The sequence below is a fragment of the Arcicella aurantiaca genome (assembly GCF_003148625.1).
Lineage (GTDB): Bacteria > Bacteroidota > Bacteroidia > Cytophagales > Spirosomataceae > Arcicella > Arcicella aurantiaca.
The window spans coordinates 288,358-346,028 of sequence record NZ_QGGO01000001.1 but is presented as its reverse complement, the minus strand read 5'-3'; the positions used below and the strand labels follow the sequence as shown (position 1 = coordinate 346,028).

The 57,671-nt window shown below is 34.2% G+C and carries 50 protein-coding genes (2 of these 50 only partly in view); 23 read left to right on the top strand and 27 right to left on the bottom strand.

The features are described from left to right. From LV89_RS01445 to mltG, 4 genes are all read right to left on the bottom strand, one after another. Positions 1 to 563: the 5' portion of a glycosyltransferase gene (locus LV89_RS01445; protein ID WP_109741071.1), read on the bottom strand. Its footprint begins 412 nt before the window's first position; the window shows 563 of its 975 coding nt (coding positions 1-563); it begins with the start codon at positions 561 to 563; the stop codon falls past the left edge of the window. Between the two features lie 184 nt (positions 564 to 747). Further along, positions 748 to 1,662, bottom strand: coding sequence for a YihY/virulence factor BrkB family protein (locus LV89_RS01440; RefSeq protein WP_109741070.1), 915 nt, complete (start codon positions 1,660 to 1,662; stop codon positions 748 to 750). Positions 1,663 to 1,711: 49 nt separating this feature from the next. Next, entirely contained in the window at positions 1,712 to 2,128 is a 417-nt protein-coding gene (locus LV89_RS01435; RefSeq protein WP_109741069.1) for an acyl-CoA thioesterase, read from the bottom strand. Positions 2,129 to 2,233: 105 nt separating this feature from the next. Continuing rightward, positions 2,234 to 3,274, bottom strand: a complete 1,041-nt coding sequence (mltG, locus tag LV89_RS01430; RefSeq protein ID WP_109741068.1) for an endolytic transglycosylase MltG — start codon at positions 3,272 to 3,274, stop codon at positions 2,234 to 2,236. A gap of 312 nt (positions 3,275 to 3,586) precedes the next feature. Here mltG and LV89_RS01425 point away from each other — a divergent pair, with 312 nt between their 5' ends. The 3 genes from LV89_RS01425 (at position 3,587) to LV89_RS01415 (ending at position 5,854) form a co-directional block, all read left to right on the top strand. After that, the gene (locus LV89_RS01425; RefSeq protein ID WP_229201454.1) at positions 3,587 to 4,195 is read left to right on the top strand and encodes a septal ring lytic transglycosylase RlpA family protein; all 609 of its coding nucleotides are present in this window, start codon (positions 3,587 to 3,589) and stop codon (positions 4,193 to 4,195) included. 311 nt (positions 4,196 to 4,506) lie between these two features. After that, a complete protein-coding gene (locus LV89_RS01420; protein WP_109741066.1) occupies positions 4,507 to 5,406 on the top strand; it encodes a DUF58 domain-containing protein in 900 nt (299 codons plus the stop codon). A gap of 73 nt (positions 5,407 to 5,479) precedes the next feature. Beyond that, positions 5,480 to 5,854 (top strand): four helix bundle protein, encoded by a 375-nt coding sequence (locus tag LV89_RS01415; RefSeq protein WP_109741065.1) that lies wholly within the window; start codon positions 5,480 to 5,482, stop codon positions 5,852 to 5,854. Positions 5,855 to 5,876: 22 nt separating this feature from the next. Here LV89_RS01415 and LV89_RS01410 read toward each other — a convergent pair whose 3' ends face one another. Further along, positions 5,877 to 7,238, bottom strand: a complete 1,362-nt coding sequence (locus tag LV89_RS01410) for a TlpA family protein disulfide reductase (RefSeq protein WP_109741064.1) — start codon at positions 7,236 to 7,238, stop codon at positions 5,877 to 5,879. Positions 7,239 to 7,263: 25 nt separating this feature from the next. Then, the gene (locus tag LV89_RS01405) at positions 7,264 to 8,724 is read right to left on the bottom strand and encodes a DUF4369 domain-containing protein (RefSeq protein WP_109741063.1); all 1,461 of its coding nucleotides are present in this window, start codon (positions 8,722 to 8,724) and stop codon (positions 7,264 to 7,266) included. A 153-nt stretch (positions 8,725 to 8,877) separates the two neighbouring features. Here LV89_RS01405 and LV89_RS01400 point away from each other — a divergent pair, with 153 nt between their 5' ends. Further along, on the top strand, positions 8,878 to 9,660 hold the full coding sequence (locus tag LV89_RS01400; protein WP_109741062.1) for a YdcF family protein: 783 nt from the start codon (positions 8,878 to 8,880) through the stop codon (positions 9,658 to 9,660). 63 nt (positions 9,661 to 9,723) lie between these two features. On the opposite strand, the gene pfkA is transcribed toward LV89_RS01400, so the two are convergent. Further along, positions 9,724 to 10,698 (bottom strand): 6-phosphofructokinase, encoded by a 975-nt coding sequence (gene pfkA, locus LV89_RS01395; RefSeq protein WP_109741061.1) that lies wholly within the window; start codon positions 10,696 to 10,698, stop codon positions 9,724 to 9,726. A 479-nt stretch (positions 10,699 to 11,177) separates the two neighbouring features. On the opposite strand from pfkA, the gene LV89_RS01390 reads away from it, so the two are divergent. Continuing rightward, positions 11,178 to 12,746, top strand: coding sequence for a DUF5723 family protein (locus tag LV89_RS01390; RefSeq protein WP_109741060.1), 1,569 nt, complete (start codon positions 11,178 to 11,180; stop codon positions 12,744 to 12,746). On the opposite strand, the gene LV89_RS01385 is transcribed toward LV89_RS01390, so the two are convergent. Continuing rightward, positions 12,743 to 13,588, bottom strand: a complete 846-nt coding sequence (locus tag LV89_RS01385; protein ID WP_109741059.1) for an MBL fold metallo-hydrolase — start codon at positions 13,586 to 13,588, stop codon at positions 12,743 to 12,745. The two genes, LV89_RS01390 and LV89_RS01385, sit on opposite strands and share 4 nt — an antisense overlap. Before the next feature lie 105 nt (positions 13,589 to 13,693). Between LV89_RS01385 and LV89_RS01380 the strand changes: the two genes are divergently transcribed. From LV89_RS01380 to LV89_RS01350, 7 genes are all read left to right on the top strand, one after another. Continuing rightward, positions 13,694 to 14,449, top strand: a complete 756-nt coding sequence (locus tag LV89_RS01380) for a patatin-like phospholipase family protein (RefSeq protein WP_109741058.1) — start codon at positions 13,694 to 13,696, stop codon at positions 14,447 to 14,449. A gap of 215 nt (positions 14,450 to 14,664) precedes the next feature. Beyond that, complete coding sequence (locus LV89_RS01375) at positions 14,665 to 17,787, top strand: SusC/RagA family TonB-linked outer membrane protein (protein WP_109741057.1); 3,123 nt, start codon at positions 14,665 to 14,667, stop codon at positions 17,785 to 17,787. Between the two features lie 17 nt (positions 17,788 to 17,804). After that, entirely contained in the window at positions 17,805 to 19,157 is a 1,353-nt protein-coding gene (locus tag LV89_RS01370; RefSeq protein ID WP_109741056.1) for a RagB/SusD family nutrient uptake outer membrane protein, read from the top strand. A 730-nt stretch (positions 19,158 to 19,887) separates the two neighbouring features. Continuing rightward, complete coding sequence (locus LV89_RS01365; protein ID WP_109741055.1) at positions 19,888 to 23,112, top strand: SusC/RagA family TonB-linked outer membrane protein; 3,225 nt, start codon at positions 19,888 to 19,890, stop codon at positions 23,110 to 23,112. An 82-nt stretch (positions 23,113 to 23,194) separates the two neighbouring features. Beyond that, on the top strand, positions 23,195 to 24,826 hold the full coding sequence (locus tag LV89_RS01360; protein WP_109741054.1) for a RagB/SusD family nutrient uptake outer membrane protein: 1,632 nt from the start codon (positions 23,195 to 23,197) through the stop codon (positions 24,824 to 24,826). 188 nt (positions 24,827 to 25,014) lie between these two features. Continuing rightward, positions 25,015 to 25,770 carry a BamJ family beta-barrel-assembly machinery protein gene (bamJ, locus tag LV89_RS01355; RefSeq protein ID WP_109741053.1) on the top strand — a complete coding sequence of 252 codons (756 nt, stop codon included), beginning with the start codon at positions 25,015 to 25,017 and terminating at the stop codon, positions 25,768 to 25,770. Between the two features lie 199 nt (positions 25,771 to 25,969). Continuing rightward, entirely contained in the window at positions 25,970 to 28,141 is a 2,172-nt protein-coding gene (locus tag LV89_RS01350; protein WP_109741052.1) for a carboxy terminal-processing peptidase, read from the top strand. Positions 28,142 to 28,202: 61 nt separating this feature from the next. On the opposite strand, the gene LV89_RS01345 is transcribed toward LV89_RS01350, so the two are convergent. From LV89_RS01345 to LV89_RS01320, 6 genes are all read right to left on the bottom strand, one after another. After that, positions 28,203 to 28,373, bottom strand: coding sequence for a FeoB-associated Cys-rich membrane protein (locus tag LV89_RS01345; RefSeq protein WP_158279485.1), 171 nt, complete (start codon positions 28,371 to 28,373; stop codon positions 28,203 to 28,205). 90 nt (positions 28,374 to 28,463) lie between these two features. Next, positions 28,464 to 29,258: an inositol monophosphatase family protein gene (locus LV89_RS01340; RefSeq protein WP_109741050.1), complete on the bottom strand. Its 795-nt coding sequence runs from the start codon at positions 29,256 to 29,258 to the stop codon at positions 28,464 to 28,466. Between the two features lie 128 nt (positions 29,259 to 29,386). After that, positions 29,387 to 29,938: a DUF4126 domain-containing protein gene (locus tag LV89_RS01335; RefSeq protein ID WP_109741049.1), complete on the bottom strand. Its 552-nt coding sequence runs from the start codon at positions 29,936 to 29,938 to the stop codon at positions 29,387 to 29,389. 7 nt (positions 29,939 to 29,945) lie between these two features. After that, positions 29,946 to 31,352, bottom strand: a complete 1,407-nt coding sequence (gene mnmE / locus LV89_RS01330; protein ID WP_109741048.1) for a tRNA uridine-5-carboxymethylaminomethyl(34) synthesis GTPase MnmE — start codon at positions 31,350 to 31,352, stop codon at positions 29,946 to 29,948. A 6-nt stretch (positions 31,353 to 31,358) separates the two neighbouring features. Beyond that, positions 31,359 to 31,718, bottom strand: a complete 360-nt coding sequence (locus tag LV89_RS01325) for a four helix bundle protein (RefSeq protein WP_109741119.1) — start codon at positions 31,716 to 31,718, stop codon at positions 31,359 to 31,361. Positions 31,719 to 31,846: 128 nt separating this feature from the next. Next, positions 31,847 to 32,131: an SCP2 sterol-binding domain-containing protein gene (locus LV89_RS01320; RefSeq protein ID WP_109741047.1), complete on the bottom strand. Its 285-nt coding sequence runs from the start codon at positions 32,129 to 32,131 to the stop codon at positions 31,847 to 31,849. A gap of 199 nt (positions 32,132 to 32,330) precedes the next feature. Here LV89_RS01320 and LV89_RS01315 point away from each other — a divergent pair, with 199 nt between their 5' ends. The 5 genes from LV89_RS01315 (at position 32,331) to LV89_RS01295 (ending at position 37,753) form a co-directional block, all read left to right on the top strand. Further along, positions 32,331 to 33,569 carry an HD domain-containing protein gene (locus LV89_RS01315; RefSeq protein ID WP_109741046.1) on the top strand — a complete coding sequence of 413 codons (1,239 nt, stop codon included), beginning with the start codon at positions 32,331 to 32,333 and terminating at the stop codon, positions 33,567 to 33,569. An 84-nt stretch (positions 33,570 to 33,653) separates the two neighbouring features. Further along, positions 33,654 to 34,685, top strand: a complete 1,032-nt coding sequence (lpxD, locus tag LV89_RS01310) for a UDP-3-O-(3-hydroxymyristoyl)glucosamine N-acyltransferase (protein ID WP_109741045.1) — start codon at positions 33,654 to 33,656, stop codon at positions 34,683 to 34,685. 108 nt (positions 34,686 to 34,793) lie between these two features. After that, a complete protein-coding gene (locus LV89_RS01305) occupies positions 34,794 to 36,188 on the top strand; it encodes a bifunctional UDP-3-O-[3-hydroxymyristoyl] N-acetylglucosamine deacetylase/3-hydroxyacyl-ACP dehydratase (RefSeq protein WP_109741118.1) in 1,395 nt (464 codons plus the stop codon). 95 nt (positions 36,189 to 36,283) lie between these two features. Beyond that, positions 36,284 to 37,060: an acyl-ACP--UDP-N-acetylglucosamine O-acyltransferase gene (lpxA, locus tag LV89_RS01300; protein ID WP_109741044.1), complete on the top strand. Its 777-nt coding sequence runs from the start codon at positions 36,284 to 36,286 to the stop codon at positions 37,058 to 37,060. A gap of 75 nt (positions 37,061 to 37,135) precedes the next feature. Beyond that, positions 37,136 to 37,753, top strand: coding sequence for an ABC transporter ATP-binding protein (locus LV89_RS01295; RefSeq protein WP_109741043.1), 618 nt, complete (start codon positions 37,136 to 37,138; stop codon positions 37,751 to 37,753). Positions 37,754 to 37,863: 110 nt separating this feature from the next. Here the strand turns inward: LV89_RS01295 and LV89_RS01290 are convergent, their stop codons facing one another. Next, positions 37,864 to 38,985, bottom strand: coding sequence for a M48 family metallopeptidase (locus LV89_RS01290; RefSeq protein WP_109741042.1), 1,122 nt, complete (start codon positions 38,983 to 38,985; stop codon positions 37,864 to 37,866). Next, positions 38,985 to 39,944, bottom strand: a complete 960-nt coding sequence (locus LV89_RS01285; protein ID WP_109741041.1) for a YjgN family protein — start codon at positions 39,942 to 39,944, stop codon at positions 38,985 to 38,987. Before LV89_RS01285 ends, LV89_RS01290 begins: the two co-directional genes overlap by 1 nt. Before the next feature lie 498 nt (positions 39,945 to 40,442). On the opposite strand from LV89_RS01285, the gene LV89_RS01280 reads away from it, so the two are divergent. Beyond that, positions 40,443 to 41,753 (top strand): cryptochrome/photolyase family protein, encoded by a 1,311-nt coding sequence (locus tag LV89_RS01280; RefSeq protein WP_109741040.1) that lies wholly within the window; start codon positions 40,443 to 40,445, stop codon positions 41,751 to 41,753. A 132-nt stretch (positions 41,754 to 41,885) separates the two neighbouring features. Here the strand turns inward: LV89_RS01280 and LV89_RS01275 are convergent, their stop codons facing one another. Both LV89_RS01275 and LV89_RS01270 read right to left on the bottom strand, forming a co-directional pair. Beyond that, on the bottom strand, positions 41,886 to 42,680 hold the full coding sequence (locus tag LV89_RS01275) for a DUF3108 domain-containing protein (RefSeq protein WP_109741039.1): 795 nt from the start codon (positions 42,678 to 42,680) through the stop codon (positions 41,886 to 41,888). Positions 42,681 to 42,691: 11 nt separating this feature from the next. Continuing rightward, positions 42,692 to 43,768 carry an aminopeptidase gene (locus LV89_RS01270; protein ID WP_109741038.1) on the bottom strand — a complete coding sequence of 359 codons (1,077 nt, stop codon included), beginning with the start codon at positions 43,766 to 43,768 and terminating at the stop codon, positions 42,692 to 42,694. 377 nt (positions 43,769 to 44,145) lie between these two features. On the opposite strand from LV89_RS01270, the gene queA reads away from it, so the two are divergent. After that, positions 44,146 to 45,198, top strand: coding sequence for a tRNA preQ1(34) S-adenosylmethionine ribosyltransferase-isomerase QueA (gene queA, locus LV89_RS01265; protein WP_109741117.1), 1,053 nt, complete (start codon positions 44,146 to 44,148; stop codon positions 45,196 to 45,198). A gap of 55 nt (positions 45,199 to 45,253) precedes the next feature. Here queA and LV89_RS01260 read toward each other — a convergent pair whose 3' ends face one another. The 3 genes from LV89_RS01260 to rpsT all read right to left on the bottom strand — a co-directional run bounded on the left by LV89_RS01260 (position 45,254) and on the right by rpsT (position 47,191). Further along, complete coding sequence (locus LV89_RS01260; protein WP_109741037.1) at positions 45,254 to 45,919, bottom strand: pseudouridine synthase; 666 nt, start codon at positions 45,917 to 45,919, stop codon at positions 45,254 to 45,256. 207 nt (positions 45,920 to 46,126) lie between these two features. Then, positions 46,127 to 46,828 (bottom strand): RadC family protein, encoded by a 702-nt coding sequence (gene radC, locus LV89_RS01255; RefSeq protein WP_109741036.1) that lies wholly within the window; start codon positions 46,826 to 46,828, stop codon positions 46,127 to 46,129. 108 nt (positions 46,829 to 46,936) lie between these two features. Next, positions 46,937 to 47,191, bottom strand: coding sequence for a 30S ribosomal protein S20 (gene rpsT, locus LV89_RS01250; protein ID WP_109741035.1), 255 nt, complete (start codon positions 47,189 to 47,191; stop codon positions 46,937 to 46,939). 259 nt (positions 47,192 to 47,450) lie between these two features. On the opposite strand from rpsT, the gene LV89_RS01245 reads away from it, so the two are divergent. Both LV89_RS01245 and LV89_RS01240 read left to right on the top strand, forming a co-directional pair. Then, positions 47,451 to 48,485, top strand: coding sequence for a zinc dependent phospholipase C family protein (locus tag LV89_RS01245; RefSeq protein ID WP_109741034.1), 1,035 nt, complete (start codon positions 47,451 to 47,453; stop codon positions 48,483 to 48,485). A gap of 175 nt (positions 48,486 to 48,660) precedes the next feature. Continuing rightward, positions 48,661 to 49,836, top strand: coding sequence for a class I SAM-dependent rRNA methyltransferase (locus tag LV89_RS01240; RefSeq protein WP_109741033.1), 1,176 nt, complete (start codon positions 48,661 to 48,663; stop codon positions 49,834 to 49,836). Between the two features lie 109 nt (positions 49,837 to 49,945). Here LV89_RS01240 and lepB read toward each other — a convergent pair whose 3' ends face one another. The 5 genes from lepB to LV89_RS01215 all read right to left on the bottom strand — a co-directional run bounded on the left by lepB (position 49,946) and on the right by LV89_RS01215 (position 54,795). Then, entirely contained in the window at positions 49,946 to 51,118 is a 1,173-nt protein-coding gene (gene lepB, locus LV89_RS01235; RefSeq protein WP_109741032.1) for a signal peptidase I, read from the bottom strand. 150 nt (positions 51,119 to 51,268) lie between these two features. Continuing rightward, entirely contained in the window at positions 51,269 to 51,988 is a 720-nt protein-coding gene (gene dapB / locus LV89_RS01230) for a 4-hydroxy-tetrahydrodipicolinate reductase (protein WP_109741031.1), read from the bottom strand. A gap of 174 nt (positions 51,989 to 52,162) precedes the next feature. Further along, a complete protein-coding gene (locus tag LV89_RS01225) occupies positions 52,163 to 52,786 on the bottom strand; it encodes a DUF5683 domain-containing protein (protein WP_109741030.1) in 624 nt (207 codons plus the stop codon). A gap of 153 nt (positions 52,787 to 52,939) precedes the next feature. Then, positions 52,940 to 53,881 (bottom strand): ParB/RepB/Spo0J family partition protein, encoded by a 942-nt coding sequence (locus tag LV89_RS01220; protein ID WP_109741029.1) that lies wholly within the window; start codon positions 53,879 to 53,881, stop codon positions 52,940 to 52,942. Between the two features lie 134 nt (positions 53,882 to 54,015). Then, positions 54,016 to 54,795, bottom strand: coding sequence for a ParA family protein (locus LV89_RS01215; RefSeq protein WP_109741116.1), 780 nt, complete (start codon positions 54,793 to 54,795; stop codon positions 54,016 to 54,018). Positions 54,796 to 55,162: 367 nt separating this feature from the next. Here LV89_RS01215 and LV89_RS01210 point away from each other — a divergent pair, with 367 nt between their 5' ends. Next, entirely contained in the window at positions 55,163 to 56,512 is a 1,350-nt protein-coding gene (locus LV89_RS01210) for a POT family MFS transporter (RefSeq protein ID WP_109741028.1), read from the top strand. Between the two features lie 84 nt (positions 56,513 to 56,596). Here LV89_RS01210 and LV89_RS01205 read toward each other — a convergent pair whose 3' ends face one another. Then, complete coding sequence (locus LV89_RS01205) at positions 56,597 to 57,199, bottom strand: hypothetical protein (protein WP_109741027.1); 603 nt, start codon at positions 57,197 to 57,199, stop codon at positions 56,597 to 56,599. A gap of 355 nt (positions 57,200 to 57,554) precedes the next feature. Here LV89_RS01205 and LV89_RS01200 point away from each other — a divergent pair, with 355 nt between their 5' ends. After that, positions 57,555 to 57,671, top strand: partial view of a peptidase associated/transthyretin-like domain-containing protein gene (locus LV89_RS01200; RefSeq protein ID WP_146199044.1) — the 5' end (the start) only. 1,086 nt of this gene lie beyond the right edge of the window; 117 of the gene's 1,203 nt are visible here — the first part of the coding sequence; it begins with the start codon at positions 57,555 to 57,557; its stop codon lies off the right edge, out of view.

The window sequence follows — 57,671 nt, the reverse complement described above, 5'->3', positions numbered from 1 at the left end:
GTCAAAGTTTCGTCGTAGCCCCCAAGTTGGTCAAAAATGGTTTTCCGAACCATCATCGTTGGTGGATTGATGTAAAGTTTTTTGGCTAATAATTGGGCATAAACATTGCCGACGGGGAACTCATTTTTCTTTTTCCTAAAGTCATTAAAGGTTGAATGCTCAATTTTTCTTGACTGCTCATCAATATATTCACAATCTGAAAAGACAAGACCAACTTTTGCAGATTTTTCAAAAACCTTTACTTGTTCACTAATCCGATTGGGCAACATTATATCGTCAGTTGATAAGTCAATAATGTATTTTCCTTGTGCAATTTTGAGAGCTTGATTAAAAGAACGGCAATTTCCAATATTTTTTTCGTTGAATATGATTCTTGTATTAGCATTATTTTCAACGAATTGTAAAATTTTTTCACGACTTTTATCAATACTAAAATCATCTACCACAATCAACTCTACATTCCCATAACCCTGATTTACAACAGATTGCAAAGATTCTAAAACATATTTCTCATGATTATAACATAAAGCAATTACGGTAACAATTATTTTTTTTTCATTCATAATCACTTTTTAAAACAAAAAAATATTTTTTGGCACAGCGTTTGTTATAATATTAACATAAGAAAATGAAAGACATTTTAGTCTTCATTGATTTTTATGGGTTAGGGTTATTGGAAAGCCACACTTTTATGAAGGGTGGCTTTTTTTGTTGCTTTATTTCTTCCCAAATTACCCTTCCACTATTTTACAGTTTTCCTGCTTCCTTACTTTCGTCGATACTTGCGTTGATTTCAAAGCCTAAAATTAGGATTAATGCAATTAAATAAAGCCAAACCATCAAGGCAATAAAAGTTCCGATTGCTCCATACAATCTATTATATGATGCAAAATTGGATAGATAATAAGAAAATAGATTGGAAATGAGAATGGTAAGAATAGATGCCGTGATTGACCCCGCATTGATAAACTTCCAGCGTTTATGAACAGTAGGAGCAATATAATAAATGACAGAAATAGTAGTAAAAAAGACGGCAAAAATCACAAAATAGGTAATAAATTGAGCTGCATAAAAGGTAATATCTCGTGTCAAAAGTCCTTCTTCAAATAGAAAATCAACCGCAATTCTCCCCACAATTAATACAACAATTGCTATCACTAAAACGAATGTTAACAAAAAGTTTAACATAACCGCTATCAATCTTGCTTTGATGAATCCTCTTTGTTCTACTGTTTTATTCGTCATGTTAAATGCTCTCATTAATGCCATCATTCCGCTTGTGGAGGCATATAAGGCAAAAATAAACCCGAAAGACAGAATTCCTCCACGGGGTTTACTCACTATTTCCGTAATAGTTGTTTGAGCTTCTTTGAAGATTCCTTCGGGCATAACTTCTGCAAACAATGAAATAATGCGTAAGTCTAAATGGGCAACTGGCACATACGGAATTAATGAAAACAAGAAAATTATCGTTGGAAATATAGCTAATGTGAAGTTGTAAGCAACTGCGGCGGCTCTTACATCTATATCAAATTCCAGAATTTTTTTTATCAAAACTACCAATACTTGATATACTGTTGCGGGGGTATCTTGCAAATGAAGCGATTGTAAAAACAAACGAACAAAACGAACAGGTTTGGTATTTTTTAATTTTGGAAGCATATAGAAGCATATAATCAATTAGGCAAAAGCATCAATTTTACAAAAGACTTTATTTCTTTTCTGTAAAATAACTTTCTAATTTTTCTAATAATTCTTTGGGAGCAAGTGTGAGCTTGTTATTCTCCATTTTCACGAAAACTAAGGTTGTTTCTCCAATATGGACTAATTTCTCTAAACTATTAAAGATTTCATAATGAAAAATTACCCTTGCAGCAGGAAGCGTTTTAATAGTTGTTCTAATTGTCAATAAATCGTCATAAAGTGCAGGGGCAATATAACGAGATTTATTCTCATATACAGGCATCATTACGCCAGAATCTTCCATTGCTTTGTAGCTAAAGCCTAAACTTCTCAATGCCTCTACCCGACCAATTTCGTACAAACGAGCATAATTTCCATAATAAACATAGCCCATTTGGTCGGTGTCTGCGTATCTTACTCGGTATTGATAGTTGTGAATGTACATTAGAACGGAGGTATAAGTTATGAGGTATGAATTATGAGTGAACTTATGATTTTTTTTATAACCGTTACATAACTGCTATCTCATAACTCATACCTTAACAAATTTCTATTTCATGATTTTTAGTTTGTTCAATGCTTCTTGGTAAATCTTGGCATTGTTCAAATGGTCGGAATAAGTGACTGCAAAATTATGATAACCTGAAAAATCTTCTTTCGCACAGAAATACATATAATCGTGTTTTTCATAATTCAAAACGGCATCAATTGAAGCTAAATCTGGCAAATTGATTGGGCCTGGAGGCAAGCCAATTACTTTGTAAGTATTATAAGGAGAATTAATTTGTAATTGAGCCTTCGTAACACGTTTGATTGTAAAATCTTGGTGAGCAAAAATTACCGTTGGGTCAGCTCCTAATGGCATATTTGTTTTCAAACGATTCATATAAACACCCGCCACACGTGGTTTTTCGTCAGCCTTTTTAGTTTCTGCTTCCACGATTGAAGCCATAATTTGGGCTTTAATTGGGTCTAAACCAATGGCAGCGGCTTTGCGTTTACGTTCTTCAGTCCAGAATTTATCGTACCAAGTTTTCATTGTTCCCAATAATTTATCAGGCGTTGTATTCCAAAAAACTTCATAGGTATTTGGCAAAAACATACACATAAAAGTTTCGTTGTTGAAACCATATTTATGTGCCGTTGCGGTGTCTTCCAAAACCTTGATTAAAGCCGTTGAATCGAACTCAAACTTATTTCCAATTTTATGGATTAAGTCTTTCTTCAAACGAATATTATTGAAAGTCAATTTTACCGCATCTTGATTACCCGAACGAAGTTTTTTGATAAGTTCATAATTGCCCATATTGGCTTTTATTACATATCTTCCTTCTCTAACGTTGTCTTTATATTTTAGCAATTTGGCTAAAAATTTAAACGAAAGTTCATCTTTAACGATTTTGTTTCTACTCAAAGAATCCCAAACTGTTTCAAAATTTGCTCCTTTAGGAATCAACAAAGCGAAGCCTTTTTTCTCATCAACCTGATAGTTTGGTGTTTTTGTAATTTGCCAAATGTAATACGAAAACATCGTTGCAAATAAGGCAAACGTGATAAAAAAGTATCGCAGAAGTTTAGTATTTTTTTGCATTTCTAAATTTTTTAAGGTTTTAGGGAAAAGCAGTTTTGAAATTGATTCGTCTGATTGATTATTATTTTAAGAACACAAAATTACTATTGAAAAATGGATTTACCCCTATATTCGACACTGAATAGAAATATTCTAAACGCACAATCCACTAACCTTAAATATAGTTTCAAGCTAATTTTGGGGTTAAAAATTCTTAAAAATTGAACATTACAAATAAAAATTTTTATTTCGCACCGAAAAAAGGTAATTTTGCAGTCCACAATGGGAAGATATTGCGAGGAAAGACATAACAATAATTCCACAATAAAATTTATGATTAAGCAACTTCTGGGAAATCTTACAGTCTTAGCGGTTGTTTCCACAACAACATTTGCACAAAAATTAGGCGATGAATCTTACGGTATCTCGTCATATTACGCAGATTACTTTTATAATCGCCCCACTTCTACGGGTGAAATTCTCCAAAAAAATCAATACACAGCCGCACACATGACTTTGCCCTTCGGGACGATGGTTGAAGTTACTAATTTGGCAAATAAACGTTTTGTAATTGTTAGAATTAATGACCGAGGACCTTTTAAACCTGGGCGTATAATTGACTTAACACAAAACCCCGCCAAATGGCTGAGAATGAGTCAGGTAGGATTAACAAAAGTACGATTAAAGGTTGTTGGTTTTGACGGAGACATTATGCTTGAACCCTTCGATTCACTGAGTTTAACCGCAACACCACGTTTTGAACCAAAGTTTTATCAAAAAACAAAACTCAAATACAAACGATATTATCGTCTCAAAAAGAATTGGAGAAAAAGAAAATATCCACAATTACGTTATCGCCGTTTACGAGTAAGTTCATATTTGAGAAAACTATCAAAACAACGGAGGAAGGAATATTTAGAAAGTCGCCGAAAAAAGAAATAAAGTGACTTCGAGAATTTCCATCGAAAGCCAATAATTGACAAGTACCAAAATTTTCAACGTGAAAACTTTGGTACTTTTTTTATGCCGAAATCTAAAACTAATTAATCCCAACAACATTATGTAATAAGACAAAATAAAGTTATTTTGATATTTCATAAATGATTGAGAATCAAATTCATGGCAATCATAAATCGTAATTCTTAAATCGTCACTATACTTATGGCATAATATTCGTACTTTCGTTTCGTAATAATATTGAAAAATTGGTTTTAGGAAATTGCCTAAAGCCTACTTTAAACTGCCGACTGACAATGGATTTAGCGAAAATTAGAGAATACGGAAATATAGAATTTCTTGCCAAACAAATGGTTGAAGGATTCATTACAGGACTTCATAAATCACCTTTTCATGGTTTTTCGGTTGAATTTGCAGAACATCGCCTCTACAATACAGGTGAAAGTACACGTCATATCGACTGGAAAGTTTTTGCAAAAACCGACAGAATTTACACGAAACGTTATGAAGAAGAAACCAATTTACGTTGTCATTTGATTATTGATACGTCGTCATCGATGTATTATCCTGAGAAAACCAACGGAAAAATTACGTTCTCAACCATGGCGGCAGCGGCTTTGGCTTATATGCTTCAAAAGCAAAAAGATGCGATTAGTTTGACTACTTTTTCTTCGGAAATTGAAATTCAAACGCCTGTAAAATCTACGCCTTCGCACGTGCATAAGATTTTTTTAGATTTAGAAAATCTGCTTCAACGTCCTTCTACAAACAAAAAAACGGCTGTTGCTGACGTAATTCATCAAATTGCAGAGAAAATCCATAAACGCTCATTAGTGATTATTTTCAGTGATATGTTCGATAATATCAACGAAGCAGAACGTCTATTTTCGTCAATGCAACATTTGAAACATAATTTGCATGAAGTATTGATTTTCCATGTAACAGATAAAAAAACAGAATCTGATTTTGAGTTTGACGACCGTCCTTATGAATTTATTGATTTGGAGACAAATGAGAGAATAAAGTTGAATCCTTCTCAGGTGAAATTAGATTACAGAAAAACTTTACAACAGTTTTATCATGAATTAAAACTTCGTTGCGGACAGTATAAAATTGATTTTATTGAAGCTGATATTGAAGAAGGTTTTGAACAAATTTTATCAGCTTATTTGGTGAAGCGTGGGAAAATGAAATAGCTTTAGTAGGCAGTTTGTAGTAGGCAGTGAGCAGTTCTATCTCCCAAATATTAATCACAAATTCTAAAACTTTATGAACGATTTTAGGACTTTATTAGCTTATCAAAAAGCATTTATGCTGGCTATGGAAATTTTTAAGATTACGAATGGTTTTCCAAAGGAAGAAAGATATTCTTTAACAGACCAAATTAGGCGTTCATCTCGGTCAGTTTGTGCTTGTATCGGTGAAGCATACAGAAAGCGACGTTATCAAGCCCATTTTATTAGTAAATTGACCGATTCAGACATGGAAAATACGGAAACACAAGTTTGGCTCGACTTTTCATTATCATGCAAATATATTGAAAGGACGAAATATGAAGACCTTATTGAAAAAAGCGAGGAAGTTGGGAAATTAATTTACTTTATGATTCATAATCCAGAAAAATTTACTGCAAAATCAAAATAATTTAATCTCCCCAAACTGCCCACTACAAACTGCCTACTATTATTTCCTTCATCGTTTCGATATTCATATTTCCTTTACCAATAATCTTTTTGTCTTTATCCAAAATGTAAATCGTTGGGGTAAATTGAGCATCAAACTCTTGATACAAGTTAATTTTACCCATCTTATCCATCACATTTATAAAAGATTCGGAGCTATATTCTTTGATAAATTCCTTCCAAGTATCTACGTTATTTCCAAAAATTGGAGCAAAAACGGTAATATTTTTTTGCTTATTATCTTGAATAAATTTCACTAATTGTGGCGTAAAGTTTTTGCAATGACCACAATCAGCCGCATAGATATACAAAATCGTAAAAGCAGATTTTACATCATAAAGAGCTTGTTCTTTGTTATTTACGTCTGTGGCTTTCAAGTTCGGAATCTTACTTCCAATCAACAAAGGTTTTAAATACCGCACTCTTTCTTTTACTAATCTTACCGTTGAGCTATCCCAAAGCAAAGGGTCATTGAGGTAATATTTTTGTAAAATATGAACAAAAATGGCGTCTCTTCCCAATACTTTACTTGTCTCAAAATGATTAGCTAATTTACTTACCAAATACTTACGCATGGGAGACGTTTTTCGAGACTTACTCAAAAACTTATCTGTCAAAACAATCAATGAATCGTTGGGTAAAAAATCCAATTGGTCAAAATAATACTTAACGGGCTGGTACAAAAAAGGTGTTTGTACCAAACGGTCATCCGCAAGATTAATATTATCAAAGAAATGTTCAACAAAAAACTTATTCCCCCAAAGAGAATCTTCCGTGCCATTTGCCAATTTGGGAGCTGGAGGAATATCCAATGCCAAATTTGACTTGATAATATTGGAAGCAAAAGTTCCTTCAAAAGCCTTAATAAACTTCTTCTTGTACAAAGCCGACTCTACCTGCAAAGCATACAACTCATTGGTTGAATTGGCATCTCCTTTTTTAGTCAGTTCTTCAATTTTCTTCGCATCCTTAAAAGTCTTTTGCTGGTAGCTATAAAACAAATCATTTTCACGAGAATTGGTAAATTTTATCGTATTGAAAATATCATTGGCATTGGCTTCAAAAAAGAACTTTTGCTCTGAAATTAAAATATCAAAGCTCTGCCAATGCCCAATCATAATATTGTACATACCACCTTTCAAAGGTTTTTCACCTCTAAAAGAAATTGTACCATCCGAACTCACCACGGTTGAATCTTGCACAAAATTTTGGTTTTCAAAATAATACGTCAAGTAACAAGTTGAGTCTTTTAATCCACGAATTCTACCTTCAATTTTATAACCTTGAGAAAAAGTCAAAAATGAAATAACCGAACAAATTAGGGTAATTAATACTTTTTTAAACATTTTTATGGGTAATTTTTCGACAAATCTATTTGCCAGTCTTCACGCTTTCACGCAGTGTTTGCTTACGGTGAAAATCAATAAAATCTTCTAATTGCTCAACAGGAAGGCGTTTTGCAATGATTTTTTTATCTTTATCCAACACATAAACAACTGGTGTTGCATATACATCAAAGCTATTTTTAAAGTCTGTATAATATTCTTCTTTACCTGTTTGTTGGTTTTTATGAATATCTATTCCGTGAATAAGCTCTTGAAGTTTAAATTCTTGAATAAATTTCTTCCATTTTGTAGGAGTTCTATCAATCGAAGCAGCAATAACTTTTACATTTTTGGCTTTCAAACCTTGATATGCTTTAGCCAATTTTGGGGCTGACTCACGGCAATGTCCGCAATCTGGGTCATAGATAAACAAAATGGTGTAAGAAGCATCAAGTTTTGGAATGACAATTTCTTTTCCTAAAGTATCCGTCAAATACATATCTGGCAATGTTTTTCCAATCAAAAGAGGTTTTAAAACAGTGATTCTTTCTTTCATTTTTCTTACCGTAGAAGTATCCCATAAAGCAGGTTCTCCTATGTAATACTTCTCTGCAATATGTACAAAAGCACCATCTGTTCCCAATATTTTAGGATTCTCATAAGTGCTTGCAATTTTGTAAATTACATATCTACGCACATCTCTACCTTTGGCACGTGCTAAAACCACATCCGATTCTTTGGCAATCGAGTCAGAAGTTTGAGCGGTTAAATCATCAAAATATCTTTCAATTTTTTTCTGTAAAAATGGAGTACGAATAAGACGGTCGTCTGTCAAATCAACATTATCCCAAAAATGTTTTTTGTAATAATTAAATTGATATTGATAATACGCCGTTGTATCTGCTTTGGTAAGCATTGGTTTTCCCAAAGGTGGGATTTCGGGTTCTTGCGAAGCCTTTATTAATTTATTCACAAAAGTACCCTCAGTAGTTTTCAGCCAATCTTTCTGAAACTGAGTCACTTCTGCTTGTAATCGTTTTATTTTCCCAGCCGCCAACATCGAATTATTCATTTTGCGTTCCATCTCCAAAACTTTCATTTCATCAAATTTTGACGCCATATCTTGCTGAAATTTAAAGAAAAGTTCATTTTCTTTAGACCCCGTAACCTTCATTTTCGTAATCAAATTAGTGGTATCGGTCTCAAAAGAAAACGCTTGATTTCCCACAACAATATCCATGTATTTGCCTTTTGGAAGGGAAATTAAATAAAGTCCTTCTGGTAAGGTTTTCTCTCCTACAAAATGAAAATTCCCCTGAGAATCAACCTGTGCAGTGTCTTTTATAACTTGTTGGTTATACCCAAAATAATGGGCTAAAAATACAGTAGTATCTTTTATACCTCTGACTTTCCCTTTGATAGAAAAACCTTCTTTTGTTTGTCCAAAAACGACATTCGTAAAAATGACAAGGAGTGAAATTGATAAAATTTTAACTAAAATTTTCATGTTGTTATAAATATTTCAGGAAATAAGGGTGATGGCTGATAATTTTCTTCAACGAAATTATCCTACTTTTATGTATTAATAAACCAAAATATGTACCAAAGTTAAGGGAACAAGACCATAACTGGAAATCAAACCCCAAATACAAATTTTAATATGTTTTATTTTCTTTCAAAAGTGCTTTTTTATATTCTGATGCCTTTGTCGTTAATAACGATTTGTTTACTTTTTGCCCTATTTTGCAAGAATCCTAAACACAAAAAACGAAGCGTACAAATCTGTTTAGGGCTAATTTTATTCTTTAGCAATGGTTTTTTATCTAACGAAGTGCTTCTTTGGTGGGAAGTTCCTCCAACTTCTCCAAGTTCAATTACTACAACTTACGACGTGGGTATTATTTTAACTGGTGGAATGATTACCAATAAATTAGCCACAGAAAGCCAAATACTGACAGACAAAACTGCTGACCGTTTTATTCAGCCTTTGAGATTATATAAAATGGGAAAATTGAAGAAAATATTGATTTCTGGAGGAAATACTGATTTAGTGGTAATGCACGAAGATGTTTCAGACGAAACATTGAAAGTTGCTCAACTTCTTGAAGAATTAGGCGTAAAAAAAGAGGATATAATTTTGGAAAGAAGAGCCAGAAATACTCGTGAAAATGGACTTTTTACCGCTGAGATTTTAAATAAAAATCAAAAACTTGGTAGTAAATATATTCTTTTCACCTCCGCTTTTCACATTAGAAGAGCAGAAGGTTGTTTTTCAAAAGCAGGATTAAGCGTTACTTTATTTCCAACAGCTTACAAAGCTAAAGTAAGAAGTTGGACATTAGATAATTTACTAATCCCAAGAGAATCAAACCTTTATGACAGTTACACCCTTATTCACGAATTAACAGGTTATGCCATTTATAAAATTTTAGGATATTGTTAATAGAAATAACACAGACTTTAGTTGAGAAAATCTTTATTCTCACCAAAGTCTGTGTCACTTCTATTATTTACTCAAAATACCAGAAAGTCTCAATAAATCTGAGTTAATTTCTTTCTTTTTCGTAATTGTATCGTGGAAAGGCGTGTAAACCAATTTATCATTTACAATACCTGCCATTTCGTTTTTATGACCAGCCAAAAGCCCTTCTAATGCTCCTAAACCTAAACGGCTTGCTAAAATTCTGTCATACGCACTCGGACGACCACCTCTTTGGATATGCCCTAAGTTTGTTACACGAATATCAACAGGAACATCAATTGTACTTTTAATTCTTTCTGCAATAATAGCAGCGTGTCCTTCTTCGTCACCCTCAGCAACCACAACAATTGAAGATGATTTCTTTTTCTCGAAACCTGCTTTTAATGTTCCAACAACGTCTTCGATAGTTTGTCTTTCTTCTGGAATTAAGATTGATTCAGCTCCACCAGAAATCCCTGATTGAACGGCAATATATCCAGAATCACGACCCATTACTTCGATAAAGAAAATTCTATCGTGCGAGTCCGCCGTATCTCTAATTTTATCAATGGCATCCAAAGCTGTATTTACAGCGGTGTCATAACCAATGGTATAATCTGTTCCAAAAAGGTCGTTATCAATCGTACCTGGAGCTCCTACTGTTGGTATTTGAAATTCGTTAAAGAAAATCTCAGCACCTGTAAAAGTACCGTTACCACCAATAGCGACTAAACCCTCAATTCCATGAGATTTTAGTTGGTCATATCCTTTTTTTCGTCCTTCGGGAGTCATAAACTCCTTACTACGAGCAGATTTAAGGATAGTCCCTCCTCTCTGAATGATATTACTTACCGACTGTGAATTTAAGGGAATAATGTCACCTTTAATCATGCCGTTATAACCTCTTATAATTCCAAAAATCTCGACTCCATGATGAAGTCCACCTCTTACAACAGCTCTGATGGCGGCGTTCATACCCGGTGCATCTCCGCCTGAAGTAAATACTGCAATTCTTTTCATACTGTTCAAAGTCTCTGACTCAACGAGCCAAAAACAAATATTAGGGATATTTATAAATATTGTTTAATACCAAATTTTATTCTTTAATTATACCTTTATTTGGAATAATCAAATCATATTTTCGCTAATTACCAATTATATTTTGGTTTTCAAACTTTTGCATAATTGGTTTAAGCAAGTTGCAAATTTATTGTTTTAAAATGATGTTTCTAATGAATTTAATAAAAAATTATAGTTAAAATAAATGATTTTAAAATAATATAATTTTTTCAATAAAAAATATAATCAAATAAATTTATTGCCATTTATATATTTTTTTCAATGGATAATAAGCAACTAATGTAATTCGTATTAAGATTATCTTTGTGATTTATTATCTGTTATCTAAACTGAAAAATTGGTAAACCTCTATCTATCAAATATTTATAGGCTTAATTTTTGTGCCTTTATTCTAAATCATCATTTTCAGAAAATTTCAAGTGATTACAACAAAATTTAAAACACCGTTTATTTTCTTTCTTTTTCTCATAATTTCTAATTCAGAAAAACTTTTTGCTCAACAATGGCTCGGAATTTCTGGAAGTAATTATGCGGGTACTAATGCTGTGTATAATAATCCTGCCAATCTCTCAGATTCAAGATATAAATTATATGTAAATTTAGTTGCCAATGATATTTTCATTTCTAATAACTACGTCGGTTGGAATGCTCCTTATTCTATTTTACAACTCCTTACTAACACGGCAGCACAAGAATACCGAAATTCGAGAAATGTAATTGTTTTCAAAAATACTTATTATGACATCAATGAAAACAGTGACACCTATCATGCCAATATTTTAGATGACTTTAGGGGTCCTTCTTTTTTATACACAATTAATCAGAAAAGTGCCGTTGGACTATTAACACGCATTAAAACTGCCACTAATTTTTCAGGAGCATCATTGAGTTTATCCAATTTGATTCGTTTGGGGACTGATACTTTGTTATTAAAAAAACAAAATTTCAAATTAGCCGAAAGTACCCTCAATGTTAATAGTTATGCCGAATTAGGTTTAAGTTATAGTAGAATTTTACAAGACGATGATGAAGATTTTGTAAAAGTAGGAATTACCCTCAAAAGGGTTGTAGGTATCTATAATGCTCACATTAATATTGAGGAGGCTGATTATAGTATTATTGATGACCCAAGTGAACCCAAAAAGCAAATTCTCAGGATTAATCATCTCAAAGCTAATTACGGACATACCTTACAAGGAGCTTACTCCAATGCAAGCCCTTCATTTGCTTGGGGATTTGGGAATCAATCTGCGGGAAGTGGTTGGGGTGTTGATTTAGGCATTGTCTATGAATATCGCCCCGATACTCGGAAATTCTCCTATCGTGAAAAAGGGATAAGAAAATGGGATGCAAGCAAAAATAAATATGAGTACAAAATCGGGATTTCAATTTTGGATATTGGTGGCATCAACTATAACAACCCGAGCTATATAAGAAACTGGAATGTAGATATTAATAATACTGACTTTAATTCAAATGATGTAAGTAAGGTAAAAGATTTAGATGATGCTTTTAGTAGAATAAACCAGAAAGTTGGCTCAACCGATGCTAATAGTGTTAATAATTTCACGGCAAGTTTACCAACAGCATTTCAAATTAATTTTGATTATCATCTTAGAGATAAATTCTATGTAAACAGTCTTTGGGTGCAAGGACTTAGAGGTTCAAACTCAATTGGCATGAAAATGCCTTCGTCTTTGTCTATTACCCCACGTTGGGAAAGTAAATGGGTTGAAGTGGCTATGCCTTTTGCTCTTTTAGATAATTATAGTGTTTTGTCATTTGGCGTGGCGGGAAGATTTGGACCATTATTCTTTGGAACGGATAATTTAGGCAGTTTTTTAAATATTAGCCGCCCAAGAGGAACAGACTTATATTTTGGTTTATCTGTACCAATTTTCAGCAAACCTCCAACCCTACCCAATGCTTGCTTTTATGAAAAAAAAGAAGGTAGAAATTGGAAGTTTTGGAAGAAAAGAAAGTATTAGATAAATGCTGACAGATTTCCTTTTTCTGCCAATGCAAATCCCTTCTCGTTTTTTGAAATTGTTGCACAATCATAAAATGGGTCGTGGTCAAAGAAAAGAATCCAGTCTTTTTCAACGGCTTGATTAAGCAAATCATTCTTTTCAATCATCGTTTGCAAAGGACGAATATCATAACCCATCACATAAGGCACTGGAATGTGTGCGTGCGACGGAATGGTGTCTGCGATGAATAATATTTCTTTATTTTGGTAAGAAATCTTAGGCATCAACATTTTTTCAGTATGCCCATCAGCCGTTAAAATTTCAATATTGGCAAAAGGATTTTCAGAAACTTTATCAATAAAAAACAGTTGGTTCGCTTCCTGAATTGGCAGAATATTATCTTTGAAAAAAGTAGCTTTCTCTCTTGGATTAGGGTTTATTGCTGAATCAAAATGTTCGGAATGTGACCAATAACGAGCATTAGGAAAAGTCATTTCAAATTTTGTACGGTCGGAATTCCATTTTACCACACCTCCGCAATGGTCAAAATGTAAATGGCTCAAAATCACATCAGTTACATCATTTTCAGAATATCCTTTATTTCGAATTGATTTGACCAACTCCCCTTCGCCATGTCTGAAATAATATCCTTGCCATTTAGCATCTTGCTTATCTCCCATTCCTGTATCTACTAAAATCAATTGGTTTCCGTCTTCAATGAGTAAACATCTCATTGCCCAAGAGCATAGATTATTTTCATCAGCAGGAATCGTTTTTTGCCAAAAAGATTTTGGGACAACTCCAAACATTGCTCCACCATCCAATTTGAAGTAGCCAGAATCTATCGAATGTAAAATCATTGAAATTATTTTTTAGATTAATTTTTTATGTAAATTACCTAAAAAACTATAAAATTCAAGTTTCATTGAATAGGTAGTAATCAACAAATCTATAAAGTAATAAACATGAAAATTGGCTTAGTTCTATCAGGAGGCGGAGCAAGAGGAATAGCTCATTTAGGCGTTTTGAAGGCGTTGCAAGAAAAGAGCATACAAATTTCTGGCATATCTGGTTGTAGTGCAGGGGCTATTGTAGGAACTATGTTTGCGGCGGGTTATTCTCCAGACCATATTTTTGAGATTGTTGTTTCGAGTAATACCTTAAAAGCTATGCGACCTGCATGGAGTAGGTCGGGCTTAGTTCGAATGCAAAAAGTAGAAGAAGTTTATTTAAAGTATATTCCTCATAATTCATTCGAACATCTCAAAATTCCACTTACTGTAAATGCTACTGATTTGTATGCTGGCGACACAGTGTATTTTTCGTCTGGAGAACTATTAAAACCTGTGATGGCGTCGTGTTGTATTCCTGGTTTATTTGAACCAATAATTCATAATGGAGTAACATTGATTGATGGTGGCATTTTAAACAATATGCCAATTGAACCGTTATTAGGAAAATACGATTATATCATTGGAAGTCATTGTAATCCTTACGGTATTCAACAAACGCCTAAATCTATGGCGACAATTGTTCCAAAAGCTCTATTTTTGGCAATCAACAATAATTCTAAAAGTAGATTGGCTCAGTGCAACTTTCTAATTGAACCACCCGCACTCAAATCTTTTGACCCTTACGACATTAGAAAATCAATAGAAATTTTCAAAGCAGGTTATGAATTTGCGAAAGAATTAGAACTTCCAAGTCAATTAGTATCATAAATTTAACTAAATTTGAAAAACTCATCAATACACTTTAGCAATCCTATTTTTGGCATTACAAGAATCCGTATATAACTTTGAAAGATATTTTTCGCAAAAAAAACATACGTTTGCGTTAAATTCCCAATCCTAATTCTATTGAAAAAGCAAAAAAAAGTCAAAAATTTAGCTTTTTCAATAGCACATTTTATTATTTTAACAAAACCCAAATTTTCATGAACAAACGTTTATTATTCAGTTTAATAATGTTTTTGGGCTGTACTTTGAGTATGATTGCTCAAGACCGCCGAATTACAGGGAAAGTGGTGTCAGCAGGAGATGGCTCACCTCTTCCAGGAGTGAGTGTACAATTAAAAGGCACAAGTAAAGGAACATCTACTGATGCAGCAGGTAATTATGCGATAAGCATTCCAACAGGAAAAGGTTCTATTGAATTTCGCTCTGTTGGTTTTTCTTCAAAAACAGTGGAGATTGGTGGGCAAAGCACGGTAAACGTTGCTTTATTAGAAAGCGAGAATTCATTGGGTGAAGTTGTAGTGGTTGGTTATGGTACTCAAATTAAAAGAGAACTAACAGGTAATATCGCAAAGATTAAATCTTCTGAAATAGCAGATATGCCCGTTACCAGTTTTGACCAAACTATTCAAGGAAAGGCTGCGGGGGTTTTGGTTAATGCTGGAAGTGGCAAATTAGGACAAGGAATCAGGATAAATGTTCGTGGTCAATCTTCAATTTCTGCCAATACACAGCCCTTATATGTGATTGATGGTATTCCGATGACCACCGCAGATTTATCAGCACAGTTTGGTTCAACGAATCCACTGGCAGATATAAACCCACAAGATATTGAATCATTAGATATTTTGAAAGATGCCTCTGCTTCGGCTATCTATGGTTCTCGTGGGGCAAACGGGGTCGTAATCATTACAACTAAAAAAGGAAAAGCGGGCTTAACCAGAGTTAATTTCGGTTATCAGACTGGGTCAAGTACGCCTACCAAAAAACTACAATTTCTGAATACTGAACAGTATGTAAAGTTTTACAATCAAGCGGCTGCTAATTCAGACAGAATTGATGATTATCAAGACCCAAATGACCCAGACTCATATCGCTATTATATGAATAGTTTTTATGAAACACAAGGTTTAGGAACTTTTGGTACAGGTACTCAGGCTTCAACTAATTGGGGTGACTTAGCATATCAGGACGCACCAATGAGTCAGTATGATATAAATATTAGCAGTGGTTCAGACAAAACGACTTTATATCTTTCTGGACAATATCTTACTCAAAAAGGAATTTTGGTAGGAAATGGCTTGAACAGAGCGACAGGTAGAATCAATTTGACTCATAAATTAAGTGATAAGTTTGACTTAGGAGTTAGTGTGGCAATGTCTCGTAGTGTTAACAACCGTATATCGGGCGACCGTCAGTTTGATAACCCGATGCAAATGGTTGCATTACCACCAATGACTCCTTCAATAGACCCTACTACCAACCTACCAGTAGGCACAGCACCTGGCGATGTTTCTATTCCTTCATACTATAATCCATTAGTCAATATTGGAAACGCATTTTACAATACTACTGTCAATAGAAATATTAGTAGTGTTTTTGGGCAATACAAACTAACCAAAAACTTATTGTTTCGTTCGGAGTTTGGCGTAGATGTTCTTAATCAATTAGAAGAACAATATTCTAATAGCAAAACGGCACGTAATAGTGGTGTACCAGGAGGTATTGGACGTTCCAGAACCGTTGGAATTGAGAATTTGAATACCAATAATTTCTTCGCATTTAATGAAATATTTGGTAAACATACTGTTGATGCAACCTTAGGAATGTCGTACCAAAATTCTGTAACAAAACGTCATTTTATTGAAGGGCAAGACTTTCCTTCAGACGCTTACCAAACAATTTTTACGGCTGCTCGTAAAACTGACGGAGAATCTTCTGAGACAGCCTTCAGTTTCTTGTCATATTTTGCAAGAGTAAATTATAAATTTTCTGATAGATATTTAGTTGGTTTAAGTGCGAGAATTGACGGTTCTTCTCGTTTTGGTGCAAATAATCGCTATGGATTCTTCCCTGCGGCTTCTGCTGGCTGGGTACTTTCAGAAGAAGATTTCTTGAAAAATAATAAAGCAGTTAGTTTCTTAAAACTAAGAGCAAGTTATGGACGTACAGGAAATGCTGAAATTAGCACCACTGGCGGTGGGCTTTCAGGAACGGGTACTAATACACAGAACTTTCCACAGCGAGGTTTGTTTGCTGGAGATGCAGGCTATGGAGCAACGCCCGGACAACGTCCTGTGCAATTAGCGAATCCAGATTTAAGTTGGGAAATCACAGACCAATTCGACATAGGAATTGATTATGGCTTTTTGAATAACCGTATTAGTGGAGAAATAGATTATTATCAAAAAAATACATCTAATCTACTCCTTAATGTAAATGTACCAGCAACTACTGGCTTTGCCTCTATTACGAAAAACGTCGGTAAGTTAGTGAATAAAGGATTTGAGTTTGTTGTAAATACAGACAACCTTGTTGGAGACTTCAAATGGAGTACACGTATTAATGCTGCCTATAACATGAATAAAATTACAGATATTCAAGGGCAAATAATTGAGGGAGGTTTAAACAACATGAGCCGTGCCGTTGAAGGTGAGCCAATAGGAACATTCTTTACTGCTGAATATGCAGGAGTTGACCCTGCAAATGGCGATGCACTTTGGTATAAAAATACAAAAAATGCGGACGGTAGCCTTGACCGAACTACTACTAATTCTTACAATCAAGCTCAAAGAGTAGTGGTTGGAAAACCTCTACCAGATTGGGTAGGTGGAATTACCAATACGTTTAGTTATAAAGGCTTAGAACTAAGTGTATTTTTTAATGGACAATTCGGAAACCAACTTAATTTTTACGGAGTTGGTAGATATTCTTCTGCCAATGGACGTTTTGAGGATAATCAAACAGTTGACCAGTTGGCGGCATGGACAAAAGACAACCCAAATACAAATGTTCCTGAAGCACGTTTATTTTTCAATAATGGTGCTCAGCCTTCAAGTAGATTCATTTTAGATGGCTCTTATGTTCGTTTGCGTAATATTACACTTGCTTACAATTTACCAAAATCTATTATCAACAAAGCTAAAATCAGTAGTTTAAGAGTGTATTTAACAGGACAAAATTTGGCTACATTTACTAATTACGCAGGATGGGACCCAGAAGTTAATGCAGATGATGTAGTAACAAACATAGCCCAAGGATATGATTTTTATACAGCTCCACAAGCACGCACTATTACCTTTGGACTAAATCTTGGTTTTTAAATTAAAATTTTTGGAAAATGAAAAAATATACAAAAAATATATTCGCAATAGGTACAATTATAATATCATTGACCGCTTGCGACAAACAACTTGATATTGAGCCCAAAGTGAGTATTGATGAAACAAAAGCTTTGGCAACATCACAAGATGTTAAAATTACACTTACTGGTGCTTATGACGGTATTAGTGATAGTAATGTTATGGGAGGAGGATATTCATATATCAATGAACTACTTGGCGATGATGCAGAAGTTCGTTTTGGAGGGACATTTAGTACCCTTGACGAAATCTGGCGTAAATCCATCACTACCTCTAATACAGTTAATTCGGATACTTGGAGAGACTCATACGTCGCTATTAATCGAGTAAATAATGTTCTTGCTTCATTAGATAAGGTTGATAATAACGATAAAAAAAGTGTAGAAGGTGAATCTCGCTTTATTCGGGGATTAGTTTATTTTGAATTAGTACAACATTTTGCCAAAACATGGGGAGATGGAGACAATAATACCAATTTGGGAGTGCCGTTAATCCTAACGCCTACTCGTGTGGTAACTACAGATGACAATAAACCTCGTGCTACTGTTGCTCAGGTATATACACAGATATTAGATGATTTGATTAAGGCTGAGGCTCTTTTACCAGCAACTCAGGCAGGTTCTAATACAGGATTTGCTACAAGAAATGCCGTAACTGCAATTTTATCACGTGTGTATCTAATGCAGGGAAATTATGCCGCAGCACGTGATGCCGCCAACAAAGTCATCACTTCTAATGCTCATTCATTGGCTTCAACTTTTGAAGGTGTTTTTTCTGACGAAGCAGGACAATCTGAAAATATTTTCAAAATCATTGTAACTGACCAAGATGGTATTAATGATATGAATACATTTTTTGCTTCATCATCCAATCAAGGACGTGGAGATATTAGGGTTCAGGCAAAACATTTAGCCTTGTATGAACCTGACGATGTCCGAGGAAAGTTTTTTGAAGTAGTCAGTAGAAATACATTTTCGTTAAAATTTGCTGATAGATATGGCGATGTTCCAGTGGTACGTTTAGCCGAAATGTATCTTACACGTGCAGAAGCCAATTTCAGATTAGGAACTACCATAGGAGCAAATCCAGTTTCAGACATTAACCTACTGAGAACACGTGCTGGTGCAAAAGTATCCAATGTATTGACTTTGGACAATATTTTAAAGGAAAGAAAATTGGAATTAGCATTTGAAGGATTACAGCTTTTTGATTTAAAGCGTACTAAAAGGAGTGTTGGTACAAAGTTATTTAATGACCGAGCATTAATTCTTCCAATTCCACAACGTGAGATAGATACGAATAAAGAATTGAAGCAAAATGACGGTTATTAATAGTAAATTTTAAATATTGAACCTGTTTAAACTTTCTGTTTCGGTATAAACCCGTTCATTTTTAATCTGCTAATCCAATATTTTCTCAAGATTGGGCATCCCCCTTCCGCTGCTATGCAGTTCCACTGAGGCTTTAAATATTGAAATAACAGGTTCAGAATGATTCAAATTTCTTCTCAAAACAGAAAGTTTATACAGGTTCATTAAAAAAAAGGGCGAGTCAATAATGATTCGTCCTTTTTTTATGCAAAAATTATTCAGCCCTAAGTATTTATACCATACATGATAAAATAAGTGATAAATGCAATTAAATATTAGTCCAGCAGAATATTCGTACACTAACTATGAGAATAATACAATTTTTTCAAAATGTAATATTAAAGATTTTTCAAAAGTATCCATTACGATAAAAAAAATATCTCCGAGTCATTTCTTTTTTAAAAGAATATTCTAAAAGTATCTTAATAACAGTAAAAATGGAGTATAATATTTGGTATTTTCTACCTATACATAAGATAATTTTGAAGCAAAAAAAATGGCACTTTCAAACGAAGACAAAATTATATTCTACAAAATCATCATTTTAACCTATAAAAAGGCTTTTTTTCAAGACATATTAAAATAAGTTTCAAGTATTTCCTTTGTTTGTTTAACTGAAAAATCATATTTTTACAATTATTTAATATTTATTTCATTAAACAAATTTTTAACCATAATTAAACAATAGTACATGAAGAAACACTTACTCATGACTTTACTTATTGCTCTTACTTTTTGTGTGAATGTATTCTCACAAGATAGAAAAGTAAGCGGTAAAGTAACCTCAGCCGAGGATGGCTCAGGTCTTCCAGGTGTAACCGTTCGTGTGAAAAACACAAACCAAGGTTCACAAACTGATGCTTCAGGGAATTATTCAATCTCTGTTCCAAATGGTGATGCTAAACTCCAATTCTCATTTATCGGAATGACTTCAGAAGAAGTTTCTGTTGGTAGTCAATCGGTCGTAAATGTAAAAATGGGTACTGATATCAGACAACTTTCTGAAATTGTAGTAACAGGAGTTGGTGTTGCTACTAATAAAGCAAAATTAGCATTTGCGGTAGAATCAATTTCATCGAAAAGTCTTCCACAAGCACCAACCGCATCTATTGACCAAGCTTTAGTTGGTAAAATTGCGGGAGCTCAAATCACAAGTAGTAATGGTACTCCAGGTGCTGCTACAAACATTGTACTTCGAGGTATCAATACAATCAACCGTGGAACAACTCCAATGATTATGATTGACGGTATCCAAGTAGCTTCAACTGATTTAAACTCAATTGATTTAAGTGTAATTGACAGAATTGAGGTTGTGCAAGGTGCTGCATCGGCTACTATTTATGGTGCTCAAGGTGCTAACGGTGTAATTCAGTTATTTACTAAAAAAGGAAAAAATGGACAATTGAATATTGACTTCTCTTCAAGCGTTTCTCAAAACTCATACTTAAACATTGGTGGTGTTAGAAAAGCTCAATTGCACGCTTTTGGTACTGATGCCAACAATAATGTTTTGAGTGCAGGTGCTGGAAATCCTATTTTAGCACAAGACCCAGTGACAGGTTTGTATAATGGTAACGTTATTTATAATCCATTAGATGTGAATAGTACAACAAGTAAAGCTTACAATGCAAACTTGAAATATTATGACCATTACAATTTCTTCTTCGTTCCAGCAAGTACAGTAAATAATAGTATTTCTATATCAGGAGGTAAAGAGAAATTTGACTTTGCTTTCTCGCTTTCAAATAACTATCAAGGAAGTAACGTAACTGATAATGGTGATTTTAAAAGAACTAACCTTACAGCCAATATTGGTGCGGAAATTGCTCCAAAATTGAAATTCCGTTCAATTACGCAATTGGTTTATACAAAAAATACTATCAAGTCTAACGACAGAAATATTTTGTACTCTATCAATAACACTCGTCCATTCGCAAACTACGAACAAACATTAACAAATGGAGATTATGCAGCTTATGTAGGAGATGCAGCAGGCGTAAACGGATTTAACCCTAAATTCTATCAGCAATATTTAAATCATAATGGAAATAAAGTTGACGTTATTCAAAACTTAAACTTGAATTATGAATTGAATAAGTTTGTAGAGTTAGATGCAAAATATGGTATCAACTATCAACGTGATGAAGATATTTATACTTATGCAAACCAAACTACAAACCCGAATATTGCAGCTTTGCCATCTAATTATTACTTATCGAATTATGGTTCTGATAAAAAAGGAGAAATCGACAATTTTGGTATCACTAAAAACGCTCAAAACTTTTTAGCGACTGCAACAATCCGTACTGATTTCATGAAAGACTTTAATTTAAGTCTTCCAATCACTACATCAACGCAATTAGCATTTGACTGGCGTAAACAAACAAATGACCAATATGTAACTTACGTTTTAGGCTTACCAACCTATACACCGTACACACCTGCACAAGGTACAAGTTCATTTGTACGTCCTTTGAGTTTCTCAGGAACAACAGGAGCTCCACAAGGTACATATACAGAGCCATTTCTTACGTATGGGTATGTAGTTAACCAAAGAATCGAATATGGTGAAATTGCAGGAGTTTCAGGAGGTTTCAGAAGTGACTACTCATCAGCTTTTGGTGGTGGTTCAAAACCATTCACATTCCCACGTGGAGATGCTTATGTAAGACTTTCTTCATTAGATTTTTGGAAAAGCAGTGCCATTGCTAATACTTTAAGCGAATTCAAACTAAGAGCAGCTTATGGTGAGGCAGGTATTCAACCAAGACCATTTGACCGTTATGTAACTTTAGGAACAAGAAATATCGGTAGTACTGGTGCATTCCTTTTCCCAACAGCACAAGCAAATCCAGACTTGAATGTTGAGGTTTCTAAAGAATTAGAAATCGGTACAGATTTATCTTTGAATTTATCGAAAAATGTAAATGTATTAAATGACATCCGTTTATCAGCAACTTATTGGAAACGTAATACAGAAGGTGCAATCTGGAACGTAGATGCTGCTCCATCAACAGGTGCTGGAACAGTTAAAACAAACGCTTTTGGGATTGGTTCAAACGGTATTCAAGCACAAATTAGTGCAATGGCATTGAAGGGTAAAGATTTTACTTGGAACACAACTATCAACTTTAGCAAGCAAACATCTGAAATTACTTCTGTTTCTGGTAATGGTGAAATCGTGATTATTTCAAGTGCTGGTAGTACAAACTATGTATTGAAAGCAGGAGAGAAAATTGGGCAGTTATATGGTTTCAAATATTTGACAGACTTAAATTGGAAAAAACCAAACGGAACGCTTGAAATTCCAGAAAACCAACAATCTCTGTATGAAGTAGCAAGTAATGGTTATGTAGTAAACAAAGCTACCAAACAACCATACTTTACAGCAGATAGATATAGTTTTGGTGACCCGAATCCTGCCTTCAATATGTCATTCATCAATGATTTCACATATAAAGGATATCTTAACGTAGGATTCCAAGTTGACTGGGTACAAGGAAGCCACATTTACAACCAAACTAAACAATGGATGTATCGTGATGGTATTCATGCAGATTACGAAAAAGAACTTACTGTTAATGGACAAACTGGTGCTTGGACTGCCTTCTATCGTGGTGTTTATGCACAACGTCAAGCAAATGGTACAAAAGATTATTTCTATGAAGATGCTTCATTTGTACGTTTAAGAAATATTTCAATTGGGATTGATTTGGCAAAAGCGTTTAACATTAAAGCATTCAAGAAATTACAATTGGTACTTTCAGGACGCAACTTGTTGACATTCACAAAATATACAGGTTTTGACCCAGAAGTAAGTTCAGGAACAAACAACTCTGCATGGGATAGAGGTACAGACCACAATACTATGCCTAACTTACGCTCTTACCAAGTGGGACTTAATTTTGGTTTCTAATATTCAAGAATTAAGTAAAGATGTAAACTAAAGTTATTGAGGATAATATTTCTTGATAACGAATAATTTAAACATTAAGGAAATGAACAAAATAAAAAAATATATTTTGATGAGTTGTGCAGCATTTTCGCTCGTTGCTTGTCAAGACCAATTAGATATAAAAAACCCAAACTTACCAACACCTCAAAGTGCATCGACAGAGTCAGGGATTATATCTTTAGGTTTAGGAGGCGTTTACGCAAACGGTTTCCGTGATTTAAAATATTTCGATGGCGTAAACGGTCGTTTTTGGGCTGGTGCAATCGGTTTTCATGAAATCATGGCTGATGTAGTTGGTATTGAAGCTGCTAACCAATTTGCCAACCAAATTGGTTGTCCAGATGTAGTTACATTGGATAACGGAACAAAAGTTTCAAATCCAAGTAGCCCAAGCCAACAAATTCCATTTTTGCGTTCTGTGAATATCAACTCAAATGCAGGTGCAAACCCAACATATTTTGAGTGGGCATATATGTATTCGTTGAATAACTCTTGTAATGCTGTACTTGACATTATTGAAACTGTAAAATTCACAGGAGATGCTGCAGTTAAGAAAAATGTATTAAAAGCATGGTGTTATTGGTGGAAAGGATTTGCATATTCACGCATTGGTTCAATGTACTATGCAGGTCTTATCAATAATACAACGGGAGCAACTAATAACAAATACGTTACAAAAGAGGACATTATTAAGGAAGCAAATGTAAACCTTGACAAAGCCTCAACAATCTTAGGAGGCTTAACTGCTACCACTGATTACAAAGCAGTTTTAGGAGGTTTAATTCCAGATTTTTGTCAAAAAGGCAAAGGAGGAGTTCTTGCTCCAGATATGTGGATTCGTAATATTAATACCTTAAAAGCAAGAAATATTTTGGTGAATACCCCCACTAAATCTATGACTGCTGCTCAATGGAATTCAATTTTAGAATTAGCAAACAATGGTATTAAATCAACAGATTTAATTTTCACAAGCCGTTCTGGTGGTGCTGGTGATAACGATTTCATGTCAGCAACAGGAGGTTCAGTAATTGCCAAAACACTTGCCGCAAAAGCAGGTCAAAATACTTATAAATTAAGTGAAAGACTTGTTCAAGAATTCAAGGCAGACGATAAGCGTTTCCAAAATAACTTTACACTTACAGCAACATGGGTAGGTGATGCTGGTCGTGGCAATGCCTTCAATACACGCTATACAATCATTGATGGTGGTAAAGGAATGGCAGGCGTAGTGGTTTACGGAACACAAACAGAGGGACTTTATGAACTTGCTATGGCAGGCAATTATGAAGAAAATGAATTAATGAAAGCAGAAGCAAATCTTTATTTAAGCAAACAAGAAGATGCTTTGAAAATCATTGATGCTATCCGTACTTCGCAAGGTGCTGGACTTGCCGCAACAGCAGGAACAGGTCTGTCATTAGATGCAGCCAAAGAAGAATTCAGACGTGAAAGACGTGTAACTTGTGCATGGAGAGGTTTATCTTTCTATGATGCAAGACGTTGGGGAGTGCTTGAAAATGGTAGAACTAATGCTGTTGTAATTGACAAAGCTGCTGCCGTAAACACAAAAGCAACTATCAATTATAACTATTTAGATTATTTCGACGTGCCAGACAACGAGTTAGCTTATAACAAACCAGATGCGTCTTCAGCTCCAGTAAAAAATCCAAAATGATAAGTATTTAGTGTAAATTAAAAAACGGTCTAACATTCATTTGTTAGACCGTTTTTCGTTTATCAATAAAACCGTTGATATAGAATAATTTTGTAAGCTCAATATTCGTTCTTATCTTTAAATGTGTTTGTTGAATACTTAATTGAAGCCAAACACATTTTATTCCTCATCATTATTCAACATTAAAAATGAAATTAAAAAATCTTTTACTTTGTACAGGCGTAGCCTTGACACCATTTTTTGTAACTGCTCAAACAAAAAAAACATCCGCTAATAAACCCGCTACCAAAGTTGTAACTAAATCTGTAAATGTAACTGTACCAACGGTTTCAACTTCTTCAGCATCTTTAGCAAGCTTAAAAGACTCTGCAAGTTATGGACTTGGTGTATTGGTAGCTCAAAATTTCAAGTCTCAAAATATTGAAATCAATGCTGAGTTATTACAAAAAGGTTTTAACGAAGTAATGAAAGGTGAAAAAACACCAATCAGTGATATGCAAGCTAACAACTTGATTCAGAAGTATATGCAAAAAGAACAAGCTAAAGCTTTTGAACCAAACCGTTTAGCAGGAGAAAAATTTTTAGCTGATAACAAAACGAAAGAAGGCATTGTTACGTTACCAAGTGGATTACAGTACCAAATCATTAAAGCAGGTGATGGCCCTAAACCATCATCATCAGATAAAGTAAAAACACATTATCACGGTACTTTAATTGATGGAACTGTATTTGATAGTTCAGTACAAAGAGGTGAACCTATTACTTTCCCAGTCACAGGTGTAATTCCGGGATGGGTTGAAGCATTACAATTAATGCCAGTAGGTTCAAAATGGAAATTATTTATTCCTCAAGCTCTTGCGTATGGCCCTCGTGGAAGTGGCCCAACTATCAAACCATATTCAGCACTTGTATTTGAAGTAGAATTATTAGGAATTGAGAAATAGTAGAGAAGTATTAAGTATTATGTACTAAGTATTAAGCAAAAGAAAAACTTAGTACATAATTGAATTGGTTAGTTCAGTTGTACCCCTCCTAAGGGTTTAAAAACCCTTAGGAGGGATAACAGAAAGATATTTTATTGGGTATAACTTAGCTAACTAATTCACATAATACCTATTTACTAAAAAAAAGATGAGAAACAATATGACTAAATACTTGCTTTTGCTCTTACCAATATCGCTATTAGCGTTTTTTGGCTTGAAATCGTTTTCACATAATACTGAAAATCAAAATTTTACGGCATATCATTACGCCCCAGATGATTTACAACCAACGGCTACTCAAAAGAAAGTAGAAAATTTGGTTACAGAAATTCTCGGGCAATATCATTATCGTAGAGTGCCGTTAAATGACTCATTATCTTCTAAAATATTAGATAACTACGTCAAAGAATTAGATTTCAATAAAATGAATTTCACGGCTCAAGATGTTGAGAGTTTTGATAAATTCCGTTATGAATTAGATGACCAATTAAAAGAAGGTAATTTAACAGCGGCTTATCAAATCTATAATGTTTATAGAAAAAGAGCAAAAGAAAGATTTGCATTTGTTACCTCATTATTGAATAAACCAATGGATTTTAAAGTTGATGAAACTTATACGCCTGACCGTGAAAAAGCGTCATGGGCAAAATCATCAACTGATTTGGATGACCTTTGGAGAAAAGCAGTAAAAAGTACCTTACTCGATTGGAAAATTAGTGGAAAAGCAGATACAACGGCATTAAAAGACTTAAAAGAACGCTACAAACGTTCTGAAAAATATTTCGACAAAACGAAAAGTGAAGATGTTTTCCAACAATTCATGAATTCGTTTACAGAAAGTGTTGACCCACACACAACGTATTTTATTCCTAAAACTGCGTCAACATTCAATCAAGAAATGTCACAATCTTTTGAAGGAATTGGGGCAACTTTGAGAAATGAAGGCGACTATGTTCAAATTGTGGATTTAATCGTTGGAGGTCCTGCTTTCAGAAGTAAACAACTCAATCCCAAAGATAGAATTGTGGCGGTTGCACAAGGAGACGATAAACCTTATCAAGACATTGTTGGTTGGTTTACTGATGATGCCGTTAAGTTAATTAAAGGACCTAAAAGTACGGTTGTTCGTTTGAAAATATTATCGGCAGATGCCCCAACTGGTTCTGTACCAAAAGAAGTGCGTTTAGTGCGTGAAAAAATTAAATTGGAAGAAGGTACTGCTAAAAAAGAAGTATTGAACTTCAATCGTGATGGAAAAGAATACAAATATGGTTTAATTACAATTCCATTATTTTATCGTGATTTTGAAGGTGCAAGAAGTGGAGAACAAGGTTTTAAAAGTACAACTTCTGATGTAAAACGTTATTTGAATGAGCTAAAAGCAGATAAAGTTGATGGTGTAATCATCGACTTGAGAAATAATGGAGGAGGTTCTTTGACTGAAGCCGTGAATTTAACAGGATTATTTATCACACAAGGCCCTGTGGTACAACGTAAACAAGCTGATGGCGAAATTTCAGCAGAATACGACCGTGACCCATCAGTTACTTATGATGGTCCTGTTTCTGTTTTAGTGAACCGTTTTTCAGCTTCGGCTTCTGAAATTTTTGCAGGAGCAATTCAAGACTACAAACGTGGTTTGGTAGTTGGCGAACAAACTTATGGCAAAGGAACTGTTCAGAGTTTAATTGATTTAGAACGTTTCTTGAAAGGTGAACCAGAAGGCGTTGGACAATTAAAAATCACGATGGAGAAATTCTATCGTATCACAGGAAGTAGCACTCAACACAAAGGTGTTACGCCTGATATTGAATTACCATCATCTTTCAGTGCTTCTGAATTTGGAGAAAGTTCTCAGCCAAGTGCTTTACCTTGGGATATGATTGCAACAACAAGATATAATCCAACAAATAATATTACAGAAAAAGAAGTAAATTTCTTGCGTGGAAAATATCACGAACGTTTAAAAACAGAAACGGATTTGAAAAAACTTTTGGCAGAAATAGAAAACTATAAAAAAGCGAAAGAAAAAAAATCTATTTCATTGCAAGAAGATAAACGTCGCAAAGAAATTGAGGAGCAGAAAAAGAAAAACATTATTACCCCTGCCGACGATTTAGCAGGTGATATTAAACCTACTGATACTAAAGAGACAACTAAAACAGTTGCATCAGACTCAACAAGTGTTGCCCAAGCGAAAGTGAAAGCTTTAAAAGAAAAACACGAAAAAGATACTTATTTGAAAGAAACTGAGCGTTTAATGACTGATTTGATTTTAAGTACACCAGCCAATGGTGTAAAAGTTACACAGGTCGAAAAGAAAAAAGAATAGTATTTATTTTCATAAAAAAGCCTCTTAGAAATCAATCTAAGAGGCTTTTTTATGAAAAATTTTATCGTTTGGATTCTATTTCGGCAGCAATTTTCTCAAAATCAATTGCTCCACAAGACCCACAACCTTTAGCACAACCCGCTTTATCGTTAAAACTAAAATTCTTTCTAACAATATTTCCTAAATATGCGATAGCTGAAAGAAATATTAAACCAATAATGATATTTTCCATTTTATTCCGAAGCAGAAGCATCGGGTTACAATTTTATTCCAATTTTGGGAAATCGGGTTACAGATTGATTCCTGAAGCAAAAGCTTCGGGTTACATTTTCCAATTCCGAGTAATAACCTCCTCTAATTCTGAAAACATTTCACATCCTGCAATTAGTTCACGCCCGAAAACAAAATCATTTCCTCCCTTAAAATCTCTCACAAATCCGCCTGCTTCTTGCACTATTAATGTTCCTGCGGCAACATCCCAAGGTTTAAGATTATATTCAAAAAAACCTTCAAAACGTCCACAAGCAGTATAAGCTAAATCAACCGCTGCCGCACCAAAACGGCGTAAACCATGAGATTTTTGCATCAATTCTTTCAAGATATTGATATAATTATCCATCAATTCAAAGTCATAATATGGAAAACCTGTGGCAATTAAACTATCTTTCAAATGCTTGGCAGATGATACTTTTATTGGACTTTCATTCAAATATGCTCCTCCGCCCAACCAAGCTGCAAAACATTCATCACGGTTAATTTCATAAACTACTCCCAAAATAATTTTATCATTTTGCTGCAAAGCAATCGAAATCGCAAAAACGGGTACACCGTGCATATAATTGGTTGTACCATCAACGGGGTCAATAATCCATGCAAATTCTTGATTATCCGTTTTTTCACCTGTTCCTTCTTCTGCAATAAAACCTGCTTCTGGTAAAATTTTCTTTAAACCTTCAACCAAACGAATTTCGGATTCCTTATCTACATACGAAACCATATCGTTTAGTCCTTTGTATTCAATGCTATCACGACTAAATTCTGCGGCTGCTTTTCTAACAAATTCGCCCGTCTGACGAGCCAATTCCGATACTTGGGAAGTTATTTCTTGTAAATTCATTTTGCAAAAATATAAGATTTCAAGAAACAATAGACCACCGATTTTACGGATTAAACAGATTTACACAGATTTTGAAATTTTATCAGTGTAAATCTGTCAAATCTATAAAATCTGTGGTCTAATTTTCGCTACAATCTTCGGACTAATTTTTTTCCTAAATACATCACTAATAATACCGCTCCGACACCCAAAAGTATAGGTAGAAAAACGCTTAGAATAGAGAATACAACTGAAAGAATATTCTCAACGGTGGCGATAATAGGATTGCCAAATCCTGCTGTGGTAGCCGTTGAAGTTAACCTTGTAACCGTTGTTCCTAATTGGACAATGCCTGCACTCCCTCCTCCTACTAAAAAACCTAAAACCCATTTCATTGTTGGAGAAATATCTCCTCCTAAAAAAGAAGTTGTCAGAATTGTTCCTGCAATAATAGAAGCAGGCGTAGCGATAGAATCCAAAAGATTATCAAACCAAGGAATGTAATATCCGATAATTTCCAAAATGGTAGCAGAAGCAAAAATATAAAAAGCGGTCATCGTTCCCATCCACTCAAAACCATTCCCGAAATGATAATGACCTGCCAAAGCTGCGATATTCGTCACGAGCATAGGCACAAATATTCTGAATCCGCAACAAGCAGAAAGCCCAATACCAAGAGCAAGTGAAGTGATTAATTCCATTGGATTTTTACTTTCCGATACAAAACTTACTAAATATATTTGCTAATAAATCATCCGTAGTTATTTGCCCCGTAATCTCTCCTAAATGGTGCAAAGCAAAACGAATATCTTGGGCTAAAAAATCACCTGTAATGCTTTGACTCAATCCTTCTAAAACGTTACTCAGAGCATCATTCGTTTGTGTTAGATGTTGATAATGACGAAGATTAGTCACCACAGTGTCTCCTGATTTCACTTCTTTAGTTTTGACTTTTCTAACCAAAGTGTCTTTCAAAAACTCTATATTTTTATTTTCAGAAGCTGAAATCCAAATAATATCAGGATAAACTGTATCAAATTCAGCCTTTTTGTCTAATGGTAATTTATCGACTTTATTGCCAACCAATAAATACGGTGCATTAAATTCATCCAACTGTATTTCAATATCAGACAATTGAATTTCACTTGCATCAAATAGATAAACAATCAGACTTGCCTTTTCCATTTGTTGCTTGGTACGCTCCACTCCTATCGCTTCAATAGTATCAGTGGCTTTACGTAAACCTGCGGTATCAATCAATCTAAAGCGGATTCCTCCAATAAATAGTTCATCTTCAATTACATCACGAGTTGTTCCTGCAATGTCCGAAACAATGGCTTTTTCTTCGTTTAAAAGTCGATTCAAAAGCGTTGATTTTCCAGCATTGGGTTTGCCCACAATAACTGTTGGAACGCCATTTTTGATTACATTTCCTAACTCAAAACTTTCAATTAAAGGAATTAAAACCGTCTGAATTTTGAAAATTAATTGGCGTAAATCATCACGGTCGGCAAATTCCACATCTTCTTCGCCAAAATCCAATTCTAATTCAATCAATGATGCAAAATTGATTAGTTGTTCTCGCAGTTGGGCTATTTGTTTGGAAAAACCTCCACGAATTTGATTAATAGCCGTTTGATGTGAAGCCTCTGAATCTGAAGCAATTAAATCGGCTACGGCTTCCGCTTGGGCAAGGTCTAATTGTCCATTTAAAAAGGCTCTTTGGGTAAACTCACCTGCATTGGCAAGCCTTGCCCCTTCTCTGATTATCAGTTTTAAAATCTTCTGAATAATAAAATCAGAGCCATGACAAGAAATTTCAATGGTATCCTCACGAGTATATGAAGCAGGAGCTTTAAAGAGCGAAACTAATACTTCATCGACAATCATTTCTCCATCTCGGATTGTCCCAAAATGAATAGTATGCGATGCTTGCTTTTCAAGATTTTTACCTCTGAAAAGTTTATTCACAATCGAAAAAGTCTCTGAACCTGAGACTCTTATAACGGCAATAGCCCCCACACCCGACGGGGTTGCAAGGGCTACTATTGTTTCTTCAGAAGGTATGAGGTATGAGGTATGAGGTATGAGGTTATTATCACCTAAATTATCCATAATCTTTTATTTCTTGATTCTTTTTTTGACTGTTATAATGATACTTTTGATAATTTTTAGTAGTTCAATCGCATCAGAATTTATTGAAGTATATTCATTTTCATTCAAATAGTCAGTCAAAAAAAGTAATTCTAACCAATAACAAGTTTCATCACATTCTTTTTGAGCAATTGCTAATTTATGGATAAAATCTAAATCTGATTCAGCATTTCGAGACTCTCGAACATTTGCACCAACCGATGTCCCAGAACGAAGTATTTGCTTTGAAAGAACATATTCTTTCCTTTCTTCCTTCAAATGTTGAGATAATCGCACAATTCTAACTCCAAATTTCAAACTCTTATCATTGAGTATGCTATCTGACATAAATTTAAAAGTTTTTAAAGTGTAAAATACTAATTCAAAAAGTTCAAATACTCTCCATTTACATAAAACCATTGGAAGTAATAATCTCGTCACAACCTACGACCTTATACCTACTAACTCATACCTAACTAAAACAAATCTTTCAATTTCATTGCTACGCCCATATCACCAGAAACCTTAATTTTGCCAAACATAAAAGCAGTCATTGGGTTTAAATCTCCCGACATTAAGCCTTGTAAATCGCTCATAGATACAGAAATTGTACAATCAGCAGCATCATCAGCATTCGTAACAACGCCATCTGTCCCAATCAAAATATTGCCATTATCAGTAGCAAATTTAATTGATGAACCTAAGCCACCTTTGGCAGCAGCTAATGATTTAATTTTTTCGGTTAATTCTTCAAAAGTCATGTTTATTAATTGATAATTAAAAATGGAAAATTGATAATGCTAAGTAGAGACGTTGGATTAATAAGTAAAAGCATATAATTGGAAAATTATGCTCAATTATTAATTGTACATTCTCAATTGTACATTGTAAAGTTAATCTCTCATTTTTGTTTTTAGCTTTAATAAACTTAAATTTATCAAGTTTTTTATAAAAAGGTGCATGGTCAACAAACGAAAAATAATAAATGACCCCGTTTATGGGTTTATTAACATTACAACAGAACTCATCTATGACCTCATAGAACACCCTTACTATCAACGCCTTAGAAGAATCAAACAACTTGGAATGGCTGAGTTTGTTTATCCTGGTGCATTACATACTCGTTTCCATCATGCCCTTGGAGCAATGCACTTGATGAATGAAGCCTTGCAAACATTAAGTAGTAAAGGACATTATATTTCAGAAGAGGAATTAGAAGCAGCTCAAATTGCTATTTTATTACACGATATTGGTCATGGCCCATTTTCTCACGTATTAGAACATTTAATTCTCAATCATGTTCCTCACGAGCAAATTTCATTTTTGTTAATGAATGAATTAAATAAACAATTTGAAGGAAAATTATCTTTGGCTATCAAAATGTTTACGGGAGAATATGAAAGGGCATTTTTTCATCAATTAATTTCCAGTCAATTAGATGTTGACCGAATGGATTATCTGAATCGTGATAGTTTTTTTACAGGGGTTCGGGAAGGATTTATCGGAGCAGATAGGATTTTAAAAATGCTTGATGTCGTAGATAATCAATTAGTGGTTGAACAAAAAGGGATTTATTCGATTGAAAATTTCTTGACCGCAAGACGATTAATGTATTGGCAAGTTTATCTTCACAAAACATCTATTTGTGCAGAAACCATGCTGACGCAAATTATCAGAAGAGCCAGAGAATTAATCAAAGCTGGGGAAGATGTTTTTGCAACAGAAAGTTTTGGTTTATTTTTAAAGAACGATGTTACTTTTGAGGAGTTTATATCTGATGAAGCCTACCTAAAAGCTTTTACAGAAATGGACGACCACGACATTTGGGCTTGCGTTAAAGTTTGGACAAAACATCCTGATTATTTGCTTTCAGGAATCTGCCAAAAATTGCTTGAAAGGAAATTATACAAAATAATTATTTCAGACCAACCTTTTGAAGAAGCATTTCTTGAAAAAATTAAAAATGATTTTTTAGCTCAAGATGATATTAACGAGAACAATCTACCCTATTTTATGGTACAAGGAGTGATAACCAACGAAGCATATCTATCTGAAAAACAAGCTATTAACATTCTTACAAAAAATAAATTGGTAATTGATATAGCCGACGCTTCTGACTTGCCAACGATAAAGGCTTTAAGTAATGTAGTTAAAAAATACTATATATGTTGGGCAAAGGACGTATATTTGCGGGAATAATATTGTGCCGACTGAAGCCGATTAATTGATTTTAAACAAACTCATCACTATTTGCTGATAACCATTAACAGACAAAATTATAGAATGGAATTTACGGTTGAACAAATTGCTCAAATGCTAAACGGCGAAGTAAAAGGAGATAAATCCTTAAAAGTAAGCCAATTAGCAAAAATTGAAGAAGGAACTACTGGATGTATTTCCTTTTTGGCAAATCCCAAATATGAGCAATATCTCTACACTACAACCTCCTCAGCAGTTATTGTTGATAATACTTTTGAACCCAAAAAAGATTATACTACTACTCTAATCTTAGTAAAAAACGCCTATGCTGCGTTTACAACTTTACTTCAAGAATATCAAAAGATACTTGCCCAAAATAAAAAAGGTATTGAACAACCTTCATTTATAAGCTCGTCAGCTACCATCGGAACAGATGTTTATATTGGTGCTTTTGCTTACGTCGGGGATAATTGTAAAGTAGGAAATAAAACCAAAATTTATCCTAATGTAAGTATTGCTGAGGCAAGTGTCATTGGTGAAAACTGTACTATTTATTCAGGGGTAACTATTTATCACAACACAATTATTGGCGACAACTGCGTTATTCATGCCAATGCAGTTATTGGCTCAGACGGATTCGGATTTGCACCACAAGCCGATGGAACTTTTGCTACAATTCCACAATTAGGCAATGTTGTCTTAGAAAATAACGTAAGTATTGGAGCAAACACAACTGTTGATAGAGCCACTATGGGTTCAACCATTCTACGTGATGGCGTTAAAATTGACAATTTAGTCCAAATTGCCCATAATGTCGAAATTGGTAAAAATACAGTTATTGCAGCATTAACAGGTATTTCGGGTTCAACTAAAGTTGGCTCAAACTGTATGATTGGTGGACAAGTAGGAATGGCAGGACATATTACCGTTGCCGACCGAACCATTGTAACGGCACAATCGGGGGTTACTAAAACCGTGAAACAATCGGGACGAATTATGGCAGGCTCACCAGCACAAGACAGCCACAATAATTTGAAATCTCAAGTATTATATAAAAATTTGCCAAAAATTGAACAAAGACTTAAAGAAGTTGAAGAACAAATAAAGCAAAAGTAAGTCATGCCCAATCATGACTATAATTAACGACTTATTAAATAAGATTCATGTAAAACTCATCAAATCATCTATTTGTAATTGATTGAGATGTTTTATAAAAAAGTAAAAATGAATAATAAACAGCATACCATTCAAAAAGCCATCACATTATCGGGCGTAGGCTTGCACACTGGCGTAGTAGCCAATATGACTTTTGTTCCTGCTCCGCCTAATCACGGTTATAAATTTCAACGCATTGACTTGCCAAATCAGCCAATTGCAGATGCAGATGTTGATTATGTAGTTGATACTTCAAGAGGAACAACGATTGAGCATAACGGTGCAAGAATCAATACTGTTGAACACGTTTTAGCCGCAATGGTAGGCTGTCAGGTAGATAATGTTTTGATTCAATTGGATGGGCCAGAACCACCAATTATGGATGGTAGCTCAATTAAATTTGTTGAAGCTATCCTTGAAACTGGTTTGGAACAACAAGATGCTCATCGTAAATTCTTCGAAATTCCTTCTGAAATTCGTTATAAAGATAATGAACGTGGTGTTGAATTAGCGGCATTACCATTAAATGATTATCGTTTGACGGCAATGGTGGATTATAATTCAAAATTCCTTTCAAGTCAGCACGCAAACTTGACCAATATTAGTCAGTTCAACGAAAGTTTTGCCAAATGTAGAACATTCTGTTTTGTGCATGAATTAGAAGCTCTTTTCAAAGCTGATTTAATCAAAGGTGGAGATTTATCAAATGCTATTGTTATTGCAGACCGTGATTATTCAGAAGAAGAATTAGACCATTTAGCCGTTGTTTTAGGAAAACCCAAAGTAAGTGTTTCAAAAGAAAAAGGCATTCTTAACAACTTAGAATTATACTATCCAAACGAAATGGCTCGCCACAAGTTATTGGATATGGTTGGAGACTTAGCATTAGTGGGTCGTCCGATAAAAGCACAAATTTTGGCAGCTCGTCCCGGTCATGCAGCAAACGTAGAGTTAGCGAAAAAAATCAAAAAATTGATGAAGGAAACGGAAAAAAATAACGTTCCTCAGTACGACTCAAAACAACCTCCAATTTTCAATTTCGAGCGTATTTATCAATTATTACCTCACCGTTATCCATTCCAAATGGTTGATAAAATCATCTATTTGGACGACGAAAGTGTTGTAGGAATCAAAAATGTTACCATGAATGAAAATTATTTCATGGGACATTTTCCAAACAATCCTGTAATGCCGGGAGTTATGCAAGTTGAAGCAATGGCACAAACAGGAGGTATTTTAGTATTAAGTTCAGTACCAGACCCAGAAAATTATTGGCCATATTTAGTAGGCATTGAAAACTGCCGTTTCCGTAAAAGTGTAACACCGGGAGACACCGTAATTTTCAAATGTGATTTATTAGCACCAATCCGTAGAGGAATTGCTAAAATGCACGGTAGAGCTTATGTAAATGGTCAAGTAGTTTGTGAAGCAGATATGACTGCAAGCCTTGTACGTAAAAGTTAAAAGTTAGAGAAGTTTAAAAGTTAATATTTGTATTAAATCTAAGAGAAAATACTCTTAAACTGTTAAAACAACTTTAACTGTTTAACTAAAAAAAAATGACACAACCATTAGCATACATACATCCCGAAGCAAAACTTGCCCAAAATGTGGTAGTTGAGCCATTCACCGTTATTCACCAAAATGTAGAAATTGGCGAAGGTTCTTGGATTGGCTCAAACGTTACTATTTTCCCCGGTGCAAGAATTGGGAAAAATTGCAGAATTTTCCCCGGAGCAGTGATTTCTGCCATTCCACAAGATTTAAAATTTGGAGGAGAAGAAACACTTGCAATCATTGGAGATAATACGACTGTTCGTGAATGTGCAACGATAAATCGTGGAACAAGTGATAAACATAAAACACAAATTGGCAAAAACTGCCTAATTATGGCGTATGTTCACGTGGCACATGACTGTGTAATTGGTGACAGTTGTATTTTGGCAAATAGTGTACAAATGGCAGGTCACGTAGAAGTAGGAGATTGGTCAATTATTGGCGGTTCAAGTGCTGTACATCAATTTGTAAAAATTGGTCGTCATGCTATGATTTCTGGCGGTTCTTTAATTCGTAAAGACGTTCCTCCATTTACAAAATCAGGTCGTGAGCCATTATCTTATGCAGGAATCAACTCTATTGGATTAAGAAGACGTGGTTTTTCTGACAAACAAATCGCTCAAATTCAAGATACTTATCGTTATGTTTATCTTAAAAATTTAAACAATAACGATGCACTTTCAGAAATAGAAATTAATCTTCCAGCCTCAGCAGAACGTGACGAAATTGTCAACTTCATTCGTACATCTGAAAGAGGAATCATGAAAGGACTTTCGTAACACAGACTTTAGTCTGTAAGTTAATAAAATAGCTTACAGACTAAAGTCTGTGTTACAAATCATACCTACTTTCAAATGCAAATCTCAGCAAAAAATCTTGGTAAGAAATTCAGTAATGAATGGATTTTCAGAAATTTGAATTACGAATTTCAATCGGGAGAATCATATACTTTTGTAGGAGCAAACGGTAGTGGTAAATCAACGCTTCTACAAGTATTATCAGGCTTTGCTCCACATTCGGAAGGTGAAATTCATTATCAATTCAACGGTCAAAATCTTGAAATTGATAATTATTATAAACATCTTGTCATTGCTGCTCCATATCTTGAATTAATCGAAGACTTTACGCTTTCAGAAATTGTTGATTTTCATATCAAATTTAAGCCTTTCAAGAATAACCTTTCAGTTTCGGACTTTACAGATTTTATAGAATTACCACAAGCGAAAAATAAAGCCGTTAAATTCTTTTCGTCAGGAATGAAACAAAGAGTAAAATTGGGTTTAGCTTTTTGGTCTGATTCGGAGATTTTGATGCTGGACGAACCAAGCTCTAATCTCGATATAAAAGCGACAGAATGGTACTTAAAAAACGTTCAAGAATACGCAAAAAACAGAATGCTAATTATCTGTTCCAATCAGCCAAATGAATACGAATTCTGTAATAATATCCTCAATATCCAAGAATATAAGTAGAGTTCAGAGAATAGATGATAGATTTCAGAGAATAGAGTTTAGAGAAAACTATCCTGTCCCATCTTCGAAATCTATTATAAACTTAATCCCTATTCTCTAAAATCTATTCTCTATAATTTATTCTCTGCAATAAGTATTTCCTTCCATATTGACTCTAAACGAGGATTTTCGATAATTTTTTCATTCATAATTTGATTCTTTTTGGCAAACTTCATGCGTTCTTCTGTGAGTGGATGAGAACTCAATAATTCTGGAGGAGCAACTTGCGAGCTATCTTCTAAAATTTTAAAAAGATTCAATAAACCTTTCGTCGGAATCTTATTTTCCTTTAACGTTTTCATCGAACTTTCGTCGGCTTCAGCTTCTAATTCTCTCGAATAACCTAAGTTTTGTAATTTATTGGCATTGTCTAAAATGACCGCCGTTATTCCGTTTAAGTCATTCGTAATCAAAGACATAAACAAATAGCCAGACAAACTTCTAAAGATATTTTTCAAAGAATGTTTATGCGTTACGTGAGCAACTTCATGCCCCAATAAAGCAGCAAATTCTTCTTTGGTCTTCATCTTTTTTAGTAAGCCGTTAAATACAACTACATTACCACCAGGAAGAGCAAAAGCATTGACCACTTTTTCATTTACGACCGTTATTTTGATAGGATAAGTGGTTTTAAAATCAATTTCCTTCACAAATTGATTGGCGAGTCGGCTCAGAGTATCATTTTTTGTCAGATTTAACTCGCTGCCCATTTCTCCCTTTTTCGGTGCTTGAATCATATTTTCAAACATCATATTTCCCCACTTTATCTCATATTCTTGCGGAACAGTTAACGCTAAACTTTCAGCAACTGAGGGCAAAATATATTTATAAACGCCTACACAGAGCAACAATAACACAACAGTAATTCCCACAAAAACGCCTGTTCCTTTATTCAAAGCCCAAAAATATTCTTTCTTAAAAAATTCATAATCAGGATATTGCAGAGAAAGTGCTTTGACAAAATCAGGGTCGTTACATTCAAGCGTTTGTTGTGGAAAATCGCCATATTTAAAAATATTGGTATTCCCCACAAACTCAGTTTGCTTTATATCTTTCAATTGCCAATGAATGGAAGACATTGTTCCATCAGGTTTTTCAAGCCTAATATCCCAATGTCCATACGACAATTTTACAGTTCCTTCTTGAATAGCAGAAGTTACTCCATCAAAATATTTTATTTGAAAAGTATTCATTAAATTAAGTTAAGGTCTAACATATCCACCATATCATCGCCCGATGCGTCTCTGTATTCTGCTTCTGTTTGCACCAATGAGTTTCCGTCAAAATCTCCTTGAACCCAAATATTTGACATGAAAAAGCGAAAAACTCGTGCTTGAACCCACGGAAAAGCCAATCCTAAAGTAAAGGAAAGCATTAGTCCATTCACAATACTCAACAAAAAGAAGTCTGAGCCTTTAGCAGTTGAACGAATTGGTAAAGGTTTTCCATTTTGCTCGGCATAAATATTTTCAATAAAGTAGTCGAATAAATCCATAGAATACCAGAAAAAATAAATACCCAAAGTCAAAACTGATAATAGTCTTCCTTTAAAATTTAGCCAAAAGAAATCACCTCCATTGCCTGTATATTGAAAGGTAATATTGCCAAAACGAATATTGCCAATAATATAAGTCCGCAGATTATTGATAAACCATGCACCGTAAATTCCGAATGTTATGATTGTCAAAAAAGCATCGGTCAAAAATTGTTTCGTTAGCTCGCTTCTATCTCCACGATAACCAAAGTGGATACCTCGCCAAGAACTTCTTGAGGTACGATAACGCATTGAACCGTGCAAGGCAATAGGCACTAAAAGCAGTAAAATAACATAAAAGCCAAGTAAAACAACTATGGTCAAAGTAGTATTACCAGACAATTGTGCGGCAATCAATGCCCCATAAAGTACCCCAATCACCCCAATTATCTTAATAAACCCCTTAAACATTTCTTTACCAGTACCATGAAAAGTAAAATTTGAGCCATCAAATTTGGTATGCTGATAGTTGTATTTTAAGAGAGAAGCTTTTGCCCAAGGATAATAAAGTCCGAAGGTTACAATTGTTAGAAGCCAATTGACGATGTAGATTTTAAATAATTCTGTTCCGTCTCCGTGATAGGAGAATTGTCTGAATTGCGGTTGTTCGTTTTCCATTCGTAGTTTCGGTTTATTTGTTTCGGAATTATCTACTATTTGGCGGAATTAAGGTTAGGCTTCTCCGAAGCCCGTAATTCGAGGCTATTCTTGTGCTACAAAGGTTGAATTTCTCCGAAATTGTGTCGATTTATACCTCGGAGAGGTTCAACCTTTATAGAATATAGTGAAAATTCTCGTACCCACTTCGGAGAAGTGTAACCTTAAAAGAGTCCGCCAAATGGTAGATAATTCCGATTTGTTTTAAAAGAATGCAAGAAATAGATTTTCTAAGAATAAACAAAGCGGATTTATTGAACGGTAAAATATTGGGAGAAAGATAGATACATAAAATTTGTATAAATGACATAGATTAATAGCTTCATTCCAAAACAATTCTCTATTTTGACAGTTGAAATTTGTAAGTACTCCTTTTATTATTCAATACCTTACATTAGCTTGATTAATATCGAGTTACAATACTAATACCTAACCCCTAAATCCCAACCCCTACTTTATATGTCACAAATATCAATTTTTTGGTTTCGCCGAGATTTACGCTTACATGATAATGCTGGTCTATATCATGCCCTCAAATCTGGGAATCCCGTATTACCCATTTTCATTTTTGATAGAAATATTTTAGATAAATTAGAAGATAAAAAAGATAAACGAATACAGTTTATTCACAATGCCATAACCGAAATTCAAGAGCAATTACAAGCATTAGGCTCAACAATATTGGTGAAATACGGAACTCCAGAAGAAGTTTTTCCTGCATTATTGAATGAATACAATGTTTCAGCAATTTATACAAACCATGACTACGAACCTTACGCTCAAATAAGAGACGAAGCCGTCAAAGAATATGCTATGACCGAAGCAGCCGATTTCTACACTTTTAAAGACCAAGCGATTTTTGAAAAAAATGAGGTTTTATCTGGTGCAGGAACGCCTTACACGGTTTTTACACCTTACAGTAGAAAATGGAAAGAGAAAGTGAATACTTTTTATCTAAAATCATATCCGAATGAAAAGTATTTTAATAACTTCTTGAAAACCGAAAAAATGGATATTCCAAGTCTTGCAGAAATGGGTTTTCAATCAACCGCAACGGTTTTTCCCAAAAAAGAGGTTAGAGATAATATTGTAAAAAACTATGCAGAAAAAAGAGATTTTCCTGCCATTGAAGGCACTTCAAAATTATCTGTTCATTTGCGTTTTGGTACGGTCAGTATCCGAGAATTAGCAAGAACAGCTCAAAAATTATCCGAAACTTGGCTGAATGAATTGATTTGGAGAGATTTTTATTTCAATATTTTACACCATTTTCCGCACGTCGGACAAGGCGTTTCTTTCAGACGAGAATATGATAAAATTCAATGGAGAAATAACGAAGACGAATTTAAGAAATGGTGTGAGGGCAAAACGGGTTATCCAATTGTTGATGCAGGAATGCGAGAATTAAATACAACGGGTTTTATGCACAATCGTGTGCGTATGATTGTTGCGAGTTTTCTAACGAAACATTTATTAATTGATTGGCGTTGGGGAGAGGCTTATTTTGCCCAAAAACTCTTAGATTTTGACCTTTCTGCTAATAACGGAGGTTGGCAGTGGGCATCTGGCAGTGGTTGTGATGCAGCTCCATATTTTAGAGTTTTTAATCCAAGATTACAAACTGAGAAATTTGATAAAAACTTGGAATACATCAAAAAATGGGTTCCCGAATTAAATAGTTTTGATTATCCATTACCAATGGTTGACCATGATTTTGCCAGAAAACGAGTATTGGAAGTTTATCAAAAAGCGTTAAAAGGAGCTGAATAGGTGTTAGGTGTTAGGTGTTAGGTGTTAGGTGTTAGAAGACAAATTACTTTTACGCATGATTCCTTTTAGTATATGTTTTTTAGTTGTTGAGTTTTAGCTTACTTTCTAAAACCCAACAACTAAAACCTAATCTCAATAAAACTTCATGGTATTTCTCAAACCTCCAAACTTCTTAATATCCAAAGCTAAAGAGCCAATTTTCAATTCAACCTCAGCACGCACAGGGATTTTATTGGCATCGTCAGTCACCCATAATTTTACAGATTCTTCATCTTGGAAAAAGTTATTTTTAGGTAATTGAGGCGTTATTTTGAAAGTATTAATCTTTCCAAATTTGGTTTTAACCACTTCCTTCCCTCTATATTTTAGTCGCATATTATAAACTTCTCCCTCAAAAAAGAAAGTTACAGGCACACTTTCGCCGACATTCATTTTTGAAAAATCAATCGTTCTCAAAAAGTAATAGCCACTCACTACATCTTGAATATTATCGGGAACTTTGTACGTTTTTTTCTCATTATCATCGTCCAAATCGTACTGTTTAGCCGTATTTAAGTTATGATTAAAAACGATTTTTTGCTCATTTTTATACGTTCCTTCTTGTTTTTTCTGATAAAACTGCTGAGGTAAAATCAAGGCTGAATCAATGTATGAAGTCCAAACGTCACGCACTTTTGTAAACCAATCCGTCATACCAAGTGTACGAGCCACAATGTCAACTTTATAACATTGACGACCATTTGAGTTTTGAAATTTATCATCAACATCAACGATAGCTTCGGCGGCATTTACAAAGCCATAGTGAACACGATATTCAATATGCTCACCCGTTGTAAAACTACTTTGTTCTATAACACGCTCACGTTCAGCCGATTTGAAACTCAAAGCTGCAATCAAAAAAGAAGCTGCAAAAAATAATCTTTTCATTTTGGTCTATACTATTCGTTATATTTTGATTTCATGTACTTTAAGAATGCCTCAAAATCACCTTTAAATTTATCCTTAAACATTATTTCAAATTCATTTTTCTTTGAATTATACGTCTTGAAACTTACGAAATAAGCATTATTGGGCAAATTGTTTTTATCAAATTGATACTTTGGGAGATTAGGTAATTGAGCATAAATTGAATCTTTACTTCGTTCAATTTTTTCAATTAACGCATATTTTAAGGAATCCTTATACTTTGACGAATAATTAGGCTTAAAGTTTCGGTAAAGGCTATCTAATTTTAACGTTCCCCGATTGAGGTGCCGAATAAATTTATCTCTAAAAATTCTTCCTTGTACGTACTTTTTATAAATATCAGATTCACTTCCATACTTATATTTAAGAAAACGCTTTGCTCCATAATCTCCTACAAAATTGGCTAAATTCTCGCTGGTTTCATGGTCATTCTTTACATAAACAGTGCCATGAGTCATTTCGTGAATGATTAAACTTGCCAACTTTCCATCTGAATAATACAACATACTCGACAAAATGGGTTCGGGCAACCAACCCAATGTTGAATACGCAGCTGCTTGTCCCATTTCGGTATCATAACCTTTATTTTTCCAAAGTTTTTCTTCCGACACCGCCAATGTAGAATCAAAAAAGCCTTTATAGGTAAAATCTCCAATAAACAAACTTACCAACGGAAAACTAAACAATTTCGCTTCCATTTTATAGCGTTCAGCCACAGTTAATAAATGAACCAATGGCTTGCCTTGCTGGTCATAAAGTGTTTGATAAACATCAGGATTATCTTGCAAATTCAACGAATCAATGGCATATTTTCTAATTTCTTGAATATATAAAATTCGTTTTTTTAAGGAATCTGGAACATTTTTGTCTTGTAAAACTTCTGCTAAAGGACGAGTATTAAAAGCTACATCTAAACCACCTTTTGCTTGTTGATAAAGATAAATACACCAATCTCTTTGCCAAACAATAAATCCTAAGATTAATAAAAATGCTATCAAAAAACGCTTTTTCTTGCGTCTATTTTGAATTTGTTGTTGATAAAAAAACATTTTTTAAAGGATTTTCAACTTAATTTCTGAATAATTTTAAAAATATCAATAAATTTCACAAACTCAATTATCAACTTTTTCGAGGATGGAAAATAAATTGATAAACTCGAAAAGTAATACAAATAATTGGTCTTGTTTCATATCCCTTAAAAAAATATCCGTTTTTATTTCGTCTTTTCATTGACAAGCCCTATCTTAAAATTGTATATTTGCAAGAATCGTATTGAGGTCGGAAGTCTTAGGGCAATAGGCTTTGGTATAAAATCAAGATTTTCCAACTGTGAAAATCAACTAAACCATATCCTTTTATTTATCCCAAACATTACAAAACCAACAGACAGATGATTCCAAGCGAAAAAACCGCAAACATTATTAGAATGAAACTCTCTGAATTTAGATTCGATCTACCCAACAATCTTATATCACTTTACCCAACAGAAAATAGAGGTGAATCACGTATGATGGTTGTAAATCGTAAAACACAAACCATCGAACACCGAATGTTTACGGATATTTTGGATTATTTTGATGATGGCGATGTAATGGTAACGAATGATACTAAAGTTTTCCCTGCTCGTTTATTTGGTCAAAAAGAAAAAACAGGAGCAAAAATTGAAGTTTTTTTACTACGTGAATTAAATCGTGAACACCGTCTTTGGGATGTTTTAGTTGACCCTGCTCGTAAAATCCGTGTTGGTAACAAATTGTACTTTGGTGATAGTGATTTAGTAGCCGAAGTAATTGATAATACTACTTCTCGTGGACGTACAATTCGTTTCTTATACGATGGCGACCACGATGCTTTAATGAAGCAAATCCATTTGTTAGGCGAAACACCACTTCCAGACGAAATCCGTTTCAAACGTAACGTTGAACCTTCTGATGAAGAGCGTTTTCAAACGATTTATGCTGATAAAGTAGGTGCAGTTGCTGCTCCAACAGCGGGTATGCACTTCTCTAAAATCATCATGAAACGTTTAGAGTTGAAAGGAATTAATTTCACTCCATTAACACTTCACGTTGGTTTAGGCACGTTCCGTCAAGTTGATGTTGAAGATTTGACAAAACATAAAACTGATTCTGAGAATTTCAATATCACGCAAGAAACTTGTGATGTTGTAAATGCAGGAATTGATGCTAAGAAAAGAATTTGTGCCATCGGAACAACGTCAATGAGAGCATTAGAATCGTCTGTTTCTGCTGACGGTCACTTAAAACCAATTGAAGGTTGGACTGATAAATTTATCTTCCCTCCTTACGATTTTAGAATTCCTAATGCTTTATTAACAAACTTCCACTTACCTGAGTCTGTATTAATTATGATGACTTCAGCTTTTGGTGGCTTTGAGTTGGTTCGTGAAGCTTATGAAGTAGCAATCAAAGAAAAATATAAATTCTTCACGTATGGAGATGCCATGTTGATTATCTAATTTTAAAGTAACACAGACTTTAGTCTGTAAACAATACAACAGACTAAAGTCTGTGTTACTTAAAATATCTAAAACCATTCGGAGCTAAATCTTTCAATTCTACCTCTCCTATTCTTACTCTGACTAATTTCAAAACTCCATAGTCTAACTTATAGCACATTCTTCTTATTTGCCGATTAATTCCTTGAATGAGAATAATTTTAAACGTAAAATCATCTATTTTTTCAACTCGACAAGGCAAAGTTTTTTTCCCTAAAATAGTAATTCCTGCTGACATTTTTTGAACAAAATCTTCATCAATGATTTTATCAACTATCACTAAATATTCTTTTTCTGTTTGATGTTCACTTCTGAGCGTTTTGTCAAAAAGTCGTCCATCATTAGTCAAAACCAATAATCCCTCCGATTCTTTATCTAATCTTCCAACTGGAAAAAGTTCTTCTTTGAAAGGTAAAATGGCTTTTAAATTATCCTCAATTTCAAGATTTAAAGTCGTTTCAATTCCTCTTGGTTTATAAAAAGCGACATAAAGAAACGTCTTTCCTTCCTGTAAAATTTGTTCTTCAAACACAACAGAATCTTCTGGATTAATCACAACATTTTCAAAGACTTCCGCATTATTTACCAATACTTTTCCTTCATTAATTAAAGTCAAGGCATTTTTATTCGAAATTCGTAAGCGTTTTACCAAAAGATATTGAAGTCGTTTTCTAAAAGTCATTTTTCAGGTAGAGACGTTGCCTGCAACGTCTGTTGGTTTCATTATCGCAACCTATTGTTTGTTTCCATTAATAAATTGACAGTATTGCAACGTCTGTTGGTTTTCATTAATAAATTGACGGTATTGCAACGTCTGTTTGTTTCTTTCCATTGATAAATAAACTGACGTTGCAGATTTTGTAAAAATTAGACGTTGCAGGCAACGTCTCTACAACAGACCATCATCAGCAAAGCTGAGATATGCTTTATCCGTAAAAATTATATGGTCTAAAACAGGCACTTCTAAATAGGAACCTGCTTGTTTGAGTTTTTTTGTCAAATCTTTATCTGCCTGACTTGGCGTAAGATTTCCAGACGGATGATTATGTGCCAAAATTATAGCACTACACAGGTTTTCCAAAGCAACCTTAAAAATCATTTTTGGGTCAGCAACCGTTCCAGAAACACCTCCACTACTTATTCTTTCACATTTCAAAACATGATTTGCTCTATTGAGGAGAATAATCCAAAATTCTTCATGGGGCAAATCCATTAAATGTGGCTTTAAAACCTCATAAGCATCACGGGAGCAGGTAATTTGTGGGCGTTTGGGAGCTTCTGAGTCTTTACGCCTTCGTCCAACCTCCAAAGCACTGACAATCGTAATTGCTTTAGCTTCGCCAATTCCCTTGAACTTAGAGAGGTCTTTGACCGTTAAACGAGCTAATTGATTCAAATCATAATTAACACTTTGTAGTATCAATTTTGCCAAATCTACTGCGGTCATATTCTGGATACCTGTCCCAATGAGAATTCCCAAAAGTTCCGCATCAGACAACGCTGATTTTCCTTTTAATAGAAGTTTTTCTCTTGGGCGGTCTTCTTCTGCCCAAGACTTAATATTTAGGTGATTGTTTTCGTAGAGATTCATTTTTATTTTTTAAAGTGTATTTTCTTGATAAATATAGGTCAATTTAGTGTAAAACAAAAAGACCTTACTTTTCAGCAAGGTCTTTTCAAACAATATCTTTAAGCCATATTAAGCTATTTTATTCACTAACTTAGCTAACTTTGATTTCAAGTTAGAAGCTTTATTTTTGTGAATAATGTTTCTTTTAGCTAATTTATCTAAAGCAGAAGAAACTTTTTTGTAAAGGTCAGTTGCAGTTACTTTATCATCTGTATCACGCAATTTTCTTACCATCGAACGGGTAGTTTTATGCTGATAACGGTTACGTAATCTTTTTGCTTCGTTAGCTCTGACTCTCTTTAATGCTGATTTGTGATTTGCCATGTTTATTTCCCGAATAAATATTGGTTTTCTGTTTTCTAATTTTGAAGTGCAAAGGTACGGCTTTTTTATTAAATCACAAATTGCAAAAAGTAATAAATTAGTACATTGATAGTATTAACTTAAATATTAACTTTTACATTTAGAAAAAAAAAGAGCTATTTTTACATAAAAACCTCACTATCAACCACTTGACACAAACAAACAAGCATTTGTTCTCACATTTCAAAGTACAGTTACCAAAACTACAAATTCAAATTTTATGCAAAAAACATGCTACTATTCGTGCCTAATATTACTTTTTGTTGCTACTCTTCCCATTTTTGCACTTAGCAATTCAAGCAAAAGTATTCGATTTTCTTGTAAAAAACCTCCTGTTCAGAATATAACATGGGGATTTTTCGCCCATCAACGTATCAATCGCTTAGCCATTTTTACGCTTCCATACGACATGATGCCTTTCTACAAAGCACATATTCGGTATTTGATGGAACATTCCGTTGCTCCCGACCAAAGGCGTTATGCAGTCAAAGATGAAGCTCCACGCCATTTTATAGATTTAGATGCTTACGGAGATAGTGCAACTTATAAACTTCCCATTTATTGGCAATATGCGGTTGAAAAATTTACCGAAGATTCTCTTTTAAAACATGGTATTGTTCCTTGGCATATCCAACTGATGAAATTTCAGTTAACGAAGGCTTTTCAAGAAAAAGATGCTCAACGAATTTTAAGACTTTCGGCGGAAATAGGTCATTATATTGCTGATGCAAACGTTCCTTTACACACAACTTCTAATTATAATGGTCAGAAAACCAACCAGATAGGGATTCATGGTTTCTGGGAATCACGTTTACCTGAATTATATTCCGATGATTATGATTTCTTTGTAGGAACAGCCGAATATGAACGTTTTATTGGAAAAAGGTCTTGGCAAGCGGTCAGAAATGCCAATTTAGCTTTGGATTCTGTTTTGGTATTTGAACAACAATTAAATGCCCATTTTAAAGAATCCAAGAAATACAGTATTGAAGAACGCAACGGACAAAACATAAAAGTGTATGCTAAGGATTATTCAAAAAAATATCATCAATCGCTTAATAATCAAGTAGAAAGACAAATGAAAAGTGCCATTAAAATGATTGGAGATTTTTGGTTTTCGGCTTGGGTGGACGCTGGTCAGCCTGATTTAACTCCACTTTTGGATTTTAAATTATCTGAACAACAAAAACAAGTCGAAGATAAAGAACAAAAATCTTGGATACAGAAATTATTTAAAGTTCGTGAAGAGAATTGACTATGGCACGCAGATAACGCAGATGCTTCGCAACGCAGATTTTCGCAGATTTTTATTTTGTGTCATGTATTTTATAAAGGTAAATTGTCAAATTTTCTCTTTTAAAATCTGTTAAAATCAGCGTTGCCACAAGGCCTCTGCGTCATCTGCGTGCCATAATCATTATCTTTGCACTATGAAATCACAAATCATTTTAAAAACAGGAAAAGAAAATCCTGTGAAACGCTTTCACCCGTGGGTATTTTCGGGAGCAATTGCAAAAATTATTGGCTCACCCAAAGACGGTGAAGTGGTGGACGTTTTGGATTCGTTCAAAAATTACCTTGCCACAGGACATTATCACGAAGGTAGTATTGCCGTAAAAATATTTTCATTTAAAGCCATTGAAGATGAAGTAAATTTCTGGACTGAGAAAATTCAGAATGCTTACAATGTCCGCCAATTGATTGATTTTCAAGACACTAACTGTTTCAGATTAATTCATGGTGAAGGCGATGGTTGTCCTGGACTTATCATTGATTTTTATAATGGCGTTGCCGTTTTTCAAGCTCATAGCATTGGTATGTATCTTGAAAAAGAGAAGATTTCTCAGGCTTTACAACAAGTTTTTGGCGATAAATTATTGGCAGTCTATGATAAATCTCACGAAACTTTACCAAAACAATTTGCTGAGAGTGTTAAAAATGGCTATTTATTTGGTCAATGTACAGTTCCGCATGAGGTTTCAGAAAATGGTTATAAATTTTTAATAAATTGGGAAACAGGACAAAAAACAGGTTTTTTCCTTGACCAAAGAGATAACCGTGCTTTGTTAGCAAAATTCTCAAAGGGCAAAAAAGTTTTAAATTCATTCTGCTATTCGGGTGGATTTTCAATGTATGCTTTGGGTGCGGAAGCTGAGTTGGTTCATTCAGTAGATGTTTCTCAAAAAGCTATTGATTTGGTTACGCAAAACGTAGAAGCTAATAATTTCCAAGATTTGAATCATGAATCCTATGCAGAAGACGTGATGAAATATTTGAAAGCCAATGACCAATTTTATGATTTAATTGTGCTTGACCCGCCAGCGTATGCCAAAAATGTAGCAACACGCCATAACGCTATTCAAGGTTATAAAAGATTAAATGCCGAAGGATTTAAACGTTTGGCAAAAGGGGGAATTTTATTTACGTTCTCTTGTTCACAAGTAGTTGATAGAGAATTGTTTTATAATACAGTTGTTTCAGCGGCTTTAGAAGCGGGCAGACAGGCAAGGGTTTTGCATCACCTTACACAACCTGCCGACCATCCTGTTAATTTCTTCCATCCAGAAGGGAGTTATTTGAAAGGATTGGTACTTTATGTTGAGTAAGACATGAGTTAAAGAAACAAGAAAACGGGAGACAGAAAAATGTAAAAGGGGTACGGTTTCAGAAACCATACCCCTTTTACATTTTTCTCTTTTCTTCATTTCTCCTATCTTAGTCCACAAATCTAAAGATTCGACTCCATCTGATTTTGCTCAAGAAAGATTTGTTAGGGTCAAGAGACATCCAAACAAAAACGGCTTTTCCAACTACATGGTCAGCAGGTACAAAGCCCCAATAACGTGAATCTGCCGAATGATGGCGGTTATCTCCCATCATGAAATAATAATCTTGTTTGAAAGTATAAGAAGTAATTGTTTTTCCATCAATACTAATTTTGTATCCTTCAACAACTACATTTTTATTTCCTTCATAATATTTAATGATGTACTTATACTTATCAACACTTTGTGAGTCCAATTTGATAGTTACTCCTTCTTTCGGAATCCAAAGTGGTCCATAATTATCTTTATTCCAAACATACGATTTTCCAGCCATTGGTGTTGCAGAAGCCTCATTTGTCATACCATCTTCACCGTCTGGAGTACCTTTAGGTGATTTCAAAATCTCTGCACTAACAAAAGTCTTTAATTTCTTAAATTCCGAAATATTTTCTTCGTAAGTATTCACAACGTAATCATGTAATCCCGCAATGGTAGAATCTTGAGCCGTCAATTGAACTTCTTGCCAGTTAAAATTAGGCTGTCCTGTGGCATCAATACCGTTTGAAATATCGTATTTATCAAAGAATTCATCTGTTAAAGCTTCCTTCACTTTAATCAAATATTCGTGTTGCATACGCTTAGGATTCTCCATTGGTTTTCCGTCAATGTACACTTGCGTATCACGAATTTCTAAAGTTTTTCCCGGTGTTCCAATACAACGTTTGATATAATAAGTACGTAAATCAACGGGAGCATCGCCATCTGGTGCGTAATTTGGCACGTTAAATACAACTGCATCGCCTTGTTTCACTTCTGAAAAACCCGGTAATCTTTTAATTGGCAAATCCAACCAAGTTAAATATGAAGGTAAATCTGTACCCCAAATTTTCTGGTGAGTTAATGGTACTTGCAAAGGCGTTTTTGGTGTACGCACTCCGTAGTGTAACTTACTCACAAATAGAAAATCACCTACCATCAAAGAGCTTTCCATTGAAGGGGTTGGAATTGTATAGGCTTCAAAAAAGAAGAAACGAATAAGTGTAGCTGCCACTACCGCAAAAACGATTGAATCGAGCCACTCACGAAAAGCCGATTTCTGAACGGGTTGTTTTTTTTCTGACATTTTGTATTAAAATAAATTCTAATGATTCTTAACTTATTTGTTTAGTCGCAATTTGATAGAAATAATTACAAATCATTTGAACTATGATTGATAAAATTAAAGCAATTATTGAAATTATCTTCAAATCTTTTAATCCTACAAATTCAAAGTTTACACAATACTCAATAATTCTTTCATGCCAAATACGCCTTTTTTACCCACAATCCATTCTGCGGCTATTACGGCACCTAAAGCAAAGCCTTCACGTCCGTGTGCGATATGAGCAATTTCAATTTGGTCAATATCTGAAATGTATTTTACAATGTGCGTTCCCGGAACTTTACCTTCTCTTGCCGACCAAATTGCAACTTCATTATCTTTAGAAAGTTCGTTGCTAATCCATTTATTTTTACCGTCTAAATTTTCGATAATTCCCTCCGCAATGGTAATTGCAGTTCCAGATGGAGCATCTTTCTTTTCGGTATGGTGAATTTCGGTAGTTGAAACAGTATATTGTTTCTGTGGCGACATCAAACGTGCTAAGGTTTTATTCAATTCAAAGAATAAATTAACCCCAATTGAGTAATTAGAAGACCAGAAAAAAGCACTGTTTTTTTCAAGAGTAAGAGCTTCTAATTCAGGTTTTTTCTCAAGCCAGCCTGTTGTTCCACAAACCACTGGAATACCTTTCTCAATACAAGTTTTGACATTTTGATAAGCAGAAGCAGGATGACTAAATTCAATCACTGCATCTACATCTGAAGCGGTAAGATTTTCAAATTCTTGACGATTATCAACGTCTATGCGGGCTACAATGTTATGTCCTCGGCTCTGAGCGATTCTTTCAATAACTTTACCCATTTTGCCGTAGCCAAGTAATACTATGTTCATATTTTTTTAGGTAGTAGTTATGAATTAGAAGTTATGAATTATGAATTATGAGTTATGAGTTATAAGTGGTAAGTAGTAAAATTTATTGGAAAATCACTCCGCAAATTCATAACTCATACCCCGTTACTCTCTACTCTTTACTCTTTACTCTTTACTCTTTACTCTTAACTAAATTTATTTGAATGCGAATGTTAATTTAGCTCCAAAAACTGGAGACATCATATCTGGACTTGTAATGGTTGGTTGTATTTTCAAGGAAATATCATCAGTCATATCAAAAGTTTTCAAGTGAGCTGTTACGTTGGCATCAACAATATTTGCTGCCCAAACTACTGCTAACAATAAATATGAACCATCTCTATTTCGTCTATATCCAGAGACAATTGTATTTAATTGGTTAACGTTATAATCTCTTGATAAATCCTGATTATACAAAGGAACATTAATCGTCGAAGCAGTCGCTTGTTGATTTGTTGCTTGTTGTAAATATCCTTTGTAGTAATGGTAACGAGTGTCATTATAGATAATAAAAAAGATATTCACACCAAAAGCACCTGCAATAAACGGCAATTTCCAATACTGACGATTATTAATTTGCCCCCAACCTGGTACCATTGCCGAGCGAATCGTTGACACTCTCGGAATAATTTTATAGAATTTCTTTAAAGAATCTTTCTTTGACATTTTCTTTACCAAAGTATCTTTCACGGTGATTTTTGAAGAATCAACCACAATTTTTTGGGAGAAAACTTTTGCAGAAAAAGTCATTAAAAGAAGTAAAAACAATAATTTTTTCATCTAAAATTTTTAAAAATCAAACGCAAAATTACCGTTTATATTCTTGGTACTAAAACGATTTAAGATTTTTTAATATCGGTATCAAGAAAAAGGGTCAGATTTTAGTTGTTAGTTTTGAAAGCTAATCCCTAAAACCTAACCCTTTTAATTCTTCTATGCTTTAATCGCTAATAAAATTTTGTCTAATTCTTCTTGTGAAGTAAATGGAATTTTAATTTCCCCTTTTCCTTTTTCATCAGCCTTTACCACTACTTTTGAACCGAAATAAGCCTGTAATCTAAATTGTAAACTTCTTATTTCTTGCTTAATTCCTCCTCCAATTGCCTTTTTAGCGGTATTTACCAAATTGGAATCGGCTAAATCTCTAACGGCTTCTTCCACTTTTCTTACCGACCAATCATCTGAAATTATCTTCTTGAAAATATCTAATTGTTGTTCTCTATCGGTAATATTGATAATGGCTCTGGCGTGTCCCATCGAGATTTTCATATCTCTTAACGCAACTTGAATAACATCGGGTAATTTCAGAAGGCGAATATAATTATTAACCGTTGTTCTGTTTTTGCCAACTCTATCGCCCAACTCCTCTTGCTTCAATGAACATTCTGTAATCAATCTTTGATAACTTAATGCAATTTCAATCGCATTCAGATTTTCACGCTGAATGTTTTCGATTAATGCCATTTCAAGCATTTGCTGGTCGTCGGCAGTTCTTACATACGCAGGCACTCTTGTCAATCCTGCACGTTTTGATGCTTGTAAACGGCGTTCCCCAGAAATCAATTGGAATTTATTTGGTCCAAGCTGACGAACAGTAATTGGCTGAATAATTCCTTGCACTTTGATTGAGTCTGCTAATTCATTAAGTGCTTCTTCGTCAAAATGTGTACGTGGTTGATAAGGGTTTGTTTCAATCAAATCAACCGAAATTTCATTCATTGAACTGATTTGCTCCAACCGTGAAGGACGCTCCAAAGGTGTTACAGGCTGACGTGGTTGAGTATTATTCACCTCGTCAGAGTCTTGCAGTAAAGCACCCAAGCCTCTACCCAAGCCCACACGTTTTTTTATTGTTGGTAGTTCTACTTTACTCATTATTTTTTTAGTTATGAGGTCGAAGGTATGAGGTATAAGGTTTAAGCATTGGATAAAAGGTGTAACATAAAAGGTACAAAAATACCTCATACCTCATACCTCATAACTACTACCTAATCCCTAACACCTAACCTCTATTCTTGTGTAACGTATCCATTTTTTGCCAAAACCTCACGAGCGAGATTAAGATAACTAATTGCTCCTTTACTTTCAGAATCATGAGCAATGGCAGGTACACCAAAACTTGGAGATTCAGAAAGGCGAATATTTCGAGGAATAATAGTATTGAAAACCATGTTATGAAAGTGAGCTGTTACTTCTGCCACAACTTGATTAGAGAGGCGAACACGTAAATCATACATAGTCAAAAGAATACCTTCAATCGCAAGATTGGTATTCAAACGAGACTGGATAATTTTTACGGTGTTCAATAATTTTCCGAGACCTTCAAGAGCAAAATATTCACATTGTACTGGAATAATCACTGAGTCTGCCGCAGTAAGGGCATTAATGGTAATTAAACCTAATGATGGAGAACAGTCGATGATGATAAAATCGTAATTCGCAGAAATTGGCTCTAACGATTCTTTCATTTTTTGCTCACGGTCACGAAGATTAATCATTTCGATTTCAGCTCCAACTAAGTCAATGTGCGAAGGAATGATGTGTAAATAAGGCAGGTCAGTGGCAATGATAATATCCTGAGCCAAAACACCATCAACCATACATTCGTAAATCGAATTCTCAATTTCTTTGGGATTATACCCCAACCCCGAAGTAGAGTTGGCTTGCGGGTCAGCATCTACAATGAGTGTTCTGAACTCTAATGCAGCCAAACTTGCCGCTAAATTAATGGTAGTTGTGGTTTTTCCTACACCGCCTTTTTGGTTGGCTATGGCAATTATTTTACCCATTTTAAGTTTTTTCTGATTCTCGACTTCAAATATCCGTCTTTCCATCCATATTTACAAAGATGTGTTCCACAAAATGTTTCACGAAAAGGCTTTTTTATCATTTTTTCGTTTGTATTTAATGCTAATTTACTGAAAAATTGAGGTTTAATTGGCTAAGAACATAATTTTATAAAATGAGATTAAGACAATGTTAAATAAATAAAAAGGGAGAAATTCCTTAAATAATACAAAATTCTCTCCATAAATATGAACTTTCTCTAATGACAAGAATTGCTTGAACGCCTCATTCAATGTAAATTAGCATGATTTTAAAATGTATTACAATTAATCTTTTCTTAAATCATTACATTTCTTAACATAAAACTATATGTCATCAACATCCACTGAAACAGAAGTAATTAAATCCGATAAGTACCCTGCGGCCATTCCGTACATTATTGGTAACGAAGCCGCCGAACGATTTAGCTTTTATGGCATGAGGGCTATTTTACCAATATTCTTAGTTGCTCAATTCTTTAATCCCACAGGCAATCCTGCACTTCAAACAGTTGCCGAAGCAAAATCAAACGCACAAGTACATATTTTTGTAGCTTTGGCATACGCTACTCCAATGATTGGTGCTGCATTAGCGGATTGGTTTTTCGGTAAATACAAAGTGATTTTATACGTTTCTATTATTTATTGCATTGGGCATTTATTTTTAGCTCTTTATGATACTGATTTACAATGGTTTGGATATGGCTTAACACTTATTGCAGTTGGTGCGGGAGGAATAAAGTCATGCGTATCTGCCAATGTGGGCGACCAATTTGACAAATCTAATGAGCATTTAATGTCAAAAGTTTATGGTTGGTTTTATTTCGCAATCAACTCTGGTTCTGTTTTATCTAATTATTTTATTCCAGAATTATACAAAAATTATGGTGCATCAGTTGCCTTTGGTGTTCCCGGAATTTTAATGGCATTGGCAACTCTTATTTTTTGGTTAGGAAGAAAAAAATACGTTATTGTTCCACCAACAGGTTTTAAACCTGATTTTGCAAAATTAAAAGAAGGGTTTTCAGCAACAGGTAGAGTTTTACTCGTATTTGCTTTTATTCCATTATTTTGGGCAATGTGGGACCAAAATCTTTCAGAGTGGATTCTCCAAGCTGGTAAATTAGATTTAGAGTTATGGAAAGGGCATACTATTTTATCAGGGCAAGTTCAATTAGCAAATCCTGTTTTTTTAGTTTCGTTTCTTCCAGTTTTTACTTATGTTATTTATCCTAATCTTGAAAAATTAGGCGTAAAAGTAACTCCACTACGTAAAATAGGCGTAGGTTTAGCCCTAACAGGATTATCATTTGTGATTATTGCTCAAATTCAAGATAAAATAGATGCGGGAGGACATCCTTCGGTTTGGAATCAAATTTTAGGATATTTAATATTAGCATGGGGAGAGATTTTAGTTTGGGTAACTTGTCTGGAATATGCTTATACTAATTCACCAAAATTCATGAAAAGTATTATGGGAGCAATTGGTTTATTGACCGTTGCTTTGGGTAATTTCTTAGTAGCTTTAATGAATGAAAGTATATCTAAGGGTGGTTATTTTGCACAATATACGGGGGCAAGTTATTATTGGTTTTTCGTAAAATTAATGGCTATTGAATTAATTATCTTCATCTTAGTTTCAAAATTCATTAAGGAAAAAAGATACGTTGGTGAAGATTAGTGAACTGAGATTGGTTGTTAATTCTAACCCATTAAAAAAGGTAGTCAAATTGATTTGACTACCTTTTTTATCTCTGATAAATGACTAATTATCTTTCTTGATATAAGATTTGTTACCATTTGAGTTGATATAGTAACGACCTCCACGTGGACCTTCAAAAATTGTACGACCTTTATCGTCTTTTCCAACAATTTTGTCATCACCAGCAGCAGCTTTTTCAGTTGCTTTATCAGCTTTCTTAACTGTTTTAGGCTCAGGTTTTACCGTTGGGTTTTTATCAGCTACTTTCTTTGAATCTACTTTTTCTACCTTCTCAACTTTCTCTTTCTTTTCTTTTTTCTCAGCTTTATCAGCGTCTTTTTCTTCTTTAGACTTTTTCTCTTTTTTGTCCGCTTTTGGTTCGTCAGCTTTCTTTTCTTTTTTCTCTTTTTTATCAGCTTTAGCTTCTTTTTCTACTTTAGCATCTTTGGCATCATCTTTTGCTTTTTTCTTAGCATCTTTTTCTGCTTTTTTAGCGGCTTTCTCAGCTTCCTTAGCAGCTTTGTCGGCATCGTCTTTTTTATCTGCTTTCTTTTCTTTTTTCTCTTTCTTTTCTTTTTTTGCTTTAGTGTCATCTTGTGCCTTTACTGAAGGACTTACAACAAATAAGCCACAAAGTAAAATGGCTAATGCAAAGATTTTTTTCATGATTTCTGGTAAATTTAATAATTATGTAAATTTGAAAAAGCCGTCAAACTGTACTTTATATAATTGCTCCATGATTATATTGAAAGTAGTTTTCCTTCCAAAATTTTCATTTTAATTGCAATAAATACAATTTTCTCAACTTGTGACCGTAAATATTTGAATAGTAACTGAAATTGCAAAGAAAATTCTTGGTTATTATTCAAAAAATATTGTTTTAGTCTTAAAAAACGGGTTAGATGAGGTTTTATATTTAATTTTGTTAGATAAAGTAGAATAATTTATGTTGGTGTAAGCCTTCATTCTTGCTTCATAAAATTCTCTTTCCTAACCATTCCACCATAAAATTAAACACATCGTGAGAAAGCTATTTCTTTTTCTTTTTTTGCTCTTGGGAAAACCATTATTTTCCCAAAACTTCACATTTATTTCTGGCAAAATCATTGATAATAATACCAAAGAACCCATTGCAGGT

Coding starts and splice junctions, on each gene's coding strand:
- LV89_RS01420 (WP_109741066.1), top strand. CDS start 4,507: ATGGATTTAGCGAAAATTAGAGAATACGGAAATATAGAATTTCTTGCC.
- LV89_RS01380 (WP_109741058.1), top strand. CDS start 13,694: ATGAAAATTGGCTTAGTTCTATCAGGAGGCGGAGCAAGAGGAATAGCT.
- LV89_RS01240 (WP_109741033.1), top strand. CDS start 48,661: ATGAAATCACAAATCATTTTAAAAACAGGAAAAGAAAATCCTGTGAAA.
- LV89_RS01370 (WP_109741056.1), top strand. CDS start 17,805: ATGAAAAAATATACAAAAAATATATTCGCAATAGGTACAATTATAATA.
- LV89_RS01315 (WP_109741046.1), top strand. CDS start 32,331: ATGGTCAACAAACGAAAAATAATAAATGACCCCGTTTATGGGTTTATT.
- LV89_RS01415 (WP_109741065.1), top strand. CDS start 5,480: ATGAACGATTTTAGGACTTTATTAGCTTATCAAAAAGCATTTATGCTG.
- LV89_RS01385 (WP_109741059.1), bottom strand. CDS start 13,588: ATGATTTTACATTCGATAGATTCTGGCTACTTCAAATTGGATGGTGGA.
- rpsT (WP_109741035.1), bottom strand. CDS start 47,191: ATGGCAAATCACAAATCAGCATTAAAGAGAGTCAGAGCTAACGAAGCA.
- LV89_RS01280 (WP_109741040.1), top strand. CDS start 40,443: ATGTCACAAATATCAATTTTTTGGTTTCGCCGAGATTTACGCTTACAT.
- LV89_RS01260 (WP_109741037.1), bottom strand. CDS start 45,919: ATGACTTTTAGAAAACGACTTCAATATCTTTTGGTAAAACGCTTACGA.
- LV89_RS01215 (WP_109741116.1), bottom strand. CDS start 54,795: ATGGGTAAAATAATTGCCATAGCCAACCAAAAAGGCGGTGTAGGAAAA.
- LV89_RS01375 (WP_109741057.1), top strand. CDS start 14,665: ATGAACAAACGTTTATTATTCAGTTTAATAATGTTTTTGGGCTGTACT.
- LV89_RS01440 (WP_109741070.1), bottom strand. CDS start 1,662: ATGCTTCCAAAATTAAAAAATACCAAACCTGTTCGTTTTGTTCGTTTG.
- LV89_RS01360 (WP_109741054.1), top strand. CDS start 23,195: ATGAACAAAATAAAAAAATATATTTTGATGAGTTGTGCAGCATTTTCG.
- LV89_RS01435 (WP_109741069.1), bottom strand. CDS start 2,128: ATGTACATTCACAACTATCAATACCGAGTAAGATACGCAGACACCGAC.
- LV89_RS01335 (WP_109741049.1), bottom strand. CDS start 29,938: ATGGAATTAATCACTTCACTTGCTCTTGGTATTGGGCTTTCTGCTTGT.
- radC (WP_109741036.1), bottom strand. CDS start 46,828: ATGAATCTCTACGAAAACAATCACCTAAATATTAAGTCTTGGGCAGAA.
- LV89_RS01405 (WP_109741063.1), bottom strand. CDS start 8,724: ATGAAAATTTTAGTTAAAATTTTATCAATTTCACTCCTTGTCATTTTT.
- LV89_RS01285 (WP_109741041.1), bottom strand. CDS start 39,944: ATGGAAAACGAACAACCGCAATTCAGACAATTCTCCTATCACGGAGAC.
- LV89_RS01340 (WP_109741050.1), bottom strand. CDS start 29,258: ATGAATTTACAAGAAATAACTTCCCAAGTATCGGAATTGGCTCGTCAG.
- LV89_RS01205 (WP_109741027.1), bottom strand. CDS start 57,199: ATGAAAAAAATCTTTGCATTAGCCATTTTACTTTGTGGCTTATTTGTT.
- LV89_RS01210 (WP_109741028.1), top strand. CDS start 55,163: ATGTCATCAACATCCACTGAAACAGAAGTAATTAAATCCGATAAGTAC.
- LV89_RS01225 (WP_109741030.1), bottom strand. CDS start 52,786: ATGAAAAAATTATTGTTTTTACTTCTTTTAATGACTTTTTCTGCAAAA.
- LV89_RS01400 (WP_109741062.1), top strand. CDS start 8,878: ATGTTTTATTTTCTTTCAAAAGTGCTTTTTTATATTCTGATGCCTTTG.
- LV89_RS01365 (WP_109741055.1), top strand. CDS start 19,888: ATGAAGAAACACTTACTCATGACTTTACTTATTGCTCTTACTTTTTGT.
- LV89_RS01345 (WP_158279485.1), bottom strand. CDS start 28,373: ATGGAAAATATCATTATTGGTTTAATATTTCTTTCAGCTATCGCATAT.
- LV89_RS01290 (WP_109741042.1), bottom strand. CDS start 38,985: ATGAATACTTTTCAAATAAAATATTTTGATGGAGTAACTTCTGCTATT.
- LV89_RS01325 (WP_109741119.1), bottom strand. CDS start 31,718: ATGTCAGATAGCATACTCAATGATAAGAGTTTGAAATTTGGAGTTAGA.
- LV89_RS01220 (WP_109741029.1), bottom strand. CDS start 53,881: ATGAGTAAAGTAGAACTACCAACAATAAAAAAACGTGTGGGCTTGGGT.
- LV89_RS01320 (WP_109741047.1), bottom strand. CDS start 32,131: ATGACTTTTGAAGAATTAACCGAAAAAATTAAATCATTAGCTGCTGCC.
- LV89_RS01275 (WP_109741039.1), bottom strand. CDS start 42,680: ATGAAAAGATTATTTTTTGCAGCTTCTTTTTTGATTGCAGCTTTGAGT.
- LV89_RS01245 (WP_109741034.1), top strand. CDS start 47,451: ATGCAAAAAACATGCTACTATTCGTGCCTAATATTACTTTTTGTTGCT.
- LV89_RS01425 (WP_229201454.1), top strand. CDS start 3,587: ATGATTAAGCAACTTCTGGGAAATCTTACAGTCTTAGCGGTTGTTTCC.
- LV89_RS01295 (WP_109741043.1), top strand. CDS start 37,136: ATGCAAATCTCAGCAAAAAATCTTGGTAAGAAATTCAGTAATGAATGG.
- lepB (WP_109741032.1), bottom strand. CDS start 51,118: ATGTCAGAAAAAAAACAACCCGTTCAGAAATCGGCTTTTCGTGAGTGG.
- LV89_RS01410 (WP_109741064.1), bottom strand. CDS start 7,238: ATGTTTAAAAAAGTATTAATTACCCTAATTTGTTCGGTTATTTCATTT.
- mnmE (WP_109741048.1), bottom strand. CDS start 31,352: ATGGATAATTTAGGTGATAATAACCTCATACCTCATACCTCATACCTC.
- LV89_RS01350 (WP_109741052.1), top strand. CDS start 25,970: ATGACTAAATACTTGCTTTTGCTCTTACCAATATCGCTATTAGCGTTT.
- LV89_RS01270 (WP_109741038.1), bottom strand. CDS start 43,768: ATGTTTTTTTATCAACAACAAATTCAAAATAGACGCAAGAAAAAGCGT.
- bamJ (WP_109741053.1), top strand. CDS start 25,015: ATGAAATTAAAAAATCTTTTACTTTGTACAGGCGTAGCCTTGACACCA.
- LV89_RS01305 (WP_109741118.1), top strand. CDS start 34,794: ATGAATAATAAACAGCATACCATTCAAAAAGCCATCACATTATCGGGC.
- pfkA (WP_109741061.1), bottom strand. CDS start 10,698: ATGAAAAGAATTGCAGTATTTACTTCAGGCGGAGATGCACCGGGTATG.
- mltG (WP_109741068.1), bottom strand. CDS start 3,274: ATGCAAAAAAATACTAAACTTCTGCGATACTTTTTTATCACGTTTGCC.
- lpxA (WP_109741044.1), top strand. CDS start 36,284: ATGACACAACCATTAGCATACATACATCCCGAAGCAAAACTTGCCCAA.
- dapB (WP_109741031.1), bottom strand. CDS start 51,988: ATGAACATAGTATTACTTGGCTACGGCAAAATGGGTAAAGTTATTGAA.
- queA (WP_109741117.1), top strand. CDS start 44,146: ATGAAACTCTCTGAATTTAGATTCGATCTACCCAACAATCTTATATCA.
- lpxD (WP_109741045.1), top strand. CDS start 33,654: ATGGAATTTACGGTTGAACAAATTGCTCAAATGCTAAACGGCGAAGTA.